The following is a 57671-nucleotide window of genomic DNA, read 5'->3' as shown; positions in this document are numbered from 1 at the left end:
TCGGTGTCGCTGTGCGCGCGCCAGTACTCGCCCTTGCTCCAGTTCGCGTCCAACTGCAGGCCGAAGCTATCGCTGGCGTAGCCGCCGGTGCTGATCGCGGTGTCGCCCAGATAGTGCCCGGCGCCGCCGGCGGTGACCTTCTGCCCGAGCGTGGTGGTCCAGGTCGTGGGGATGTCCGGACTGATCAGGTTGATCACGCCGCCGACGTTGTTGGGACCGTACTGCACCGCCGCGCCGCCGCGCACGATGTCGATGCGGTCGACCTGGTTCAGGCCGACCGGGAACAGCGACAGGCTGGTCTGCCCGTACGGCGCCAGCGCCAGCGGAATGCCGTCCTCGAGTACCTGTACGCGGCCGCTGCGGCTCTCGTAGAGACCGCGCAGCATGATCTGCGGCAGCGCGCCGGTGCCGGTCTCGTCGAACACCTTGATCCCCGGCACGCGCTGCAGCGCGTCGTCCAGCGAGCGGTTGGCGCCGTTGCGCAACTGCGCGTTGTCGATCACCTGGCGGCTGCCGGCGTAATGCTGCACGTCCTGCACGGTGGAGCGGCCGAGCAGGCTGCCCTGCACCTGCACGGTATCCAGCTGGCGGATCCGCGCCGCCGCGTCCTGCGATTCCCGCGATTCCTGGGCGATGGCGGCGAACGGGGCGAGCAGGGCGGCGCCGACGGCGACGGCCAGCAACGCGGGGGAAAGCGAAACGGTCAAGGCGACGACTCCGGGGAACGAAGGATCACTGCACGCGCAGCTCGGCGGCGTGCTGGCGCAGCGCGGATTGCAGCAGCGCGCGGTCTTCGCCGGCGAACAGCCAGTGCAGGTCCGCTTGCGCCAGCCAATGCCGGCGTTGCGCCGCGTCGCGCGGATTGGGGCAGAACGGGATGCCGGCGTCACGGCAGGCCGCGGCGATGGCCAGCAGCTGTGCCCACACCTGCGGATGGGTCGGCTGCGGGCCGACACCCAGATCCAGCGCCAGGTCGAGCGCGCCTTCCATCACCAGCGATACGCCCGGCACCTGCAGGATCTGCGGCAGTGCGCGCACCCCGGCCGCGCTTTCGATCATCGGCACCACCCGCAACGCGTGCCGGGTGCGTTCGATGTAGTCGGCCAGCGCGAGGCTGCCGAAGCCGGTGACGCGGCCGCCGCAGATGCCGCGCCGGCCGTGCGGCGGGAAGTGCGCGGCGGCGACCGCGCGCTCGGCCTGCTCGGCGCTGTCCAGCCCGGCCAGCACCACGCCGCGCGCGCCGGCGTCGAGTACCCGGCCGATCAGCTTGGCATCGACCTCGGGTACGCGCACCCAGGCTTCGCAGCCGCCCAGCTCGCAGGCGCGGATCGCGTGTTCCAGCTCTGCCGGCGAGCGCAGCACGTGCTCCAGGTCGAGCACCGCGAAGTCGTAGCCGAGGTGGCCGAACATCTCGCACAGCAACGGGCTGGGCACCGAATTGAGCAACCCGATCTTGCAAGCCATGGGGGAGAGCGAGCGGGCTGGGGAAGGGGCTGCAATCCTGGCTTAAACGATAATGATTATCAAGTAGGTTCAGGGCCGCCGCCGCTGCATTCCTGTAGACGCTTTTTGTGCGCGCCGACACCTGTGCAGGCACGCAGCGAGCTTGCGCTTGCCGTGCGGGCTTCACGGATGCACGCCGCGCAGGCGTCAGCCTGGCGCGATGCGCATGGCGCGGTACGGCGGCGTCGCCATCACCATCTCGGCCAGCGAATAGGCCAGCTCGCGCTCGGCCATCACCGTGCCGTCGGCGCCGTGCTCGAGCAGGTGTTTGACCTCGGCATCGCTGTGCGCACGCGCCAGCAGGGTCAGTCCCGGATTCAGCGCGCGCAGCTTGGCCAGCGCCTCGCCGGCCTCCAGCGGCTGCGGGATCGCCAGGATCGCGATCTTGGCCTTCTCCGGGTGCGCCTCGGCCAGCACTCGGTCGGCGGCAGCGCTGCCGCGGATGCCGGGGATGCCGTCGGCATGCGCGCGTTCCACGTGCTCGCGGTTGTCGTCGATCACCAGCACCGGCACGCCGCGTTCGCGCAGCACCGCGGCCAGGGTGCTGCCGACCCGGCCGTAGCCGATCACGATGGCATGGTCGACCAGATCCAGCGACGGACCCGGCGGCAGTTCCGCTTCCACCGTCACCGGCGCTTCCACCGCCTGCCTGGCCTGCCAGCGGTCCAGCCAGGTGAACAGCAGCGGGTTGGCGATGATCGACAGCAGCGCGCCGGCCAGGATCAGGTCGCGCCCGGTCTCGGGCAGGATCGCCAGGCTCACACCGAGTCCGGCCAGGATGAAGGAGAACTCGCCGATCTGCGCCAGGCTGGTCGAAATGGTCAGCGCGATGCCGGTGGGATGGCCGAACACGCGCACGATCACGAACGCGGCCAGCGACTTGCCGACGGTGATGGTCAGGAACGTGGCCAGCACCTGCCACGGATGCTCGAGCAGGATGTGCGGGTCGAACAGCATGCCGACCGAGACGAAGAACAGCACCGCGAACGCATCGCGCAGCGGCAGCGAATCGCTGGCGGCCTTGTGGCTGAGCTCGGATTCCTTCAGCAGCATGCCGGCGAAGAACGCGCCCAGCGCGAACGACACGCCGAACAGGGTGGCCGAGCCGAACGCCACGCCCAGCGCGATCGCCAGCACCGACAGCGTGAACAGCTCGCGCGAGCCGGTTGCGGCGACCTTCTCCAACACCCACGGGATCGCACGGCGGCCGACCACCAGCATCACCACCACGAACGCGGCCATTTTCAGCAGGGTGATGCCCAGCGCAGCGAGGATCGCGCCGGTGCCGGCGCCCTTGCCGCCGAGCGCGTCGGCCAGCGCCGGCAGCAGCACCAGCGCCAGCACCATCACCAGGTCCTCGACGATCAGCCAGCCGACCGCGATGCGCCCGCGCTGGGTTTCCAGCAGGCGCCGTTCCTCCATCGCGCGCAGCAGCACCACGGTGCTGGCCACCGACAGCGCCAGGCCGAACACCAGCCCGTGCAGGGTCGGCCAGCCCATGCTCCAGGCCAGGCCCCAGCCGAGCAGGGTCGCGACCGCGATCTGCGCCAGCGCGCCGGGGATCGCGATCCACTTCACTTCCATCAGGTCTTCGAGCGAGAAATGCAGGCCCACGCCGAACATCAGCAGCATCACCCCCAGTTCCGACAACTGGTTGGCCAGCGCCTGGTCGGCGACGAAGCCGGGAGTGAACGGGCCGACGCAGATGCCGGCCACCAGATAGCCGACCAGCGGCGACAGCTTGATCCGGTGGGCGAGGGTGCCGAGGACGAAGGCGAGGGCGAGCCCGACCGCGATGATGTCGATGAGACTGGTGTCGTGATGCATGCAGATTCGCGGAACAAGAAGGCAAGGAGTGTGGCCGATGCGGCTTTTATCGGCAAATCCGGCGGCTTGTCCAGTGCATGGGCTGACGCCTGTCGCGGGCGCCGCGTCGGCGCGTCCGATGCGCGCCCGCAGCGGCCGCTGGCGAGCCGGGGACGATCCCTGTGGCGGTGCCTGGTCGCCAAGCGGCGCGCTATCGTCGCCCGGCTGCCTTGCGCCGCAGCGGGCTTTCCAGTCCGCATGACGAGGCGGTGCAGAACCCAAGGCAGCGCAGGGCGAGCCGGCGCCGTGGCAGGACATGCGTCACGTTGCCATTGCCGCGCCCCGGCGTGTTCCGCCGAGCGACGGCGGCGCCGTCCGATTGCGGTAAAGCCGCGCCGCTCCGATACTAATGTGCCGACAGCGCGGCCGCCGCACCAGGTGGCCTATCGCGGCGTGCGCTGCCGGCCCAATATCGGCGTCATCTCACAGATGCGTGATACGCGAAACCGTCAAAATCGAACGGGTCGGAGCCATGCCGAATGAGAAGCCTGTCCCAGCATCCCCGCGATCCCCGCAAACCCCCGCCGCGCAGGGCGTTGCCGCCGTCGTGCGCGCCGCAAACTGTCTACTGTGCGGGTTCGCGCCGTGATGTATGTTTGCGCCAATCGGGCGTCCTGCCAAGGATCAAGGTGGTATGGCTACACTGAAAAAACTCGCTGGCGGCATCCTGCTCAGTGCAGGTTACTGCGCGCTCTACATGCTCGTGTGGCGCTGGTCTGTCGACCAATGGTTCCTGCCAGTCGGTTTGCGCGCTGCCGCGTTGCTCTTCCTTCCCTACAGGCTCTGGCCATATCTACTGGCCGGCGATGCCGCCGCGTTGCTCATCTTGCGCGCGCCGATGGCCGACGCGCATGGAGTGAGCGCGACGTGGGCCTATGCGAGCCCGTTCCTGTTGATGCCAGTCTTCGCCCTGGTGCCGCTGGCTTCGCGCTTGCTGATGCCGCAGAAGTCCCTGCAGAACTGGCTCCCCTTCGTCGCGTTGGCGGCTGCGCTGTGGGCAGCGATGTCCAACAAGGCGCTGAACTCCTCGCTGGGCGGTCCGGTGGGAGACATCACCCCGGACAACATCATCAAGTTCTGGATAGGTAACTATTTGGGCATCCTGATGTTCGTGCTGCCGGCATTGCTTTGGGTGCGGCGCAAGGGCAAACGGGTGATGCCCAGCGATGCGTTGCGCCGCGACGCCGCCATTGCCGTGCTGATGGTCGCCGGCATCTTTGCCATGGCCATGGTCGCCTCCGGATCGCTTCTGCGCCAGGTCACGCTCGTGCTGCTGATCGCGCCCGGCGTGTGGCTCACGCTTTGCCATGGGTGGCGCGGAGCCGCCGTGGGCGTGGTGCTGGCTGACCTGGCGGTGGCGATGTCGCTTCCCCTGGTGAATTTCGAGGGCGCCTACGACGCGCAGGGATTCAACGTCCAGTTGTTGATCGCTGTCGCGGCCACCACACTGTTCGCTCTTGGATCCAAGATCTCCGGCGCCTTCGACCAGGCCCGGCGCTTCGGTTACGCCGAACAGCAAGCTCTGCAGGTGGCGCAGGCCAGCTACATGTCCGCCGAGCGCACACTGCGCAATCGGGTGATCGAATACACCGATATCCATGCCCATATCAACAAGCTGCGCCGCGATATCGCCGCTTCCTTGAAAGAGCACGGGCACTACGCCGCCGCCATGGAAATGAACCGGACCGGGGTCATTCAGGCGCAGCTGTTGGACGATTATGTCGCTGCATTGTATCCGTTGGACATCGAGACCGATGGCCTCTACGGCGCGCTGAGTTCGGTCGCCTTTGCCAATGCCTGCGATACGGAGGTGGACGCGCGGCTGCACGGCGAGTCTCGGCAGCTATCGATCGGCCTGCAGTTGGCGGCGTATCGCTGCGTGCTCAACGCGATGGAGATCCTGCCCAGCGCCAGCCGGCACCGGGTCGAGGCGCGCGTCTGGACGGGACGCGGCAAGCGTGGCGTCGTGGTGGCGATCAGCGCCGATCCGGCCGTGCTCAGCGGGAAAAGAAGCAAGGGCGTGGATGAGAACGACTGGGAGCTGGCAAGCAGGCTGAAAGCTCATGACGGCACTTGCCAGCGCCGCCATGAGCTGAAGATCAGTTTCCTTGTTTCCGAACCGTTGGAGCGTTCCCTCACTTCTTGATCGTGACGGTCCAGGCATCGCCATTGGCGGTGCTGGAGACCTGCACGGTGAAGTAGCGCGCGTCGTAGACCACGGCGCCGCGGGTCTTGTCCAGCACATCGACGATGCTCACCGCGCCGACTTCCTTGCCTATCGGCGTCACCCAGGCGGTGTTCTCGATGCGCCCGATCGCGCCGCGGACCTGGCCGGTCGTATCGTTGATCTGCAAATAGGTCACCCCGTTGCGTTCGAAATGATAGATTCTCCACGCCGGGTTCGTCGACAGGTCGACTGCCTGCGGGGCGCTTTCGCCCAGCCCGCTGATCGCGATCTGACTGCCGTTGCCGCCCGACGGGCAGCAGGTTTGCGCATGCGCGTTCGCCGCCAGCGCCGAGCACAGCAAAATGCCCGACGCCACCGCCACGATTTTCGAAGTATTCCACATAGCCGAGTCCTTCCCTGCTGAGGGTTTCATAGCCTGCCGTTCAGGCGATTCCACCTTACCCGAGTCGCAGCGTGCAGCTGTTGACAAATATGGGGTAAATATTCGAGGTTTCGCTATATCTCATTGATGTTTCTGTGAATTATATAAGTGTCTACCGAAGTGACTTCCTTTGGGTGCGACGCTGTGCTAGCCGGTTTGAGTTAATCGCCAGGCGCAGGCATCCATTACCCAGCGATTGCCGCCCGCGCACGCTGTGCGGCGGACAAAAAAAAGCCCCGGCGAGCCGGGGCTTTTCCCTTGTGCGGCGGGCGCCGCATCGGCTAAGCCGTGCGCGCGCGCCTCACCACTTGTAGTTGACGTTGGCGTAGACGAATGCGCCGTTGAAGCCGAACGGCGAGGAGGTGCTATACGGCAGGTAGGTGCGGGTGCCGGCGCCGGCACGTGACAGGTCGGGATATTCGTTGAGCACGTTGTCGCCGCCGACAGTGAAGTCCCAGTTGCCCAGCTTGTAGCTGGCCGCCAGGTCCAGCGTCCACTTCGCCGCGTAGGTCTGGTCGGCGGCGGCGGTGGTGCCGAAATCGGTGAACTCGCCCCAGCGCGTGGCGGTGGCGGTGAACGCCCAGGCGCCCGGTGCCCACACGCTGCTCAGGAAGAACTTGTCGCGCGGCGCGCCCTTGGTGATGCGGCCGATCTCGGCGCGGCCGATGCGCACCGCAGTCGGGTCGATCGCCTCCAGCACCGCCGGGTTCTCGGCGATCTTCTCGATCTCGGTCTTGTTGTAGTTGTAGCCGGCGGTCAGGTCCAGGTTGCTGTTGCTCAGCGCGATCTTGTAGGTGCCGACCGCGTCCACGCCCTGGGTCTTGGTGTCGATCGCGTTGGTGAAGTAGCGGCCGCCGCCGATGCCGGCATAGCCGTTGGCCTGCAGGTAGTTGCGCACCGCGGTGGAGGTCAGGTTTTCCGACAGCACGATGCGGTCGTCGATGTCGATGCGGTAGGCGTCGACAGTGACGTACAGCGCATCGACCGGCTGCAGCACCAGGCCCAGGCCGTAGTTCTTCGATTTCTCCGCCTTCAGCGGCTCGGCGCCGAGTGCGACCGCGGCCGGATTGTCGGTGCGGAAGGTGCCGATCTCGAACGGCGTGGCGGTGATGCTGCCGTCGGGCTGGGTGACGTTGATGAAGTTGGTGGCGATGGACTGGAAATACTGCTGCTGCAGCGACGGCGCGCGGAACCCGGTGGAGGCGGTGGCGCGCAGCGCGACCTTGTCGGTGAACGCGTAGCGCAGCGACAGCTTGCCGGTGCTGGTGTCGCCGAAATCGCTGTAGTTCTCGTAGCGCCCGGCCAGGCCGGCGGAGAACTTGTCGGTGATGTCGCCTTCCAGATCGACGTAGGCCGAATAGCTGTTGCGGTCGTAGTGGCCCGAGTCGCTGGGCTTGAAGCCGGCGAACACCTGCGCGCCCGGCAGCAGCGTGCCGTTGGCCGAGGGCACGCCGCCGTTGACGTAGGAGGCCGCATCGCCCGGCGATTCGTTGAACTTCTCGCCGCGCCACTCGCCGCCGAAGGCCAGCGTGACCGGATAGGCCAGGCCGACGTCCAGCGACTTGGTGAAGTCGGCGTTGAGCAGGTTCTGGGTGACCTCCAGCGTGCCGGCATAGAAATCGGTCGGGCTGGTCGTGCCGAGGCTGTTGTTGAGGCTGTTCTTGACCTCGAAGCTGAGATTGTTGCGGCCGTAGTTGTAGCTGATGTCGATGCCCAGCCCGCCCTCGGTGCTGGCCTTGAAGCCGCCGACCCAGGACACGTCCTTGCTGACGTTGTAGATCTGCGGCAGGAAGCCGTCGGGGTAGATCTCCGGGCGGTTGCGGTTGTCGCCGGACCAGCGGAAGTAGCCGTTGGACAGCACTTCGCGACGGCTGAGCATGCCGTAGGAGTAGAAGGTCAGGTACTCGGCTGGTCTGTACTGGCCGTTGTACGAGAACGCGCCCTGATCGATGTCCGGGTCGCCGTAGCGCTGCTGCACTTGGCCCTGGTAGGGCTTGGCGCGGTCGGTCTGATCCTGGTGGCCGGCCTGCGCGGCGAAATGCACGCTGCCGTTCTCGCCGAACTTGACCCCGGCGTCGCCGGACAGCTGGTACTGCTCGCCGTCGCCGGCGCTGTACTTGCCGTAGCGCGCGGCGATGCTGCCGCCTTCGCCGCTGCCCTTGAGCACGATGTTGATGACCCCGGCGATGGCGTCGGAGCCGTATTGCGCCGAGGCGCCGTCGCGCAGCACCTCGATGCGCTCGACCGCGGCGATCGGAATGGTGTTGAGGTCGGCCGGCGACGAGCCGCGGCCCTGCGCGCCGTTGAGGTTGACCAGCGCGGTGGTGTGGTAGCGCTTGCCGTTGACCAGCACCAGCACCTGATCGGGCGAGAGTCCGCGCAGCTGCGCCGGGCGCACCGCATCGGAGCCGTCGGTGATCGCCGGACGCGGGAAGTTCAGCGACGGCACCGCACGCGATAGCGCGGTGGCCAGTTCGGTGGTGCCGGTGGACTGCAGCATTTCCGGCGAGATGATGTCGATCGGCGAGGCCGATTCGGCGACGGTGCGGTCGGCCACGCGGGTGCCGGTGACGATCATGGTATCCAGCGTCTGTGCGCTGGAGGAGGAACTCTGCGCGAGCGCAGGCGCTGCGGATGTGGTCAGGGCGAGGGCGACGGCAGTGGCGAGAGGATTGAACGTGCGGGTCATTGGCGGGGCGGCTCCAGGATGGGGGGAAGAGTCGGCGCCGCCGCATTCGCCATCACCCCCTCCCGGGTGTTGCGCCTATGGCGAATGTTGCGGCAGCCGCAATGGATTACCGGCAGATGTCGAATGTGTCAACGTTCCGTTAAACCTGTGCGCGTGGTTGCATGTGCAACGACCGCGGCAACACTTGCGGGCCGCGGCGATGCAGGTTTTCCAGGCGCTTGTAGACAAAAGCAGAGGCCTCTTCCGAAAGGGCCTTTGGCATGTGTTCAATTTCACACATCGCGCCGTGTATTGGCTTGGCGAGGCTTCGCGGTTGGCCCTTGTCATCTGCGTTCTTGTCGCGCATCGGCCTCCATCTCCGACGTGCAAGCATGCTTGCCGCCCTACTGTCCACCGCCCTCGCGGTAATGCCGATGGAAGCGTCGCGTCGATGCATGCCGATGCGGGCAGAAGGCGGTTCGGTGCAGACTGCTGCTGTGGCAATTGATCGATTGCAACCTTGGCGGCCTGGCGTTGCTGTGGCTCCGCGGGGTGTGGCGGAGCCGGTGGACAAGGTCTAGGCTACGGCGATGTACGGTGATCCCGTATTTGCGGATTTCCCGTTCATGAGGATGGAACGTGCCTGAGCTGCTGCGCGCTTTATTGCTGTCGTTGCTGCTGCTGGCCTGCGCCGGCTGCGATGGACTGTCGCTGGCTTCCCCCGCGCAGCAGTCCGCGTATGGCTTGTCCGGATTCTTCCCGGATCCCAAGGCGCTGGCGCTGGCGGCCGAGCATGGCGATGTCAAGGAAGTGCGGCGGTTGATGAAGGAGGAACACGTCAACCCCGACGCGCTCTTCTCCACGGACGGCTACCCGCTACTGATGTGGCCGATCATGACCCACACCCCGAGGGGTTGCGGGCGATGCTGGAGAACGGGGCCGACCCGAATGCACGCAAGCTGCATCCATCGCAGAACACAACCCGTTTCAAGGGGCGCTACGAGGACAATGCGATGGTCTGGGCGGCCAAGCAGGAAGATCCCATCTACCTGAAGCTGCTGCTGGATCATGGCGGCGATCCGAATGCGCGCAACTCCAATGGCGAGACGCTTCTTCTCCAGGCATTCCTGACGCAAAACCAATGGCAGAACGTGAAGCTGCTGGTAGAGCGGGGGGCGGATATAAATGCCACTAGCCAAGGATCTCCGATAATTTTTGATTATGCGGCTCGCGGGGGTTTTGAGTAGGTATATTGGTTGCTTGAGCATGGCGCAGATCCGAAGATAAATGGGCTGACGAAAGATCCTGAGAAATATGGATTGCCTAAGTATCCCGTCGTTGCTGATGTATTTTGGCACCCTGGCAACCCGAATGATCCGACGTGGCAACGCAAGTGCCAACAATGGTTATTGCAGCATGGGTATGCTCGGCCGCCGATGCCTGATTATTTGCGCGACATGCGCAAATCCTTCGGCTTCCCCTACGAAGAAGAAGATATCCCGTTGCTTTGACCAATCACTGAAGAAGGAGATTTCAGATGCCTAGTCTTGCCGAACACGAACAGCAGCGCGCATTGCTCGAGCAGCTGCGCGCCAGCAGCGATCCGCAGGCGCAGCAGCAGGCGACGCAACTTCAACAGCTTTACCACGACCGCGAGATGGCGGGGGTGTCGGACGATGTATACGATGCGGCGAAAGGCGAGGGGCGGCCGGATGCGGGCTGGATGCGCGGCAGCGAAAATTTGGACAAGCTGCGCGAGTACGCGCCGCAGCTGGGTCTGACGAATGAACAGATAACGGAGTTTCTGAAGCCTGACAACTCTGGCTTCCGCGCCGAGATCTACCTCCCCGATCCGTCCGTGCTGGGGCCGGGCTACAAGCCGGTGCTGGTGTTCAAGGGTTCGTCCGGTGAAGTTCTGACGTCCAATGGCCTGCGCGAGACCACCGGCGAGGACTTCCTGGCCAATAATTTCCCGCAGTCTGTGGGATTGCGGACGGATTATTACGATCGTGCAATGCGGTTAGGCTATTCCTTGAAGCAAGGTGGTCTCGACTTCGAACTCGCCGCCTATTCCTTGGGTGGTGGCGAGGCCTCGGCAGCCTCGGCGGTGACCGGTGTGCGGGCCACCACCTTCAATGCCGCCGGCCTGCACCCGGCCACCCCGCAGCGCTTCGCGCAGGAAAACGGACTGCCGGTCTACGACACGCAAAAGACCGTGGTCGCCTACCAGGTGGCCGGCGAGGTGCTCAACGACGGCATCCAGCAGAACATCCACCGGCTGGATGCATTCCGGCGCGAGGAACTGGGCGGGGTGTTGAAGGAAACCAGCACGCTGCTCAAGGAGCTGCCGCAGGGCAAGGCATTGCTGGCCAGCCAGTTGAATGCGACGGTGCCAAATTACGCCCAGCCCTCGGTGCATGCGTTCCTGGACCGGTTGCAGCAGGGCGACACGGCGCAGTTGCTGCGCGAGTTGCCGCTGGCGGCGGGGCAGCCGCAGCCGTTGCTGGCGGCCAAGCGGCGCGCGGATGTGGACGATCCGGGCAGTGCGCTGGTCGATCGCCAGCGGCACCTGTCGCTACGCGAGGTGTCCAATTTCGGCGGCCCACTGTTGACCACCGTGGCGATGGGGGCGCAAGGGGCCGACGCGGGCCTGCACGCGGGGCGTGCGGTCGAAAAGGTGGGGATGGCGGCCGGGCAGGGACTCGACATGACCGGCGATGTGGCGCGTGCAGCGGCGCAGCAGGGTGCGAATGCCAGTGCGCGGGCGATGCCGCCGCGGCCGGTGTAGTGCACGCCGGTGCTGTCGCTGCTGGCGTTCGGCAAGGGGTAGGACATGTGGCGGCCGGCGTGGATCGCGTCCAGGGCGAGGTGGAGGCCGGCGCCGGGAGGCTGGGCAGCGAAGCGTTGCGGCGCGCCGCGCAGTTGCTGCCCGAGGGATTGCGCGAGCAGGCGGACGCGCAAGCCGAGCGCCTGGCGCAGGCCGCCGCACACGCGCAGCAGCGGCAGCAGGCCGAGGTCGCGCAGGCGCTGCACGCGGCGGACCAGGATGCGCAGCGGTTGCGCGACACCGCGCACGGCGCCGCGCAGGCAATCCGCACGGGCAGCGAACAGCTTGGTCGCGCGGAGCATGCTGCGCTTGCGCAGGCTGGCGCGGCGGTGGATGGCGCGTTCGATGGCGCAGGGCGGCAGACCCGGCAGGTCGCCGCACAGGTCCCGGCGTCGGCGGCGGCGGTCAATGCGACGGTCTTCGCCGGCACCGCCGCCAATGTGCAGTACAACCCGCTGTTCGCGACCGCCAACGTGGTGAACATCGCCGCTGCTCAGCCAGGCGCCGCCGGCCGAGCGCACGGCCGCGCAGGCACAGGGCATCGCCGCGCTGTCGGCGGCCGATCAGGCGATGTTCGCGCGCATCCGCCAGGACGTGCCGGTGCATATCGGCGATGACCACGTCGCGCAGGCAATGCTCGCTGCCAAGCAGGCGGGCATCGCCGATGCGGACAAGATCGACCGCGTGCTCATGGCCGGGGACGCCATGTGGGTAGCTGGGACGACGCCCGGCTTCCGTACTTCGACAGACGTGGCGCAGCCGGCCGCGCCGATGCAGGACACGGTGCAGCAGACGCAGGCGCTCAATCAGCAGCGCGCGCAGCAGCTGGCGCTGGAGGCGCAGCAGCGGCAGCAGGAAGGTCCCGGCGGCAGGGGTGCGCCGGTCATGGGCTAACTCTGCGTGTGTTCCCGAAGCCGGTGTTGCCATTGTTGCGTATGCACGCGGCAAGGAGCAGCAGGACGTTCATGGCCGAGCGAGGGTTGTGCTCCTTCGCTCGCAACAGCCGACGCCAGTGCAACTGCGGATCATGCGGGTGAATCAAGCCGTGCAGCCGCCGGAGATCGGCGCATCGCCGAGCGCCGGGGTGGCTGCGAAACCCTCTCCCGCGAACGGAAGAGGGCCGTGTCTTACGCAGCGATCACCAGCGGTAGTTGATCCGCGCGTACACGTAGGCGCCATTGAAGCCGTACGGCGAGTAGTTGCTGTAGGGCAGCATGCCGTAGGTGGAGTTGACCAGGTTGGCGGTCTTGTCCGGATACTGGTCCAGCAGGTTGTCCGCGCCCAGGGTCAGGGTCCAGTTGGTGCTGGGCTTGAAGCTGGCCGAGGCGTCCACCACCCAGCTCGCGTCGTAGGTCTGGTCGCGGGCGGCGCTGGCCGAGTTGCGCACGGTGAAATCGCCATAGCGCGTGGCGGCCAGGTTGAAGTCCCAGTGCTGCAGTTTCCAGGTGCCGCTGAGGATGATCTTGTCTTTTGGGAAGCTGTCCTCCAGGCGGCCGATCTCGTCGCGGCCCAGGATGGTCTGGGTCGAGCCGATGTCTGCCAGCGCCTGCGGCTGTTCGATCGCATGGGTGATCTCGGTCTTGCTGTAGCCGTAGCTGGCAGTGAGGTCCAGCGAGCTGGCCGCGAACGGGATCGTGTAGGTGCCGACCAGATCGACGCCGCGGGTGCGGGTGTCGGCCGCGTTGGCGAAGTAACGCACGCTGGTGACGTTGGCGTAGCCGAGGCGTTGCAACTGCGCGAGCACGGCGGCATCGTTGAGGTTGGAGGACAGCAGGATGCGGTTGTCGATCTTGATCTGGTACGCGTCCAGGGTCAGGTACAGGCGTTCGACCGGCTGCAGCACCAGGCCCAGGCTGTAGGACAGCGAGGTCTCGGCCTTCAGCGGCGTGGCGCCCAGCGCCTGGGCCACGGTGCTGTCCACCGGGAAGGTGCCCGATTCGAAGAAGCTGCCGTTGATGTAGTTGCTGGTCACCGCCTGGTACTGCTGCTGCGCCAGCGACGGGGCGCGGAAGCCGCTGGCCACGGTGCCGCGCAGCGCCACCTTGTCGGTGAACGCGTAGCGCGCCGACAGCTTGCCCGAGCTCTTGCTGCCGAAGTCCGAGTAGTCCTCGTAGCGCCCGGTGAGGCCGGCGGAGAACTTGTCGGTGAAGTCGGCTTCCAGGCCGGCGTAGACGGCGTAGTTGTGGCGGTCCGAATGCACCGCGTTGGCCGGGGAGAAGCCGGCGAAGCCCTGCGCGCCGCCGGTGGTGCCGGTGTAGGAGGCCAGCTCGCCCGGCGACTGGTTCCACTTTTCCTGGCGGTACTCGGCGCCGAAGGACAGCGTCACCGGATAGGCCAGGCCCCAGTCCAGCGACTGGGTGAAGTCGGCATTGACGATGTTCTGGGTGTACTCCAGCGCGCCGTCGTAGAAGCTGCTCGGGCTGTCGGTGCCCAGGCTGTAGTTGATGCTGTTGCGGGTGTTGAAGTCGATCTTGTTGTAGCCGTAGTTGTAGCTCAGGTCCCAGCCGAAGCCGCTTTCGGTGCTGCCCTTGAGCCCTGCCACCAGCGAGCGGTCCTTGGAGTACTGGTTGATCTCCGGCACGTAGCCGTCGGGGTAGGTCTGCGCCAGCAGCGCGCTCTGCCCGTTGTGGTTGCGCGAGCGGTAGAACGCGAACGAGGTGATGTCGCGGTTGCTGGCGATGGCGGTGGCATAGCCGGTGACGTGGTCGCTGAAACGGAACTCGCCGTTGGCCGAGACCGCGGTCGCATCGACCTGGGGGTCGCCGTAGACGAAGGTGGTCTGGCCGATGCCCGGATAGTTGCCGGTGTTCGGCGCGCTGCCCTGGTACGGACCGGCGCGGTTGGTGGCGTCCTGCTGGCTGATCTGGCCGGCCACGTGCAGGCTGCCGCGGCCATCGCCGAAGCCGATTCCGGCGTCGCCGGAGAGCTGCGACTTGGCGCCGTCGCCGGCCGAATACTGGCCGCGGTCGACCGCCAGGCTGCCGCCTTCGCCCGAGCCCTTGAGCACGATGTTGATCACCCCGGCGATGGCGTCGGAGCCGTACTGCGCCGAGGCGCCGTCGCGCAGCACCTCCACGCGCTCGATCGCCGCGATCGGGATCGCGTTGATGTCCACCGCCGAGGCGCCGCGGCCGATGCTGCCGTTGACGTTGATCTGCGCGGAGGTGTGGCGGCGCTTGCCGTTGACCAGCACCAGCACTTGGTCCGGCGACAGCCCGCGCAATTGCGCCGGGCGGATGCCGCTGGTGCCGTCGGTCAGCGCCGGGCGCGGGAAGTTCAGCGAGGGCAGCACGCGCGACAGCGCGGTGGCCAGCTCCGAGGTGCCGGTGGACTGCAGCGCTTCGGTGCTGATGATGTCGATCGGCGACTGCGACTCGGCCACGGTGCGGTCGCTGACCCGGGTGCCGGTGACGATGACGGTGTCGAGCGTGCTGGGGGTGTCGGTGGCGGCCTGGGCCAGGGCGGGAGGGGCGGCAAGGGCGGCGAGCACGGCGCTCGCCAACAGGGACAACGGACGGTTCATGGAGACTCCAGCAGATGCCGAAAGCGGCAGATGGGGCGGTGGCTGCGCGGCGCTGGCCACGCAGGCCTGCCCCAGGCCGCATTATTATTCTTTAACATTCGCGCGGCAGCGCAGGATGCCTCTGCATGTTCTTATGCTTTTCGATTCTAAGCGGTGGCCGGCTGGCGACCAACCCGAACGGCTTGGGTCGCCCGCGCGGTGGGCGGGGGCGACCTGCGCTTGCAGGGCACGGCTGGCCTAGAAGCGGTAGCTGACCCGGCCGAACCAGTAGCGGCCATTGAAGCCGAACGGGGACAGCGAGGAGTACTGCAGGCCGTTGGCGCGGTCCTCGTAGATGTTGTTCGGCGCCGACCGGGTCGGATATTGGTTGGTGATGTTGTCCGCGCCCACGCTGAAGGTGAGGTCCTGCCAGGTGTAGCTGGTCGACACGTTCAACAGCCAGCGCGCGGCAAAGGTCTGGTCCTGGCTGCCGTCGTCTTTGTCGCCGCGGCGGGCGACCGCGCCATAGCGGGTGGCGTCGCCGTGTACGCTCCAGCCGGTGCGTTTCCATTCGGCGCTGAGTACGTATTTGGTGCGCGGCGTGGCGTCGGTCAGCAGGCCCTGGCTGGCGCGCCGGAAGTTGGGGTCGGAGACCTGCAGGATCTCGGTCTTGTTGTAGTTGGCGCTCAGGCTCAGGTCGAGCTTGCCGGCCTGGTCGAGATCGAGCAGATAGTCGTTCACCCAGTCGATGCCGCGGGTGCGGGTGGTGGCGCCGTTGACGAAGAACTGCGCCGCGGTGACCTGACCGATCGGCTTGGCCAGCGAGAGCTGGTCCGAATACAGGATCTGGTCCCAGATGCGGATCTGGTACAGGTCCAGGGTGGAACTGAAGTTGGCACCCGGCTGCCAGACCCCGCCGACGCTGTAGTTGCTGGATTTTTCCGGGGCCAGCGGTCTGGCGCCGAGCGCGATGGCCACCGGGTCGGAGGTGCGGTAGGTGCCGATCTGGGTCAGTTGCCCGTGTTGCAGCAGGGTCACCACCGAGGCGTAGTTCTGCTGCGCCAGCGAGGGCGCGCGGAAGCCATTGGAGACGGTGCCGCGCAGGGCGAAGGCGTCGCTGACCTGGTAGCGCGCCGACAGCTTGCCGGAGCGGGTGGAGCCGGCGTCGCTGTAGTCCTCGTAGCGCGCGGCCAGGCCGCCGGAGAGTTTTTCGGTCAGGTCGGCTTCCAGGTCGGCATAGACCGCCTTGCTGTGCCGCTGGAAGTCGCCGGCCACCGCCGGCGACAGGCCGGGAAACACCTGCGAGCCGCCCGGGTAGGCGCCGCCGGTGTCCGGGTTGATCGTGGTGGGGTCGAAGAAGTAGGAGTCTGGCGAGCCGGCGCTGACGGCGTACTTGTCCTGCCGGTATTCGGCACCGAAGGCAAGGTTGACCGGATAGGCCAGGCCCCAGTCGAAGGACTTGCTGAGGTCCGCATTGAGCACGCTCTGCTGGCTGCGGAAGCCGCCGGCATTGAAGCGGGTGGGCGAGGCGCCGGTGGTCCAGTACAGATTGGTGTTGAGGGTATTGAGCAGGTTGAAGGTCACGTCGTGCTTGCCGTAGTCGGCAGAGACATCCCAATTCCAGTCGCTGTCGGTCTTGCCCTTGAGGCCAAGCACCGCGGCGCGATCGTTGGAGGGGGTGTAGATCTGCGGCAGGAAGCCGTTGGGGTAGATCGCCTGCACGTTGCGGTCGCTGTTGTCCCAGGCACGGTAGTAGCCGTTGGACACCACCTCGCGGCGGCTGAAGTCGGCATAGCCGTACAGATCGATCCGCGGTGTCAGCGCATAGCCGAAGCTGAGCAGACCCTGGTAGGTCTTGACCGCCGGATCGCCGTAGCGTTGGTATGGGATGCCGCTGGGATTGTTCGCGCCTGCCAGCGTGGTGGCCTTGTCGGTGTTCTCGGCGCGGTTGCTGTTCATCGCGTTCTGGTAGTTCCAGGACAGCCGCACCCAGCCCGGGGCGCCGCCGCCCTGCGCGCCACCGAAGGCCAGCGCGTACGAGCCGTCCATCCCGTTCTGCGCGCCATCGCCCTTGTCCATGATCCCGCCGTTGATCGAGACGCTGTTCTTGCCGGGGCCGACGCCATGCTTGAGCACGATGTTGATCACGCCGGCGATCGCATCGGAGCCGTATTGCGCGGACGCGCCGTCGCGCAGTACCTCGATGCGCGCGATCGCCGACATCGGGATCGAGTTCAGATCCGCCGGCGCCGAGCCGCGGCCGACCGAGGGGTTGTAGTTGACCAGCGAGGTGGTGTGGTAGCGCTTGCCGTCGACCAGCACCAGCACCGCGTCGGGGGACAGGCCGCGCAGGGTCGCCGGGCGCAGCGCGTCGTTGCCGTCGTTGATGGCCGGGCGCGGGAAGTTCAGCGACGGCAACAGCTTGCCCAGGGCGCTGCCCAGGTCGCCGGCGCCGGTCGCCTGCAGCGCTTCGGGGCTGATGATGTCGATCGGCGACTGCGACTCGGCCACCGTGCGGTCGGCGATGCGGGTGCCGGTGACGATGAGGTTGTCCAGTGTCTTGGGGGCTTGGTCTTGCTGGGCGAAGCTGGTACCGGAGGCGGAGGCGAGCAGGATGGCGCTGGCCAGGGGGAGGGGGCGGTATTGCTTCATCGTTCGGAAAGTCCAGTGGCTGGGGGATGGCTTTGGATCTGAGCGGCCGGATGGCTGGGACAGTGGGTGCTTTGCAGCGACGACCGGCCCGGTCGGGATATTTCTCGACCAGGAGGTGCACAGCGGCATGGCATTAGGGCGTGACCGTCCGTTGCCGAGCAGGCTCAACCCGAAGACCTGTTCTTGGGTGCGAATGCCACGCCCTGGCGCGGACCCGGGGTGGGCCATCCGGGACGAAGCGGATACACTGCCGCCTCGAACGTCGAGTGCCCCCCTTCCCGTGATTTCCCTCAGAAACTTCGCCATGCGCCGCGGCGAGCGGCTGCTGTTGTCCAACGTCGATCTGACCCTGCATGCCGGCTACCGCGCCGGCGTGGTCGGGCGCAACGGCACCGGCAAGTCGAGCCTGTTCGCGGCGATCCGCGGCGAGCTGGAGGCGGACAAGGGCGATGTGGAACTGCCCGGCAGGCTGCGCACCGCCAGCGTCGCCCAGGAAACCCCGTCGCTGCCGGATCCGGCGCTGGACTTCGTGCTCGGCGGCGACACCGAGGTGGCCGCGGCGCTGCAGGCCGAGGCCGCCGCGCTGGCCGCCGAGGACTGGGAGGCGGTGGCGGCCGCGCACGTGCGCCTGGAAGAGGTCGGCGGCTACGACGGCAGCGCGCGCGCCGGCAAGCTGCTGCACGGCCTGGGCTTCCCGGCGGCGACGCATGCGCGCCCGGTCAAGGACTTCTCCGGCGGCTGGCGGGTGCGGCTGAACCTGGCGCGGGCGCTGATGATGCCCTCGGACCTGCTGCTGCTCGACGAGCCGACCAACCATCTGGACATGGACGCGGTGCTGTGGCTGGAGCAGTGGCTGCTGAAATACCCGGGCACGCTGCTGCTGATCAGCCACGACCGCGAGTTCCTCGACAACGTCGCCACCCACACCCTGCATCTGCACGGCGGCGGCGCCAAGCTGTACGTCGGCGGCTATACCGATTTCGAGCGCCAGCGCACCGAGCAGCTGCGCCAGCAGCAGATCGCGCACGACAAGGAACAGACCGAGCGCGCCCACCTGCAGAGCTTCATCGACCGCTTCAAGGCGCAGGCCAGCAAGGCCAGCCAGGCGCAGAGCCGGATGAAGCGGCTGGCGAAGATGGCCGGCACCGAGGCGGTGCGCGCCGAGCGCGAGTTCCGCATCGAATTCGCGCAGCCCAACCGGCTGCCGCATTCGCTGATCCGGCTCAACCATGCCGACTGCGGCTACGGCAGCGAGGTGATCCTGCGCCAGGCCGGCTTCGGCCTGGAGGCGGGCGACCGCATCGGCCTGCTCGGCCCCAACGGCGCCGGCAAGTCGACCCTGGTCAAGAGCCTGGTCGGTGAGATCGCGCTGCTGAGCGGCGAGCGCAGCGCGCATCCGGACCTGCGCATCGGCTACTTCGCCCAGCACACGGTGGAGTCGCTGCACGAAGGGCAGTCGCCGATCGACCATTTCCGCGAGATCTCGCCGGACGCATCGATCCAGGCGTTCCGCGACTTCCTCGGCAAGTGGAATTTCCCCGGCGACCGCGCGTTCGAAGTGGTGGACGGCTTCTCCGGCGGCGAGCGCGCGCGCCTGGCGCTGGCGCTGATCGCCTGGCAGCAGCCCAACGTGCTGCTGCTCGACGAGCCGACCAACCATCTGGACCTGGAGATGCGCGAGGCGCTGGCCGAGGCGCTGAGCGATTTCGAGGGCGCGATCGTGATGGTCTCGCACGACCGCCACCTGATCGGCCTGGTCTGCGACACCTTCTGGCGCGTGGCCGACGGCGTGGTCGAGCCGTTCGCCGGCGACCTGGACGAATACGCCGCGTGGCTGCGCAGTCGCCCGGCCGCGCAGGGCACCAAGCAGAAGATGGCCGAGGCCGCGCCGACTCCGCCGCCGCCGGTCAAGCCGCTGCCGGCGAAGAAGCCGCCGAACCCGCACAAGCTGGCCGCCGCCGAAAAGCGCGTCGGCGAGCTGGAAGCGGCGCTGGCCGAGCTCGATCGCCAGCTCGCCGACCCCAGGCACTATGCCGACGCCGAGAAGATGGCGGTGCTGGGCCGCGACCGCGAAGCCAGCGCGCAGCAGCTGGCGCAGGCCGAGCAGGCGTGGATGCAGTTGATCGAGGGCGCGTAAACCGCGATCGCGTTGCCGCGGCGCGGTCCGCCGCCGCATGCCGGTTGGTTAAGCTGCGGGCAACGCAGGCGGGGAACCAACCATGATCAGCGGCATCAGCAGCGCGGACGACCATCTCGCCGCGCAACGCCTGCACACCCAGCGCCAGCTACGGCGCGTCTTGTCGGTGTGGACGTGACGACAGCTGCCTGCGCCGCATGCGGTGGATGCGGTGCGCGGGCGGCCGCCGTTCTGGAGACGACTCAAGGACAATGGCATGAACCGAATCATGGCAACAACGCTGCTGTTCGCCTTGCTGGCCGGCTGCGCCAGCTACGGCCAGCAGCGGACGCAGCGGGCGATCTGCCGCGAGGCCTCGCCCCTGTCCAGCGAGTGCAAGGCGGCGGAATTCATCGTGCTGGACGGCGATGGCACGGCGCCGGCGCCGGCGTTGGCCTTCGTCGAGTTCGACCAGAACGGCACGCCCTACGATCCAGCGTCGATCGACGACGTCATCGGCAAGATCGCCGCGACCGCCGCGCAGCCGCCGCAACGCCTGCTGCTGGTCGTGTTCATCCACGGCTGGAACCACAACGCGGCGCAGAGCGACGGCAACGTCATCGCCTTCAAGACCTTCCTGCGCCAGCTGCAGGCGCAGGAACAGGTGCTGGCGGTGGGCAAGCGGCGTGCGGTGGTCGGCGTCTACCTGGGGTGGCAGGCCAAGGCCTCGGACAACAGCGTGCTCGAACTGCTCTCGTACCGGGACAAGAAGGAGTTGGGGCTGACCACCGGCGTGGAGGGTGTGCGCGGCGTGCTGGCGCGCCTGGCCGAGTTGCGCCGCACCGCGTCGGAGAGCCGCCTGGTGCTGATCGGGCACAGTTTCGGTGGCGGCGTATTGTTCACCGCGGTCAAGGACCGGATCGTCGCCGCCGTCGGCGATCCGCAGGCGCGTCGGCAGACGGCGTATGGGGATCTGGTGATCCTGCTCAATCCCGCGATCGAGGCCGAACAGTTCGTCGCGCTGCACCAGGCCGTCGCGCAGACCACGTTCCGGGCGTGCGAGCCGCTGGCGATGGCCAGCTTCACCTCCGAAGCCGACACCGCGCTGTCCAGGGAATTCCCGCGCGGCATGCGGTTGTTCTATCCGCAGCGGCTGGCGGCGGCGAGCGCGGACGAGGTCGAATTGATCACCACCGCGTACGGCTTGTATCCGTTATTTTCGCGCTATCGGCTGCGCGTGCTGCCCGGAGCGACAGTGCCGACCGCGCTGACCCCGGCGGCGTTCACCGCGGCGGCACGCACCTGGGGCGGCTTCAGGGCCGGCACCGGCGCATTCGCACTGGGCGGGATCGAATTGGCGTCCAGCGTGACGCAAGCGCCGCAAGCCTGGGTGCCGCTGTTGAACGTGCGCGTGGACAAGGCGCTGATCCAGGAGCACAACGCGATCTGGGATCCCAGGTTCGCCTATTTCATCCGCGGCCTGGTCGGCATGGAATTCGCCAAGGGCGACGCCTGCCGATGAGCCTGCGGTGCGTGCGAGATCGATCGTGTGCGGGCCATGGCGCGCTCGCATCGTGGTGCACGGCTGAACCTTCCGTGCGCGCTCCGCTCAGCTTGCCGCGTGCCGTTGCTCGGCCTGCAGCCATTCGCGCAGGCGCCGCCCGGCATCGCTTTCCGCGCGCGAGCGCAGGCGGGTGAGCCAGTAGCGTCCGGCGTCGATGCGGGTCTGGAACGGCGCGAGCAGGCGCCCGGCGTCCAGATCCCGGGCGAACAGGCGCAGCGGCAGCAAGGCCGCGCCGGCGCCCGCCGCCGCGGCGCTGGCCAGGGTCAGCGACGAGTCGCAGATCGGTCCGCTGGCGAGGACTTCCGGCGCGCCGGCCGCCTGCAGCCAGCGCGCCCATTCGTCCAGCCGGTAGGAGCGCAGCAGCGGCACGCCGCCCAGGTCGGCCGGCGTGCGCAGCACGCGCGCCAGCGCCGGCGCGCACACCGGTGCGAACGGCGCGTCCAGGATCGGCGTGGCGCACTGGCCTTGCCAATCGCCGTCGCCGAAGCGGATCGCCAGGTCCAGGCCTTCGCCGGCCAGATCGACGCGGTTGTTGTGGGTGTGCACGCGCAGCTCGATGTCGGCATGCGCGGCGTGGAAGGCGTCCAGCCGCGGCAGCAGCCAGCCCACCGCGAAGGTGCCGACCACGCCGACGCTCAGCGTCTCGCGGTAGCGGCCGCCGGCGAAGCGCTGCAGGGTGGCGGCGATGCGGTCGAAGGCCTCGGTCAGCACCGGATGCAGGCGCTGGCCTTCGTCGGTCAGGGCCACGCCGCGCGGCAGGCGCTGGAACAGGACCACGCCCAGGCGCGCTTCCAGTTGCTTGATCTGGTGGCTCAGCGCGGCCTGGGTCACGCACAGCTCGGCGGCGGCGCGGGTCAGGTTCTGGTGCCGCGCGGCGGCCTCGAAGGCGCGCAGGGCGTTCAACGGCAGCTGCGGACGGATCATCGTGCGCCATTAGTTATTTTCATGATTGCGATTGAATAACCTCGCTGGTGGGCCGCGGTCAAGCTGCGCATGATCGGGTCTTCCGACGGAGCTGGACGATGCTGGCGAGACGACGATTCCTGCAGCGCATGGGGCTGGCGGCGGCCGCGCTGGCGGTCGCGGCGGTGGATGCGAAAGTGCCGAAAAACAAGGCGCCGACGCTGGCGCAGCGGCTGGCCGGGATCGAGCGCCGCACGGCCGGGCGGCTCGGCGTGACGCTGCTCGACGGCAACGGCGCAGTGCTCGGCGGGCAGCGCCAGGACGAGCGCTTCCCGATGTGCAGCACCTTCAAATTTGTATTGGCGGCCGCGGTGCTGCAGCGGGTCGATCGCGGCGAACTGCGCCTGCAACAACCGGTGCAGATCCGTGCCGCGGACATGCTGCCGCACGCGCCGGTGACCGCGCGCCATGTCGGCGGCGCGCTGAGCGTGGCCGAGCTGTGCCGGGCGACGATGATCTTCAGCGACAACCCGGCGGCCAACCTGCTGTTCCCGCTGGTCGGCGACCCGCCCGGGTTGACCCGCTTCCTGCGCGGGCTCGGCGATACGCAGACCCGCAGCGACCGCCACGAGCCGGAGATGAACCGGTTCGCCGCGGGCGACCCGCGCGATACCACCACGCCGGCGGCGATGGCCGCGACCCTGCGCGCGCTGCTGCTCGGCGATGCGTTGCGGCCGGCCTCGCGGCAACGCCTGACCGCGTGGATGCTCGACAACCGCACCGGCGACGCTTGCCTGCGCGCCGGCCTGCCGCGTGGCTGGAAGATCGGCGACAAGACCGGCAGCAACGGCACCGACACCCGCAACGACATCGCCATCGTGTGGCCGCCGGGCCGACGCACACCGTTGCTGCTGAGCGCCTATCTCAATGGCGCCAAGGTCGATGACGCCGCACGCGATGCGGCGCTGAAGGCGGTGGCGGTCGCGGTGCGGGAGACGCTCGCGGGTTGAATGTTCTCTGGGCGCTGCTTGCGCCTACGGTTCGGCCATCGCCCCGCCAGGCAACACCGTGGCGATCCTTCCTGCTGCAGGCCGAGGACGACGAGGTGGACGGCGTGGCGCAGTCGCTGGCCTATTACGTCGCGCTGAAGCAGGCCGGCGTGCCAGTGGCAATGCACCTGCACGCGCAGGGCGGCCATGCCTTCGGCCTGCGCGCGGGCAAGTTGCAGGTCGCGCAGTGGCCGCGCCTGGTGGAAACCTGGCTGGCCACCATCGGCATGCTGGACGCGGCCGACGCGTCCGGCCAGGCGCTGGCGCGCGCCGTCCCCTTTTCATGGGAAGCTGGCCCGCAGGGCCGGATGAGGGGATGGGCGAAGCCTCGTGCACGCCTAAAGACAGCGCGACGCTTCGCGCCGTACCCTCACCCTCTCCCGAGGGGAGAGGGGCTTTGTCTCCTTCTCCCCTCGGGAGAAGGTTGCCCCGCAGGGGCGGATGAGGGTGCGGGCAGGTCGATCCACACTGCCGGCCGGTGGTACCGTCACCGCCGCCATGGCCTCCACAGACGTCGGCCTGAGCGGCCAAGGCGACGGCATCGCTTGAAAGCCTGCGCCGGGGCCCCATACTGGCTGCCTCCGTTCTTCTCGCGTTTTTGCCGCCATGCCGATCTATGCGTTCCAATGTGCCGAGTGCGGCCACAGCTTCGACCGCTTGCAGAAACTGTCCGATCCCGACCCTGAAACGTGCCCGTCCTGCGGTGCGTCCGCGGTCAAGCGCCAGCTGACCGCACCGTCGTTCCGCTTGTCCGGCAGCGGCTGGTACGAGACCGACTTCAAGAAGGACGGCGACAAGAAGCGCAACCTGGCCGAGTCCGGCAGCGGCAGCAGCAGCGCCGGCGAGGCCAAGCCGGCCGCAGGGTCCGTCGCCACCGACAGCGCGGCCAAGCCTGCCGCCCCCGCTACCGCTGCCACGCCGGCGCCGGCGGCCAAGCCCGCCGCGACCTGAGCGGGGCGTCCCGCAGCGGGGCTTGCCGAAATGCGAACGGCCCGGAGTCGCCTCCGGGCCGTTCGCATTTCTGGTCAGGGACGTTCAGCGGGCGCCGAAGCGTGCCCGGCAGCCTTCCTTGACCCACACCGCATTGCTCTCGTACCCCCAGTTGCGGCCTTCGATGCAGGTGGTGCCGGACAACTGCTGGATCAGCGCCGGGCGGCCCTGGCCGCGGTCCCAGGCGCAGCTGCGCAGGCGCTTGTCGCCGCTGCTGCAGGTCACCGAGTAGTCGCCGCCGGACGGCGGGCGGCCCGGACCCCAGCCGCCACCACCACCATCGCCCCGGCCTTCGGCGAATTCGCCGCGGCAGCCATCGTCCACCCACACCGCGCCGTCGCGCTGGCCCCAGCTGCGGCCCTCGATGCAGCGGGTGTCGGACAACTGCCGCACCAGCACCGCATTGCGCCAGCCGGTGTTGCAGACGCGCTGGCGCTGGTCCTGGCTCTCGCAGCGGATGCTGCCGCCAGGACCAGGACCAGGACCAGGACCAGGGCCAGGGCCAGGGCCAGGCCCCGGGCCGTCGCCGTCGCCCCAGCCGCCGCGGCCTTCGGCGAAGCGGCCGCGGCAGCCGCGGTCCACCCACACCGCGCCGGGGCCGGAACCCCAGGTCTGGCCCTCGATGCACGGCGAGTCCGACAGCGCGCCGAGCAGCCGCGCGCGGCCGCGGAACGGCGTCGCGCACTGGCGGCGCTTGCGGTCGTTGCTGGAGCAGACGATGGTCTGCGCGTTGAAACCCGGCTGCGGCCGCCACTGGCCGCTGCTGCCGCGCAGCGAGGTGGAGATGTCCTGCTGGATGCGGCCGAAGCCCCAGCCGCGGTCGATCTGGTCCAGGTAGAACTCCAACTGGTCGTCGGGAATCTGCCGGCCGCGGGTCTGCTCGGCATATTCGTGCTCGATCACCCGCACCCGGCTCGGTACCGACAGCTGCCGCAGATCCTCCGGCGCGTAGGCGCGCGCGCTCTGCGCGGCCACCGGCCCGCTGGCCAAGGCCAGTCCCGCCACCAACAACCAGCCGCTCAGCTGCCTCAACATGGGGCCCCCTGCGATGCCCGTGACTGTGGGCGGACTATAGCCTCACGCAAACTTAAGGCCAGGTGAGTTGCGGCGCGATTTGCCCGGGCCGGCGCCGCGCCGCAGAATATCCGGCTTGCCGGCGCGTTCTGCGGCGGCGGCCCCACCTTGGAGTTTGCGATGCGTACCCACTTCTGCGGCCTGGTCGACGAGACCCTGATCGGCCAAACCGTCACCCTGGCCGGCTGGACCGATGTCGCCCGCAATCTCGGCGGGGTCTGCTTCATCGACCTGCGCGACCACGAGGGCATCGTGCAGGTGATGGTGGAGCCGGAGAGCGCGGAGGTGTTCGCGGTCGCCGCCTCGCTCGGCTACGAGGACGTGCTGCAGGTCGAAGGCGTGGTGCGCGCGCGGCATGCGGTCAACGACAAGCTGCGCAGCGGCAAGGTCGAGGTGATCGCCACCCGCATCAGCGTGCTCAACAAGGCCGCGCCGCTGCCATTCCATGCGCATGAGAACCCGGGCGAGGAAACCCGCCTGAAGTACCGCTACCTGGATCTGCGCCGCCCGGAGATGCAGCGCATGCAGCGCACCCGCATCAAGCTGGTGCAGGGGCTGCGCCGTTACCTGGACGAGCGCGGCTTCCAGGACATCGAGACCCCGATCCTGACCAAGGCCACCCCGGAAGGCGCGCGCGACTTCCTGGTGCCGGCGCGCATGCATCCGGGCGAGTTCTACGCCTTGCCGCAGAGCCCGCAGCTGTTCAAGCAGATCCTGATGGTGGCCGGCTTCGACCGCTACTACCAGATCGCGCGCTGCTTCCGCGACGAAGCCTTGCGCGCCGACCGCCAGCTCGAGTTCACCCAGCTGGACATGGAATTCGCCTTCGTGCGCGAGCGCGACGTGCAGGATGCGGTGGAGCAGATGATCCGCCACATCTTCAAGCAAGTGGTGGACGTGGAGCTGGCCGCCGAATTCCCGCGCATGACCTGGGCCGAGGCGATGCGCCGCTACGGTTCGGACAAGCCCGATCTGCGCATCGGCCTGGAACTGGTCGACGTGGCCGAACTGGTCAAGGGCAGCGAGTTCAAGGTGTTCGCCGCTGCCGCCGCCGCTGCCGCCAGCCGCGTCGCCGCGCTGCGCATCCCCGGCGGCGCCAGCCTGTCGCGCAAGCAGATCGACGACTACGCCGCGCACGCGGCCAAGTACGGCGCCAAGGGCCTGGCCTACATCAAGATCGCCGACAACGGCGAGGTCAGCTCGCCGATCGCCAAGTTCTTCTCCGAAGAGGCCTTCGCCGCACTGGTCAAACACGTCGGCGCCGGCAGCGGCGACATCGTGTTCTTCGGCGCCGGCGGCTACAACACAGTCTCCGACTTCATGGGCGCGCTGCGGCTGAAGGCCGGCAAGGACTTCGGCCTGGTCGCCGCCGGCTGGGCGCCGCTGTGGGTCACCGACTTCCCGATGTTCGAATGGGACGAGGAAGCGCAGCGCTACGTCGCCCTGCATCACCCCTTCACCGCGCCGGCGGTGGACGACATCGCGCAGCTGCGCACGCATGCCAGGACCGCGGTGTCGCGCGGCTACGACATGGTGCTCAACGGCAATGAAATCGGCGGCGGCTCGATCCGTATCCACCGCCCGGAGATGCAGAGCGCGGTGTTCGAACTGCTCGGCATCGGCGCCGAGGAAGCGCGCGCCAAGTTCGGCTTCCTGCTCGACGCGCTGAACTACGGCGCGCCGCCGCACGGCGGCATCGCCTTCGGCATCGACCGCATCGCCGCGCTGATGGCCGGCACCGAATCGATCCGCGACGTGATCCCGTTCCCCAAGACCACCGGTGCGCAGGACCTGATGACCGACGCGCCGTCGCCGATCGCCGATGCGCAGCTGGCCGAAGTGCACGTGCAGGTGCGCGCCAGGCCGGTGCAGGGCTGAGCGATGGCATTGGCGATCCGCCAGGCCACGCCGGACGACGCCGCCACGCTGGCGGCGCTGGCTGCGGCCACCTTCACCGAGACCTTCGCCCACCTGTATTCGCCGCAGGACCTGCATGGCTTCCTCGGCGAGACCTACACCGCCGAGCGTCAGCGCACCATCCTGCAGCACCCTGACTACGCGATCTGGTTGCTGGAGGACGATGGCGTGGCGGTGGGCCATGCCGCGGCCGGCCCCTGCGGCCTGCCGCACGTGGACGTGCGCCCCGGCGACGGCGAACTGAAGCGGCTGTACCTGCTGCGCTCGCACCAGAACAGCGGCTGGGGCAGCCGCCTGTTCGAGACCGCGCTGGCCTGGCTGGAGCGCGAGGGCCCGCGCACGCTGTGGATCGGCGTGTGGTCGGAGAACTTCGGCGCGCAGCGCTTCTACGCGCGCTACGGCTTCGAAAAGGTCGGCACCTACGAGTTCCCGGTCGGGCAGACCCGCGACCTGGAGTTCATCCTGCGGCGCCTGCCGCGCTGAGCGTCAGTGCCGCTTCGCCGCGGACCTGCGCCACTTCGGCGCGCGGCGAGGCACCGAACAGGCGCTTGTACTCGCGGCTGAACTGCGACGGGCTCTCGTAGCCGACCCGGTGCGCGGCCGCGGCCGCCGCCAGCCCCTCCAGCAGCATCAGCCGCCGCGCCTCGTGCAGCCGCAGCTGCTTCTGGTATTGCAGCGGCGACATCGCGGTGGCGGCCTTGAACCCGTGGTGCAGCGCCGACACGCTCATGTGCACGTTGCGCGCCAGGGTTTCGATGCGCAGCGGGTCGAGGTAGCGCTCGCGCAGCAGCGCCACCGCCTGGGCGATGCGCTGCGGCTGGCCGTCGTTGCGCGCCAGCGCGCGCAGGTGCCCGCCCAGGTCGCCCTGCAGCACGCGGTAGAAGATCTCGCGGATCGCCATCGGCGCCAGCACCGGCAGGTCGCCGGGAGTGTCGAGCAGGCGCATCAGCCGCAGCACCGCATCGAGCAGCGGCGCGGTGACCTGCGCCGCGTACGCGGCTTCGCCGGCGACGCCGCCGCTGTCCGCGCTGTCCAGCAGTAGCCCGGCGATGCACGTCGGGTCGATGTCCAGGCGCAGGCACAGGTAGGGCTTGGCAGGGCTGGCCTGGATCACCTGGCCGAGCATCGGCAGGGTCATCGACACCACCAGATAGTGCAGCGGGTCGTAGCGGTAGTGGTGCGCGCCGAGGGTGGCGGTCTTGCTGCCCTGGACCACCACGCACAGGCGCGGTTCGTAGAGGGTGGGCATGCACGGAGTCGGCGCGCTGATTCGCATCAGTTGCAGCGGGGCCAGCGCGGTGGCGTGGGCGCCGTCCCCGGAGGCGGTCGATCGGGCAATCCGTGCGCTCAATTCGGCCAGCGCCGCGGCCACCGCGGGCGCTACGCTTGGGTTGGTGGAGGGTGGGGGCGTCATGGGAGATCGGCGGAAAAGGCTGGCGTGGGCGAATGTAACGCGCGCGGGCGCCGTGCCGGACGCTTGTGCAGGATCGGGCAATCTTTCGGCAGCAACAGGCTAGCGCGGGCAGCGTATTTTCAGCGAGCCTGCAACCACCATCCGCGGGCCTCCGCGTCGTCGGCGGGTCTTGTGGCGATCTTCGCGCATCGCACACTTATCCGTTCCAGCGACCGCCGCCCCGCCCCCACGGAGCCCGTCCGCATGTGGATCGTCCAGTACGCCTTGTCGCGCCGCTACACCATCGGCGTGCTCGCCCTTCTGATCCTGCTGTTCGGCCTGCAATCGGCGCGGCGCATGCCCACCGACATCCTGCCCGAAGTGGGCATTCCCTCGGTCAACCTGATCTGGACCTACGCCGGCCTGCCGGCGGCGGAGATGGCGGCCAAGCTGACCTCGTTCTCCGAGATCTCGGTGCTCAACACCGTCGACGACCTGAAGGAGGTGCGCTCGGAAAGCCTCAACGGCATCGGCATCGTGCGCGCCGACTTCCAGCCCGGGGTCAACCTGGAGCGCGCGCTGGCGCAGATGACCGCGGTCTCGCAGACCGTCCTGCGGCGCATGCCGCCGGGCACCTCGCCGCCGCTGGTGGTGCGCAACAACGTCTCCAGCACCCCGGTGCTGCAGCTGGTGCTGTCGTCGGAGACAATGAGCGAGGCGCAGCTGTACGACTATGCGCGCCTGCAGCTGCGCTCGCAGATCCAGTCGATCCCGGGCATCCGCATGAGCCTGCCGTACGGCGGCGCGGCGCGGCAGATCATGGTGGACCTGGACCCGCAGGCGCTGCAGACCTATGGCCTGACCCCGCAGGACGTGACCGGGGCGCTGGAGCGCGGCAGCCCGACGCTGCCGTCGGGCAGCATCCGCGAAGGCGCGCGCGAGCTGCAGATCTCGCTGGAGACCAGCCCGGAGAGCGCCGCCGGCTTCCTCGACCTGCCGATCGCCAGCCGTGGCGGCAACGTGATCTACGTGCGCGACGTGGCCGGCGTGCGCGACGGCGGCGCGCTGCAGACCAACATCGCGCGCATGGACGGCGCCGACGCGGTCTCGGTGGCGCTGATCAAGATGGGTGGGGCGTCGGCGGTGGAGATCGTGCGCCAGGTGCGCGAGCGGCTGCCGGAAATCGTCGCCTCGGCGCCGCCGGGCACGCGCATCGAGCCGATCTTCGACCAGTCGGTGTTCGTCGACAACGCGATCGGCTCGATCCGCCACGAAGCGCTGCTGGTCGGGCTGCTGGTGGCGGCGGTGGTGTTGGTGTTCGTCGGCTCGTGGCGCCTGAGCCTGATCGTGCTGTCGGCGATCCCGCTGGCGCTGCTGGCCTCGGTGACCGCGCTGTACCTGCTGGGCTATACCTTCAACGTGATGACCCTCGGCGGGCTGGCGCTGGCGATCGGCATCCTGGTCGACAACGCGGTGGTGGACGTGGAGAACACCAACCGCCACATCGCCCTGGGCAAGGACGTGCGCAGTGCGATCCTGGACAGCGCCGGCGAGGTGGTGTTTCCCGAGTTCGTCTCCACCGTGTCGATCTGCATCGTGCTCACCCCGATCCTGCTGATGACCGGGCTGTCGGCGTGGGTGTTCACGCCGCTGGCGCTGGCGGTGATCTTCGCGATGCTGGCTTCGTTCCTGCTCTCGCGCACCTTGATCCCGGTGTTGTGCTACCTGCTGCTGCCGGCCGACATCCGCAGCCGCGCGCAGCCGCGCTGGGCCGCCGAGCGCGCGCTGCTGGCCGTGCACCACCGCATGGAACACGCGCTGGAGCGGTTGCGCGAGCGCCACCATGCGCTGCTGTACCGGCTCGGCCATCACGGCGGGACGCTGGCGCTGGCGGCGTTCGCGCTGCTGGCCCTGGGCCTGGGCGCGGCGGCGCTGCTCGGGCGCGAGTACTTCCCGCAGGTCGATGCCGGGCAGTTGCGGCTGCAGGTGCGGCTGCCGTCGGGGACCCGGCTGGAGCAGACCGCGCAGCGGCTGGCGCAGATCCAGCGCGAGATCCGCGACATCGTTCCCGCCGCCGAGCTGCAGACCGTCTACGAGCAGATCGGCATCCCGGACGCGGTCAACCTGGCCTGGGTGGACAGCGCCGTGGTCGGTGCGTTCGAGGCCGAGCTGATGCTGCAGCTGCGCACCCCGCACGCGCCGACCGCCGATTACTTGAAGGCGATCCGCGCGCGCATCGCGCAACGCTACCCCGAGGTGCGCCTGTTCGAGCGTCCGCCCGACGCCACCGGCCGCACCCTGGCCGGCTCGGCGGTGGGCGCGTTGGAGGTGCGCTTCAACGGCCGCGACGCCGCCGGCAACCTGGCGCTGGCGCGGGAACTGGTGCCGCGGCTGCAGCAGGTGCCCGGCGCGACCGACGTGATGGTGCGGCAGGTGCTCGATCTGCCCGAGTACCGCATCGCGATCGACCGCAGCCGCGCCGCCCAGCTCGGCATCAGCGCCCAGGACGCCAGCCGCGCGGTGCTGGCGGTGCTGGGGTCGTCGGGCACGGTGACCCCGGTGTACTGGGTGGAACAGGCCACCGCTACCTCCTATACGGTGCAGTTGCAGGTGCTGCCCGAGGACCTGGACGGCATCGACGCGCTGCTCAATACGCCGCTGCGCATCGGCGCCAACGGCAACGTGCTGTTGCGCAACATCGCCACGGTGACCCCGCGCGCCGTGCCGGCCAGTGTCGGCCGGGTGATGATGGCGCCGACGGTGAGCGTCATCGCCAACGTGCAGGGGCGCGACCTCGGTTCGGTGTATGCGGCGCTAACCGGCATCACGGCGCAGATGCAGGCCCGGCTCAAGCCCGGCAACCGCATCGAGATCGTCGGCCAGGCCGGGGAAATGCAGAGCGCCTACGGCGAGCTTGGCTCGGGCCTGATGGTGGCGGCGGTGCTGGTGTTTCTGGTGCTGGTGGTCAACTTCCAGTCCTGGGTGCAGCCGCTGGTGGCGATGTCCGGCCTGCCGCTGGCGATCGCCGGCGCGGCAGTGGCGTTGTTCGTCACCGCCACCCCGCTCAGCGTGCCGGCGCTGATGGGGGTGATGATGGTCATCGGCGTGTCCACCGCCAACAGCGTGCTGGTGACCAGTTTCGCGCGCAACCTGATCGGCCAGGGCCACGATCCCGAGCAGGCCGCCTACGAGGCCGCGGCGGTGCGCCTGCGGCCGGTGCTGATGACCGCCAGCGCGATGGTGCTGGGCATCGTGCCGATGGCGCTGGGACTGGGCGAGGGCGGCGAGCAGAACGCGCCGCTGGGCCGTGCGGTGATCGGCGGCCTGCTGTTCGGCACCCCGGCCACGCTGCTGCTGGTGCCCTCTATCCTGGCCGTGCTCGGCCGCCGCCACAACCGCCGCCACGCCGCGGCCGCCGATGGCCGTGCGGCCGGCAGCGAAGGAGTCGTTCGATGAATGCCATGAAGATCGTGCCGCGTCCGTTCCCGCACGTTGCCGGCGCCGTTGCGGCGCTCGCCTTGGTCGGCGCCGCGCTTGCCGGCTGCGACAAGGGGCGCGCGGTCGCGCCGCCCGCTGCGGCCCCCGAAGTCGCGATGGTGCAGGCACGGGCGGCCGCTGCCGACGATGTGCTGACGCTGCCGGCACGTGCGCAGGCCGGGCAGACCGCGCAGGTCTACGCGCGCGCCACCGGCCTGGTGAACACGCGCCTGGTCGATCTGGGCGACCGCGTCCGCGCCGGGCAGGTGCTGGCCACCATCGCCGCGCCGGAGATCGATCAGGCGGTGCGCGAAGCGCAGGCCCAGGCGCTGCAGGCCGAAGCCGACCTGACCCTGGCGCGCGGCAACTACGAACGCGCCGCGGCGATGCTGCGCGGCCAGCTGATCTCGCGCGAGGACTACAGCAGCCGGCTGGGCGCGCGCGATGCGGCGCAGGCGGCGCTGGATGCGGCGCGCGCGCAGCTGTCCAGCGCGCGCGAGCGGCAGGGCTTCGGCAGCGTGCGCGCGCCGTTCGACGGGGTGATCAGCGCGCGCAACATCGAGCAGGGCGACCGCGTGGTCGGCGATACCGCCTCGGCCACGGTGCCGATGTTCCGGATCGATGCGCTGGACCCGTTGCGCATTGCCGTGGACGTGCCGCAGAGCGCGGCGTTGCAGGTGCGTCCGGGCCTGCGCGCGCAGGTGACGTTCCCGGAACTGCCGGGCGAACGCTTCGATGCCGAAGTGGTACGCAGTGCGCAGCGCATTTCCGAGGACGCCGGCGGCATGCGGGTGGAACTGCGCCTGCCCAACTCCGGCAACCGGTTGCCCGCCGGCATGGTCGGGCAGGTGCGCCTGCAGGTGCCGCGTGCGGCGCCGGCGGCGGTGCTGCCGCTGGCGACGGTGGTGCAGGACGGCGCCGTGGCCAAGGTGGCGAAGGTCGGCAAGGACGAGCGGCTGCGCTACGTGGAAGTGGTGCTGGGCCGCAACCTGGGCAACGAGATCGAGGTGCTGTCCGGCGTGGCCGCCGGCGACATGGTCGTGCTGGCGCCCAATGCGCTGCTAGCCGAAGGCGCACGCGTACGCGTGGCCGCGCGCTGACGCGCCGCGCAGTACCGGTTGACGCGCGGCTCAATCGGAGAAGGCGCGCGCGCCCTGGGTTCGGACCCGGCGCCGGTCGAGCGAAGCCAGGCGTGTCATCGCGCGCCACCGGCGCGGACGGCTTGCCGGCGTACCGGGCCTCGGCCGGCTCGGCCACGCGGCGCGCACCGGCGCGAAGTAGGGCCTGTTACCGCGATCGGGCCAGGGCGTGTCATCCATTCCCGCCTGCGGCATGGCCGCTTCGCCGGCTGAGCGCGTGCATCGCCGATGGGGCGCGGCGGCGCAATCGAGTAAAATCCGCCGCTTGTCCTTCCTGATGTCCGGAACGCCCCATGGGTAGAGGCCCCTCGATCGAAGCCCGCAAGAACGCATCCGATGCGAAGCGCGGCAAGATTTTCACCAAGATCATCCGCGAGATCGGCGTCGCCGCGCGCGCCGGCGGCGGCGACCCGTCCAACAACCCGCGCCTGCGCGTGGCGATGGACAAGGGCCTGGCCTCGAACATGTCCAAGGACGTGATCGAGCGCGCGATCAAGAAGGCCACCGGCGAGCTGGAAGGGGTGGAGTACGAGGAGATCCGCTACGAGGGCTATGCCCCGGGCGGGGTGGCGGTGATCGTCGATTGCCTGACCGACAACCGTGTGCGCACCGTGGCCGACGTGCGCCACGCGTTCAGCAAGTGCGGCGGCAACATGGGCACCGAAGGCTCGGTGGCGTTCATGTTCAAGCGCCTGGGCGTGCTCAGCTTCGCCGCCGGTGCCGACGAGGAAGCCGTCACCGAGGCGGCGATCGAGGCCGGCGCCGACGACATCGTGGTGTACCCGGAGGACGGCGCGATCGACGTGCTGACCGCGGCGGACGCGTTCCAGGCGGTCAAGGACGCAATGCAGGCGGCCGGCCTGGCCGCCGACCATGCCGACATCAGTTTCCGCGCCGACAACGACATCGCCGTGGAAGCCGACACCGCGCTGCAGGTGCGCAAGCTGCTGGACATGCTGGAAGACCTGGACGACGTGCAGGCGGTCTATTCCAATGCCGACCAGTCCGCGTTGAGTGGCGGCTGACGTGGCGATTGCCGGGACTCGGGACGCTGCCGGGACGCGGGACGCGGGACGCGGGACGCGGAACAGCGCGTTGCCGGAGCCTGATGGATCGCCGGCGCCCCGTGCCGTACCCGCTCGAACCGGCCGCGCAGCCAGCGCTTCGAGTCCCGCGTCCCGCGTCCCGTGTCCCGCCAAAGCCCCGGGTCCCGGCAAAGTGCGCATCCTCGGCATCGATCCGGGCTCGCAGCGCACCGGCGTGGGCATCATCGACGTCGACGGCAGCGGTCGCACCTCGCATGTCCACCATGCGCCGCTGCTACTGCTTGGCGAGGGCGACTTCTCGCAGCGGCTCAGGCGCCTGCTGCACGGGCTGGGCGCGCTGATCGAGGAATATCAGCCGCACGAAGTGGCGATCGAGCGGGTGTTCATGGGCAAGAGCGCCGACGCGGCGCTGAAGCTCGGCCACGCGCGCGGCGCGGCGATCTGCGCGGTGGTGCTGCGCGACCTGCCGGTGCACGAGTACGCGGCCAAGGAGATCAAGCTGGCGATCGTCGGCAAAGGTGCGGCCGAGAAGCAGCAGGTGCAACATATGGTCGGTCTGATGCTGGGCCTGACCGGCAAACTGCAGGCCGACGCCGCCGACGCGCTGGCGGTGGCCATCACCCATGCCCACGTGCGCGCCACCGCGCAGCGCCTGGGCGTCAGTACGCAACAGGCTTGGAGCAGGAAATGAAAAAGGCCGGGAATCGGGAATCGGGAATCGGGAATCGGAACAGCGTCGGCGAAGCGGGCACCCGCTTTGCCCATTCCCCATTCCCCATTCCCCATTCCTGGCGCCTCGAACGAGGCGCCCAATGATCGGCCGTCTGCGCGGCATCCTCGCCTACAAGCAGCCGCCGTGGCTGGTGATCGACGTGGGCGGGGTCGGCTATGAGCTGGAGGCGCCGATGAGCACCTTCTACGATCTGCCCGACGTCGGCCGCGACGTGATCCTGTTCACCCACTATGCGCAGAAGGAAGACAGCGTGTCGCTGTACGGCTTCCTGCGCGAGGGCGAGCGGCGCCTGTTCCGCGACGTGCAGCGGGTCACCGGGATCGGCGCCAAGATCGCGCTGGCGGTGCTGTCCGGGGTCAGCGTGGACGAGTTCGCGCGGATGCTCGCCGCCGCCGACGTCACTGCGTTGACCCGCATCCCCGGCATCGGCAAGAAGACCGCCGAGCGCATGGTGGTGGAACTGCGCGACCGCGCCGCGAACTTCAGCGGCGGCGCGCCGGTCACCGGCCAGCTCGGCACCGATGCGGTGTCCGAGGCCACCGTGGCGCTGCAGCAGCTCGGCTACAAGCCGGCCGAGGCGGCGAAGATGGCGCGCGACGCCGCCGCCGCCGGCGACGAGGTCGCCAGCGTGATCCGCAAGGCCCTGCAGGCCGCGTTGCGCTGACCGCGCGCCGTACCTCCTTCTTCACGCCTCGCGGCGCTAACCTGATCCCCACATGTCCTCCACTCCCGCTCCGTCCCCCGGCTCCGGCCATTCGGCCGATGCCTCGCATGGCAAGGCCGGCTTCGCGCTGATCATCGGCGCCATCGGCGTGGTGTTCGGCGACATCGGCACCAGCCCGCTGTACACGCTGAAAGAGGCGTTCTCGCCGCACTACGGCCTGAGCAGCGACCACGACACCGTGCTCGGGGTGCTGTCGCTGGCGTTCTGGTCGCTGATGATCGTGGTCACGCTGAAGTACGTCACCATCATCATGCGCGCCGACAACGACGGCGAGGGCGGCATCATGGCGCTGATGGCGCTGACCCAGCGCACCATGCGCAAGGGCTCGCGCTCGGCCTACGTGGTCGGCATCCTCGGCATCTTCGGCGCCTCGCTGTTCTTCGGCGACGGCGTGATCACCCCGGCGATCTCGGTGCTGGGCGCGGTCGAAGGCCTGGAGGTGGCCGCGCCGGGCCTGCACGCCTTCATCGTGCCGATCACCGTGGTGGTGCTGGTGATCCTGTTCCTGGGCCAGCGCTTCGGCACCGAGAAGGTCGGCAAGGTGTTCGGCCCGATCACCTGCCTGTGGTTCCTGTCGCTGGCGGCGATCGGCATCTGGAACATCGTCGATGCGCCGGAAGTGCTGAAGGCGTTCAACCCGTGGTGGGCGATCCGCTTCTTCCTCGACCACGGCTGGCACGGGGTGTGGATCCTCGGCGCGGTGGTGCTGGCGGTGACCGGCGGCGAGGCGCTGTACGCGGACATGGGCCACTTCGGCGCGCGCCCGATCCGCCACGCCTGGTACTTCTTCGTGCTGCCGTGCCTGGTGCTGAACTACCTGGGGCAGGGCGCGCTGGTGCTCAAGCATCCCTCGGCGCTGAAGAACCCGTTCTTCGAGGCGGTGCCCGGCTGGGCGCTGTACCCGATGATCGTGCTGGCCACGCTGGCAGCGGTGATCGCCTCGCAGGCGGTGATCACCGGCGCGTTCTCGATCGCGCGCCAGGCGATGCAGCTGGGCTACATCCCGCGCATGCTGATCAAGCACACCTCGCACGACACCATCGGCCAGATCTACATCCCCGGCATCAACTGGCTGCTGATGGTGATGGTGATCGCGCTGGTGCTGATCTTCCGCAGTTCCACCAACCTGGCGGTGGCCTACGGCATCTCGGTGTCGGCGACGATGCTGATCGACACCCTGCTGCTGGCGCTGGTGGCGCGCGCGCTGTGGCCGCGCTGGCGCAACTGGGTGCTGCCGCTGTGCGTGGTGTTCTTCGTCATCGACGCCGCATTCCTGATCGCCAACGGCGCCAAGCTGCTGCAGGGCGCCTGGTTCCCGGTGGCGCTGGGCATCGTGATGTTCACCCTGATGCGCACCTGGCGCCGCGGCCGCGAGCTGCTGCGCGAGGAGATCCGCAAGGACGGCATCCAGATCGACAGCTTCCTGCCCGGGCTGATGCTGGCGCCGCCGGTGCGCGTGCCCGGCACCGCGGTGTTCCTGACCGCCGACGCGACCGTGGTGCCGCACGCGCTGATGCACAACCTCAAGCACAACAAGGTGCTGCACGAGCGCAACGTGTTCCTGACCGTGGAAACCCTGCCGGTGCCGTATGCCTCGGCCAGGCAGCGGCTGAAGATGGACGCCATCGGCGACGAGTTCTACCGGGTGATCGTGCGCTTCGGCTTCATGGAGACCCCCGACATGCCGCTGGCGCTGATGCGCTCCTGCGACCAGGGCGGCATCTACTTCGACCCGATGGACACCACCTATTTCGCCAGCCGCGAGACCATCGTGGCCAGCGCCAACCGCGGCATGCCGCTCTGGCGCGACAAGCTGTTCGCGGTCATGCACCGCAACGCCGCCCCCGCCACCGGCTTCTTCCGCATCCCCGGCAACCGGCTGGTGGAGCTGGGGGCGCAGGTGGAGATCTGAGGCCGCGACGATGTCGCGGCCTTGGGGATCGGGAGACGGGAATGGGGAATAGGGAAGGGCAACGGCCTGCGGCTGCTCGCGATACCGAAGGCTGCTGTTGAAATAGGCGCCAGCAGTGCCGCTAACCGCTACTATTGTCCGCTCGATTCCCCATTCTCGATTCCCCATTCCCGGCTTTTCAATGGACCGCATCATCGCCAGCAGCGCCACCCGCGAAGACGACGCGGTCGAGGCCAGCATCCGCCCCAAGCGGCTGGCCGACTACCTCGGCCAGCAGCCGGTGCGCGAGCAGCTGTCGATCTATATCGAAGCGGCCAGGGCGCGCGGCGAGGCGCTGGACCATGTGCTGATCTTCGGCCCGCCGGGCCTGGGCAAGACCACGCTCAGCCATGTCATCGCCAACGAGCTGGGGGTCAATCTGCGCGCCACCTCCGGCCCGGTGATCGAGAAGGCCGGCGACCTGGCGGCGCTGCTGACCAACCTGCAGCCGCACGACGTGCTGTTCGTGGACGAGATCCACCGCCTGTCGCCGGTGGTCGAGGAAGTGCTGTATCCGGCGATGGAAGACTTCCAGATCGACATCATGATCGGCGAGGGTCCGGCCGCGCGCTCGATCAAGATCGACCTGCCGCCGTTCACCCTGATCGGCGCCACCACCCGCGCCGGCCTGCTGACCGCGCCGCTGCGCGACCGCTTCGGCATCGTGCAGCGCCTGGCGTTCTATACCCCGGAAGAGCTGGGCAGGATCGTGCGCCGCTCCGCCGCCATCCTCGGCATCGCCTGCGACGCCGACGGCTGCGCGGAGATCGCGCGGCGCGCGCGCGGCACCCCGCGTATCGCCAACCGGCTGCTGCGGCGGGTCCGCGATTTCGCCCAGGTCCGCGCCGGCGGGCTGATCGATCTGGAGGTCGCGCAGGCGGCGATGCAGATGCTCGGGGTCGATCCGGAAGGCTTCGACGACCTGGATCGGCGCCTGCTGCGCACCATCATCGACTACTTCGACGGCGGCCCGGTCGGGGTCGAGTCGCTGGCCGCCTCGCTGTCGGAAGAGCGCGGCACCCTGGAAGACGTGATCGAGCCGTACCTGATCCAGCAGGGCTACCTGATCCGCACCGCGCGCGGGCGCATGGCGACCAACAAGGCCTATCTGCACTTGGGCCTGAAGCCCAAGATGCGGGAATCGGGAATCGGGAATGGAGAATCGGAGGGGCTGTTCTAGCATGCCGTGCCTACCCAGCTACGGACGGGAGCACCGCTCTTGACTTCCGATTCCCCATTCCCGATTCCCGATTCCCAGCCTCTATTCAGTTGGCCGACACGCATCTACTGGGAAGATACCGACGCCGGTGGCGTGGTCTACCATGCACGCTACGTCGCCTTTCTGGAGCGGGCGCGCACGGAGTGGCTGCGCGCGCTGGGCTACGGACAGGAGCGCCTGCGCCTGCAGCACGATCTGGTGTTCGCGGTGCGCGCGATGCAGCTCGACTTCCTGCGCCCGGCCCACCTGGACGATACGCTGCAGGTCGGCGTCGCGCTGTCGCAGTGCAAGCGCGCCAGCCTGCTGTTCGCGCAGTCGATCCATCGCGACGGCGAGTTGCTGTTGCGCGCGCAGGTCAAGGTGGCGGCGCTGGGCGCTGGCCGCTTCCGCCCGCGCGGCATGGACGACGCGCTGTACGACCAATTGAAAGCTCTCCAAATCACTGAAACCGGATTACTGAGGAACGACGGATGATCGCATTGCTCCTGGCCCTGCAGGACACGGTGGCGGAGGCGCTGCCGCAGGACGTGACCCAGACCGCCGCGCAGGCCGTCGCCAGCACCGCCGCCCACGGCGGCATCAACTACCTGGAACTGCTGCTCAAGGCCAGCCTGCCGGTCAAGGTGATCGTGCTGCTGCTGCTGCTCGGCTCGCTGATCAGCTGGGTGATCATCTTCCGCAAGGCACGGGTGTTCAAGCAGGCCAACCGCGAGGCGGACGACTTCGAGAACCGCTTCTGGTCCGGCACCGACCTGACCAAGCTCTACGCCGGCGCGGCCGACCGCAACCGCGTGGTCGGCGGGCTGGAGGCGATCTTCGAAGCCGGCTTCCGCGAATTCACCCGCCTGCGCGACAAGCGCAAGCTCGACGCGCGCATCCAGCTGGAAGGCGCGCAGCGGGCGATGCGCGCGACCTATGCGCGCGAAGTGGACCGCCTGGAGCGCAACCTGGAACTGCTCGCCAACATCGGTTCCACCGCGCCCTATGTCGGCCTGGTCGGCACCGTGTTCGGCATCATGGTGACCATGCATGACATGCTCAACAGCGGCCAGCAGGCGGGCATCGCCGCGGTCGCGCCGGGCATTTCCGAGGCGCTGTTCGCCACCGCCATCGGCCTGTTCGTGGCGATCCCGGCGGTGTGGGCGTACAACCGCTTCACCACCCGGGTCGAGCGGATGGCGGTGCGCTTCGAGACCTTCTCCGAAGAATTCAGCTCCATCCTGCAGCGCCAGGCCAGCGGCGACTGAGCGCCGCCGCGCGCTTCGCCCACGACCCCAGGATTCCCGCATGACTGCCGCCATTTCCCGCCGCAAGCGCCGCAAGCTCAAGTCCGAGATCAACGTCGTGCCGTACATCGACGTGATGCTGGTGCTGCTGATCATCTTCATGGTCACCGCGCCGCTGCTCAGCCTGAGCGTGGACGTGGACCTGCCCGATTCCACCGCGCGTTCGGTGGAGAGCAAGAAGGACCCGGTCATCGTCACCGTCGACGGCGAAGGCCGCTACACGCTGACCCTGCAGGATGGCAAGCCGGAGAAGATCGGCGCGCCGGAACTGAAGGCGAAGATGCAGGCCTTCGTCGGCCAGAACAAGGACGTGCCGGTGTTCGTCGCCGCGCCCGGCAGTTCCAACTACCAGCTGGTCATGGACACCATGGTCATGCTGCAGCAGGCCGGCGTTCCCAAGGTGGGCCTGATGAGCCAGCCCGGTACCAATGCACGCTGAAGCCGATTCCCGACCGCCCCGCGACCAGGACCGCGACAGCGGCCTGATCGTCGGCGTGCTGCAGGCGCTGGCCGTGCACGTGCTGCTCGGGTTGCTGTTCTTCCTCGCCTGGTGGTGGTCGCCGGTGCGCCAGGTGGAACCGGCGGCCGGCTCGCCGATGGTCGAGGCCTCGCTGGTGGTCTCGGCCGCGGACGTGCGTTCGGCGCAGAAGGCGGTGCAGGACGCGCCCAAACCCTTGCCCGAGCCGCTGCCCGAACCGGTCAAGGAGGTCGCCGAGGACGACACGGTGCCGCCGCCGCAGCCGGTGCCCGTGCCCAAGCCGCAGCAGGCGCCGACCGCGCAGCAGCAGAAGGCGCAGGACTTCATCCCGGTGCCGGACAAGGTCGACCAGGACCGTGCCAGCCGCACCGCGATCTCGCAGGAAAAGGAGAAGCAGGAGCAGGAAGCCAAGCGCCGCCAGGAGCAGATCGACCTGACCGAGCAGAAGCGCCAGCAGGAGGCCGAGCAGAAGCAGCGCCTGGCCGCGCAGCAGGAAGAGGAGCGGCAGCAGAAGATCGCCGACATCCGCAAGCAGCGCGAGCAGGCCGACCGCGAAGCCAAGCTGGCCGAGCAGAAGCTGCGCCAGCTGGCCGACGTGCGCGCCAAGCAGGCCTCGGCCACCGCCGCGGCCACGCCGCAGGCCGCGCCCGGACAGAACGGGACCAATACCGACCTGTCGGCCAAGTACGCCGCGGCGATCCAGCAGGCGGTGCTGAGCCAGTGGGTGCGCCCGGATTCGGTGCCGCTGGGGCAGAAGTGCAAGATCGCGATCAAGCAGATCGTCGGCGGGCAGGTGATCGAGGCCAAGGTCAGCCCCGACTGTCCCTACGACGAGGCCGGGCGGCGTTCGATCGAGGCCGCGGTGCTGCGGGCGCAGCCGCTGCCCTACCGCGGCTTCGAATCGGTATTCGCGCGCGACCTGACCTTCAACTTCACCGCGCAGGATCGCTGAGAGGCCGGGATTGGGGATTGGGGATTGGGGATGCGAAGTTTCGTTCCCTGTCCCAAGTCCAAAAAGCCCGCCTCCAGGCCTGGCGAGGTCCGGGAACTCCCGGGCGGCGGTGCGATAGGCGATAATCCGGGCTTCCTGCCATCGGCTTCACACCTCGATGGTTCATGATTGCGAATACGTTCACCCGCGCATTGCTATCTGTTGCGCCTTCCCGAGTACCGCTGAGCGACCCATGAAAAAACTGCCGCGCTGGCTTGCCGTCCTGGCTGCCCTGTTGCTCCCCTTGGCCGCGTCCGCACAGGACAAGGGCCTGGAAATCGACATCGTCGGCGGCAACGCGTCGGCGACCCCGATCACCGTCGTGCCGATGCCTTACCAGGGATCGGCGGCCGCACCGTCCACCGACGTGTCCGCGGTGGTCCGTGCCGACCTGGACCGCTCCGGCCAGTTCCGCAACCTGCCCGAGGCGCAGATCGTCGAGCGCCCGACCCGCGGCAGCGAAGTGCAGTACGCCACCTGGCGCGCGCTGAAGCAGGATTACCTGGTCGCCGGCCGGGTGATGGATGCCGGCGAGGGCACCTACCGGGTCGAGTACGAACTGTTCGACGTGGCCAAGGGCGAGCGTATCCTCGGCCTGGCGATGACTGCGCGCGCCAGCGCGATGCGCGACGTGGCGCACCAGATGGCCGATGCGATCTACGAGAAGATCACCGGCGTGCGCGGCGCCTTCTGGACCCGCATCGCCTACGTCACCGCCAGCGGCAAGGGCGGCGCGATGCGCTATGCGCTGATGGTCGCCGACGCCGACGGCTACAACCCGCAGACCATCGTGCGCTCGGCCGAGCCGCTGCTGTCGCCGAACTGGAGTCCGGATGGCAAGAAGCTGGCCTACGTGAGCTTCGAGCGCGGCAACTCCTCGATCTATATCCAGGACATCGCCACCGGCGCCCGCCAGCTGGTGTCCAGCTTCCGCGGCATCAACGGCGCGCCCTCGTTCTCGCCGGACGGCCGCAAGCTGGCCCTGGCGCTGTCGCGCAGCGGCAACCCGGAGATCTACGTGATGGACCTGGGCAGCAAGCAGCTGACCCAGCTGACCAACCACTTCGGCATCGACACCGAGCCGACCTGGGCGCCGGACGGCAGCAGCATCTACTTCACCTCCGATCGCGGCGGCCGCCCGCAGATCTACCAGGTGGCGGCGAGCGGCGGCAGCGCCAACCGGGTCACCTTCCAGGGCAACTACAACGCCACCGCCAGCGTGTCCTTCGACGGCAACAAGATCGCCGTCGCGCAGGGTAGCGGCAACACCTACAAGATCGCGATGATGGACCGCAGCCTGGGTTCGCCGCGCTGGAGCACATTGTCTACGGGGTCGCTGGACGAGTCGCCGAGCTTCGCCCCGAACGCCAGCATGGTCCTGTATGCCGCCCGCGAAGGCGGGCGAGGGGTGCTGTACGCGGTCTCGGCCGATGCCCGCGTCCGCCAGCGCCTGGTGCTGGCCGATGGCGACGTGCGCGAGCCGTCGTGGTCGCCGTACCGGGCGGCGCGTTGACACGTAAGTTTGATGTTAATATTTCGCTGCGTTGAACCCCCTTTTCGGCTCAGGAGCCATATAGGTATCCCCATGAACAAGACCACCCGCGTTCTGCTTGTCTCGCTATTGTCCGTTGCAGCTCTGGCCGGCTGCTCCAAGAAGGTCAAGGAAGTTCCCCCGACCGACACCACCAGCACCACCGGTTCCACCACCCCGACCGGCCCGTCGACCTCCGGCCTGTACGGCCCGGGCGACCTGGATACCGATGCCTGCCTGCGCCAGCGCGTGGTCTACTTCGATCTGGACCAGGATTCGCTGAAGCCGGAGTTCCAGGCGATCATGGCCTGCCACGCCAAGTACCTGCGCGACCGTCCGTCCTCGCGCATCACCCTGCAGGGCAATGCCGACGAGCGCGGTTCGCGCGAGTACAACATGGGCCTGGGCGAGCGTCGTGGCAATGCCGTGTCTTCGGCACTGCAGGCCGCCGGCGGTTCGGCTGCGCAGCTGACCGTGGTCAGCTACGGCGAAGAGCGTCCGGTGTGCACCGAGTCGAACGAGTCCTGCTGGTCGCAGAACCGCCGCGTCGAGATCGTGTACACGGCGCAGTAATAGATGCGTATCGGTGTCCTTACATCGATGATCGTCGCGGCGGCCCTGGTGGCCGCCGCGCCGGCTCATGCGCAGCGCGCAAGCCTGGCCGATCGCGTGTCCGCGCTCGAGCAGCAGGCCATGAATACCCAGGGCAACACCGATGTGCTGAACCAGCTCAACCAGCTGCGCACGCAGGTGCAGTCGCTGGAGGCCACGATCGAGCAGTTGCAGCACGACAACGAACAACTCAAGCAGCGCGCCAAGGACCAGTACCTGGACCTGGACGGGCGCCTGAACCGGATCGAGGGTGGCGCGACGCCGCCGTTGCCGCCGGCTGGCGCTGCCGCAGCGGCCGCTTCCGCACCCGCCGCCAAGCCGGCTGCCGCCGTTCCCGAACGGCCGCCGTCGGTGCATGGCGACGCCGGCACGCTTGCCGCCAGCGGCGACGAGCGCACCAGCTACAACGTCGCCTTCGACGCGCTGAAGGCCGGCAGGTACGCCGACTCGGCGAATCTGTTCCAGAGCTTCCTCGAGCTGTACCCGAACGGCGTTTACGCCCCCAATGCTCTGTACTGGCTGGGCGAGAGCTATTACGCCACCAAGAATTTTCCGCTGGCCGAGGCGCAGTTCCGCGACCTGATCGGCCGCTACCCGACCCACGACAAGGCCTCCGGCGCCCTGCTCAAGCTGGGCCTGTCGCAGTACGGCGAAGGCCGTACCCAGGACGCCGAGCAGACCCTGCAGCAGGTGAGCAGCCAGTATCCGGGATCGGATGCCGCGCGCACCGCGCAGGACCGTTTGCAGTCGATCCGCATCGGCCAGCAGCTGCGCTGAGCCACCGAACGCTGCCGCCATCGTCGCGGGGGCATACTTTCCCGCCATGGCCGCCGTTCCCAGCGATATCGTGCAAAGCCCGCTGCCGCGCCTGAAGCTGACGGAGATCTTCCTGTCGCTGCAGGGCGAGGCCGACAGCGCCGGCTGGCCGACCGTGTTCGTGCGCCTGACCGGCTGCCCGCTGCGCTGCAGCTACTGCGACACCGCCTACGCCTTCCATGGCGGGCAGTGGTGGGACATCGACGCGATCCTGGCCGAAGTGGCGCGCCACGGCGTGCGCCACGTCTGCGTGACCGGCGGCGAGCCGCTGGCGCAGAAGCGCTGCCTGCGCCTGCTGCAGCAGCTGTGCGACGCCGGCTACGACGTATCGCTGGAAACCTCCGGCGCGCTGGACATCGCCGAGGTGGACCCGCGCGTGTCGCGGGTGCTCGACATCAAGACCCCGGCCTCGCGGGAAGCGGCGCGCAACCGCTGGGAAAACCTGCCGCTGCTGACCGCGCGCGACCAGATCAAGTTCGTGCTGTGCGGCCGCGCCGACTACGACTGGGCGCGCGCGCTGGTCGCCGAACACCGCCTGCACGAGCGCTGCACCGTCTGGTTCTCGCCGAGCAAGAGCGAACTGGCGCCGCGCGAGCTGGCCGACTGGATCGTCGCCGACCGCCTGCCGGTGCGCTTCCAGATGCAGTTGCACAAGCTGCTGTGGAACGACGAGCCGGGGCGTTAGCTGCGCGGGCGCGCAGCCGGGAATCGGGAATGGAGAAACGGGAATCGGCAAAGCGCTGCATAGCAGACGTCTCGTTGATTGATTCGCTTCTGCTACTCGAAAACCCGCGATCTTCCATGTCCAGCGCGGCTGTTACGCTCTACCCATTCCCGTTTCTCCATTCCCCATTCCCAGCACCCCAATGAAAAACGCCGTCGTCCTACTCTCAGGTGGCATGGATTCCGCCGTCGTCGTCGCCATCGCCTGCGAGCAGGGTTATGCCGTGCATGCGCTGAGCGTCAGCTATGGGCAGCGGCATACGTCCGAACTGGACGCGGCCACGCGCGTGGCCGCCGCGCTCGGCGCGGTGGCGCACAAGACCGTCAATGTCGATTTGCGCAGCATCGGCGGCTCCGCCCTGACCGACGACATCGAGGTGCCGGACGCCGGCGGCGAGGGCATTCCGGTCACCTACGTGCCGGCGCGCAACACCATCATGCTGTCGCTGGCGCTGGGCTGGGCCGAGGTGCTGGGCGCGGCGGACATCTTCTGCGGCGTCAACGCCGTGGACTATTCCGGCTACCCCGACTGCCGCCCCGAGTTCATCGACGCGTTCCAGACCCTGGCCAACCTGGCGACCAAGGCCGGCGTGGAAGGCGCCGGCCTGCGCGTGCACGCGCCGCTGCAGCGCATGAGCAAGGCCGACATCGTGCGCGAGGGCCTGCGCCTGGGCGTGGACTTCGGCCTCACCGTGTCCTGCTACCGCGCCGATGCCGATGGCCGCGCCTGCGGCCACTGCGACGCCTGCCGGCTGCGCGCCGCCGGCTTCGCCGATGCCGGCGTGGCCGACCCGACCCGCTACGCCTGATTTCGCGTTGGCGCGGGGGTAGGGTAGAATACGCACCCCGGCGCAAGGCCGGGGACGTTGTTTTGGGCCGTTAGCTCAGTCGGTAGAGCAGAAGACTTTTAATCTTTTGGTCGATGGTTCGAATCCATCACGGCCCACCAGTTGGTTCAATGACTTGCAGTCATTTGGAGCGCTTGGCATCGCTCTGTACACGCTGTTGGCGCCCGTTCGCTGGCGCCCACGCCCAACGACGTTGGGCGCAGCCGTGACACGCTGGCCGGCATCTGTTTGCGCGACGCGTTCAGGCCGTTGCGATGCTCGCAGGGAATGGACAGCGCTGCGTGGAGATGGATTTGTGCACTTGATTCAAATGGATGAGAGCGACGACCCTGGTCGAACGTTCGCCTCACCGCTATCTGCCCTGTCCATGTCGGGTGAATGAGCGGGACTGGCTGGCAACTAGCGACACAGTTATTGCATTTCGGCAGCGAATGCGATCAGCGTTTTGCCTCCGCATGTGCGAAGAGATTCACGCCGCAAAATTCATAACCATTTTCGGTAAGCGTGGTTTCGCACGACCTGCGGCACAGCCAGTGCGGCGGATGAGCGTGCCGGAGGCCTGGCGCCTGAAGGATCTGCAGGCCGAGAACGCGCTCTGAAGAAGCTGCTGGCCGGAGCCTTTGTTCGAGAACGACCTGATCAGGGATGCGCTGCGAAAAAGTGGCGAGCGGGCCGCTCCATCGTGCGCTGGTGCGGCAGCGGACTCAATGTGGCGCATGCGAGCGTTGCGCTCTGGCGACGATCAGGATGCGTGCCGGTGCGCTGCGCTATGTTCCGCGCGAGGACTGCAACGTCGAACTGCGCGACGAGCTGACGGCGCCGGAGACGGTAGGCGCATCGACGCGAGCGTCGCCGTGGGTGCCGCGGGCGAGGCCGGCGGGACCAATTTCGAGATGGGCTACCGCACCAGCGTGTAAGGCGTGATCGGGCGCATGGACAACGGCGCGATTCGCCTGAAGCTGTGAGCCAGAGGCGCGATTGCGCGCAACTGCGCGTGTCTGCGCAGTCTGGCGACAAGACGCAATGGCGTATCGATGGCACAGCGGCGACAGATCGCTTGTTCGTGGCGGCGGTCGGGCCTAAGCTTGGGGCAGCACAGTACACAGGAGCAAGCGATGTATTGCCGTGTTTCCACGTCGCATCCTGCGGCCGTCCATCCTCACGGGATCCGATGAATCCGGTTTCCGGTCATGGGCACGCGGCGCAGTGCGTGCACGCCGGCGATGCCGATGCGGCGGCACAGGATCCGTCGCGGCGCCGTTTCCTGCAGTGGAGCGCGCTGGCGGCGGCCGTGGGCCTGCTGCGCGTCCCGCTGGCGGCGGCCGCGTCCAGCGCAGGCCACGTGCAGGCGCTGCCGCCGCAGCGGTACGGCGACGGCGGCACCCCGGTGGCGCAGAGCCCGTTGCGCTTCGCGTCCTCCGGCAATGTGGTGCACAACGGCAAGGAGTCGATCGGCAAGCGTGGCGTGCAGATCCGCTGGCCCTACGTGCTCGGCTCCGGTGACCTGTCCGAGCTGCGGCTGCTGCTGGACAACTGGTGCTTTTCCTACAGCAACAACTCGATGGTCAACCCGGGCAATACGCTGCCGATTCAAGCGGCATCGTTGGAGATCGGTGGCGTGGTGAAGCCGATCACCTTCGGCGGCGCGGCCGGTATCACGCTGGACGATGGCGCGAACGACGTCCTGAGCGATCTGCTCACGCCGGCCGACTTCGCGCTTGCGACGTTTGCGCGCGGGACGATCGTGTACGTGAAGATGCTGGTGATGTTCGACCTGTCCACGGCATCGAGCCTGTGCAACAGCTCGGCGCGCGCCGCGTCGCAATCCGGAGCCCGCGTGGCCTGGTTCGACCCAACGGTGACCACCAGCAGCGACGTTTGTGCCGCGGGGCAATGGACGCAAACGGGAGATGCGGTGCAGAGCCGCCCGCACGGTTATGTGCCCAAACTGGTCGGTCGGCACGTTGATGCTGCCGCCAAGGCATGGCTGTGCGTGGGCGATTCGATCTGTCAGGGCACCGGCGATGCAGACAGCGCCACGCGCGTGGCCGGCCTGGGCTGGATGTCGAGGGCAATGCGCGATCCGAGCGACGCCGATGCAAGCCAGATCGGCTACATGAACATGGCCGTGCACGGCAGCACCAGCACGATAGCGGTCGTCGATGCGCGCAGCGCGACGCTGGCGAGATACGCGACGCATGCCGTCGTCATGTACGGCACCAACGACATCGGCCTCGCCGGCACCGGCGTGTCGCTGGATACGCTGCAGACGCGCCTGTCGGCCATCTACTCGATGCTGCGCGCCAACGAGGTGCAGAAGATCCTGGCCGGTCACCTGTTGCCGCGGACCACGTCTACCGACAGCTGGGCCACCGAAGCGAACCAGAACTATTGCGGTGGCCCTGGCGGCTGGGACAGCACCGGAATCGCTGCGCAACTCAACGCGTGGCTGGCGCCGAATGTGGGCGCAGCGGTCGATGCTTTCCAGCATTGGCCATCGATCCGCGGCACCGACGATCTGAAATTTCTGGTGACCGGAGCCGCGCGCTATGCGACCACCGACGGCACGCATCCCACCACTGCGGCCTACGGCCTCATGGCCGCAGACGTGCGCACGCAGATGGACGCGCTGTAGCGTCCGACGGGGAAGTTCAGTGCCGCGCGTCGTGCGCCGGCGCGGGGTCGCCGCAAAGCTGCCGCCGCCGAGCACGGCGGTGAAGGCCGACAGTCGCGGAGGAAGCAGGTCCATGCGTCCGCCCGGCAAGAATTTCTTCATCCGTGGCCTTCCTCCGGCGTTATGGCGCGAGAGAAGACCCGCATCGAAGGCGTGGACGCCAGCGCCAAGTACCGGATCAACGAGCGGCAGCGCCTCGGCCTGGCCTATGCGTATACACGCGGGCGCTACGACAGCGACGGCAACGGCAGCCTGAACGCGCATCTGGACGGGCTGAACATCGCGCCCAGCCGCGTCATCGGCAGTTGGTCGTCGCAATGGACGCCGCGGCTGTCCCGCTTCGTGCAGGCGCAATACGCGTTCAGCCGCCGTTTCGACGATCCGCAAAGCGGTTCAGCGGCTACGCGCTGGTCGACGCCGCGCTGACCTACAGGCTGCGCCAGGGCAAACTGCGCCCGGCCGTCGCCAATCTGCTCGATCGCCAGTACATCACCTATTACTCGCAGAGCGCGCTGGTCGAACCGGACCGTTGCTGCGCCGGGCGCGGACGCACGCTGACGGTGGGCTATAGCCTGGATTTCTGCGCGGCGGCCGCCGCGCCGGCCGCTTGGCCGCTACCAGCCGCCGTAGGGATAGCCGTAGCCGCCGCGGCCGTAGTAGCCGCCGTGGCCTTCGCTCTGGCCGATGCTGATGCTGATGCCGACTTCGCGCGGCTTGCCGTCGTCGTTGTAGTAGGTCTTGCACAGGTTGAGGTTGGCGGCCTGGTAGTTGCTGTTGCCGCCGTGCGAGGAATAGCCGAAGCCGGTGGCGACGCTGCCGTGCACGTCGCCCTTGCAGCGCTCGGCATGCGCCTGCTCGGCCTCGGCCAGGGCCTGGGTGGCCGCGGCCTTCTGCGCCGAGGCCGAGGTGCCGCTGGTGTCGCCGTAGTAGGCGCCGGGCGGATCGGCCTTGTACACCGGGTCGGTGCCGTAGCTGATCGGCTGCTGCGGCACGCTCAGGTCCAGCGCGCGCTTGGCCGCTTCGCTGTCGCTGCTGCCGGAACCGGCGTCGGCGGAGGTTTGCGCCAGTGCCGGGCCGGCGAGCAGGGCGCAGGCAAGCAGGAGGGATCGTTTCATCGGACGTACGCCAAGGAAAGAGGGGCTGGATGGCGGCAGCCGCAGCTGCGTGCCACCATCAGCCGACGCTATCAAGATCACGTTGAACCCGGCCTGTCGGCGCCGGGGAATTTTCTTGCCGGTGCCGGCCATCTCCCGCGATGCGGCGGCAATCGCGGCCTTCCGCCTACTGCCGCTAGCCTTGCTGCAGGACGATATCGATCAGCTGCTGGCCGTAGCGGGCCAGCTTGGTGCCGCCGATGCCGCCGACATGCGCCAGTTCGTCCAGGCTGGTCGGGCGTTGCTCGGCGATGTTGCGCAGGGTGCTGTCGTGGAAGATCACGAACGCAGGCACGTTCTGCTCCTTGGCCAGGCCGGCGCGCAGGTCGCGTAGCGCGTTGAACAGGCTCAGGTCCTGCGGCTGCACCGGCACGCCGGTGCGCGGGCTGCCGCTGCGCTCGCCGCGTTCGCGGCCGCGGCTCGGCGCCTCGCGGCGCATCATGATCTGGCGCTCGCCCTTGAGCACCTGGCGACTGGCGTCGGTCAGGCGCAGCCCGCCGTAGGCGTCGCTGTCCACTTCCAGCAGCCCGGTGGCGACCAGCTGCCGGAACACGCCGCGCCAGGCGCGCGCGTCCAGGTCCTTGCCGATGCCGTAGGTGCTGAGCCGGTCGTGGCCGAACTGCTTGATCTTCTCGCCGTCGCTGCCGCGCAGGATGTCGATCAGGTGGCCGACGCCGAAGCGCTGGCCGCTGCGGAACACGCAGCTCAGCGCCTTCTGCACGGCGACGGTGGCGTCCCAGGCCGCGGCCGGGGTCAGGCAGTTGTCGCAGTTGCCGCAGGGCTGCGGATAGGTCTCGCCGAAGCCGGCCAGCAGCACCTGGCGCCGGCATTGCATCGATTCGCAATAGCCGAGCAACTGGTCGAGCTTGCGCCGCTCCACCCGCTTGCGGTCCTCGCCGGCTTCGCCCTTTTCGATCATCTGCTTGAGCAGCACCACATCGCCCAGGCCGTAGCACAGCCAGGCCTCGGCGGCCTCGCCGTCGCGGCCGGCGCGGCCGGTTTCCTGGTAGTAGCCTTCCAGCGACTTGGGCAGGTCGGTATGCGCGACGAAGCGCACGTCCGGCTTGTCGATGCCCATGCCGAAGGCGATGGTGGCGCACATCACGATGCCGTCCTCGCGCAGGAAGCGGCGCTGGTTGCCGGCACGCACCTCGGCCGGCAGGCCGGCGTGGTAGGGCAGCGCGTTGAGTCCTTCCTTGGCCAGGAACTCGGCGGTCTCCTCCACCTTGCGCCGCGACAGGCAGTAGACGATGCCGGCGCTGCCGCGGTGCGCGCGCAGGAAATCCAGCAGCTGGCGCTTGCTGTTGTCCTTCTGCACCACGGTGTAGCGGATGTTGGGGCGGTCGAAGGAGCTGACGAAGTGGCGCGCCTGGGTCAGGTCCAGACGCTCGGCGATCTCGCGCTGGGTCGGTGGATCGGCGGTGGCGGTCAGGGCGATGCGCGGGGTCTGCGGCCAGCGCTCGTGCAGCACCGTGAGCTGGCGGTATTCGGGGCGGAAATCGTGGCCCCATTGCGACACGCAGTGCGCCTCGTCGATCGCGAACAGGGCGATGCGGCTGCGCTCGATCAGCGACAGGAAGCGCGGGGTCAGCAGGCGTTCGGGGGCCACGTACAGCAGGTCCAGCTCGCCGGCCAGCAGCTCGCGCTCGACCCGCTGCGCGGTTTCGCCGTCCAGCGTGGAATTGAGGTATTCGGCGCGCACGCCGAGCTGGCGCAGGGCTTCGACCTGGTCCTGCATCAGCGCGATCAGCGGCGAGATGACGATGCCGGTGCCGTCGCGCAGCAGCGAGGGAATCTGGTAGCACAGCGACTTGCCGCCGCCGGTGGGCATCAGCACCAGCGCGTCCTGCCCGGCAGCGACGTGCTCGACGATGTCCTGCTGCGGGCCGCGGAAGTGGTCGTAGCCGAATACGCGGCTCAGCAGTTCATGGGCGGGGGAAGACATGCACATAGAATACTGGACCGGCCAGCCTTCCGTAGACACTCGGTTGCCGCCTTTGCGCGTAGCGCCTTTCAAACGCTGCCGGCGATACGCCGCCAGCGGCACCATGCCGGCGGATCGGGTTGTAGAACATCTCCATGCAGGGCCTGTTACCGCGATCGGGCTAGGCCACGTTGTCGTGTCCGGCGCTCAGGTGGTCGTGCGTGGCGCCGTGGCAGGCTGGGCGCCTGTCCACGCCGCGCGGCCGCCGGGGCACCGCACACGGCGACCCGACGGGCCGCGCCTGGGCGCGCACGCGACGGCGTCATCGCGCGGTCGCTTATCGACATAAGCTCCCTCGCGCTTCCTTGCCCGTGCGCGCCCAGGCGCGGCGTGGCCTAGCCCGATCGCGGCAACAGGCCCAATCAAACACGTCCGACGCCGCTGCGGCCCGCGTCGGGTGGATCTGCCGCTTGATCCGCTCCTTCTTCAACACGCTGAAGACGCTCTCGGCCACCGCATTGTCGTGGCAGTTGCCGCGACGGCTCGTGCTCGGCACCCTCCGGTGCGCCTTCACTGCCAGTCGCTGCTTGCGCCGCCAGGCGGCCGCCATCGGCGCCTGCAGCACCAGGTCGCTTACCAGGTCGCTGGCATCGTCGCGGCCGTGGCCCCGAGCTGCCGCGAGGACAGGTCCATCGCCACCGCCGGGAACGGCCAGCCCTCGTAGGTACGGGGGATCCCGATGCGCGAGGCCGCGGCCACGACCGTGAAGCCACGCTCGATCGCCCGCTTCACCGCCGCGGCCCGGAACTCATCCGTGTACCGCCTGCGCAAGCTGCTCATAAACACCTCGGCCATGGCCATGAATTATGGCTCCCGGATGTCTACTACGAAAGGCTGGCCGGTCCATACCATGCAGTGCCGGGAAACCTGATACGCCTTGTGGCTTGCGTCTGGCGGTCTGCCGTCTATGGCGGCAGACCCGCAAACGTCGCAGCCAGCGTAATCGGCTTCAATGGTCGCGCTACGGACGCCTTGCCGACCTCTACATACCACGACCCGGAAATGCACATCCGCATCCTGAGGATCGCTTCGCGTCACATACCCGAGGCAGGAGCCGGATGCGGTAGTTCCGCACGTACGGATCTGTGCCGGGGCCGGCAGGGAACTGCCGGCCCTACCGCGCCCAGGCTTACGCGAGAACGGAATGTTGGAGCGTTGCATTCTGAAGCTCGAACAAAAGGGGGCGGCCATTGGTCGCCCCTCGTTCATTGTCCTGACTCCAGCTTAGAACTTGTACTGCACCCGGGCAAAGACAGTACGTCCATACCAGTCGTACTGCGAAGCATATAGCGGCGTATTGCCGTAGCGCGTGCCGACGCCAGTCGAAATCAGATCCGGTTCCTTGTCGAACAGATTGCGCACGCCGACCATGATGCCCCAGTCGCCTTGTTCATAGGTAACGGACGCATTGTGTAGAACCTGCCAGCCGGCTTTGATGTCGCGCGTCGCACCGGCATATCCCTGGTAGGTGAAGGCGCGGTCCAGGTCACGGTTTTCGGTCGAGCTGACATAGCTTGCCTGATAGCTGAACGTCCAGTCGCCACGCTTCAGATCCGCGGACATGAGGCCAACGGTTTTCGGTCGACCGATGTAGCCCACCTGATCGTCGGTCGTCAGCCCGCTCTCGGACGATGTGTCGAAAAGCCGGATTATATCCTCGATCGTGTAAGTGACCTGAGCTTCCAGCGACAGCTTGCCGAACGAGAAGTCGCTGTCGTAATTCAGCTGCAGGTCGTAGCCCCGAGAGCGCTCACGATTGATGTTGATGTACTTGTTGTAGACGGTGGTTATCGCATTGGGTGCGGATGGGTCGCTTGAGCTATTGCGAATAAACTGGTCGCAAAACGTATTTGGATAGACAGCTGAGCCATAGCAGCCGTTAATGATGTCGTACTCATCGAGTTGGGCGATTTCGCCACGGATGTCGTAGTCGAAGTAGTCGAGTGCGACACTCAGGTTTGCGAACTCCGGCGTCCACACCATGCCCAGCGTCTTGGCCTTGGAGGTTTCGGGTTGCAAGGCGCCCTTGCCGCCCTGGGAATAGACCGTCGCCGTTGCGCCGGTGCCCGCGTAGTCTGCCGGGATGCCCGCTGCCCCGCAGTTTGCCTGGAGGAAGCTGTTGCTGCTTTCGCCCCAGAGGATGCAAGGATCGATTGCTGTCTGCTGTCGGTAGCCGGTTTGGTCGCCGAGATAGAGCTCGTACAGGCCCGGCGCGCGATACGAGGTGCCAATGCTGCCACGCAGGCGCAGGGACGGGACGATCTGCCAGTTCAGGCCGGCCTTCCATACCTTGTCCGAATCTGCCACGGAGTTGTACTTGAAAGCGCGGCCGGAGAGGTTGACCGACAGCGACTCGATGCCCGGCTTTCCCTTGATGAGTGGGATGTCGAATTCGGCGAAAGCCTCGCGGACATTGTCGGTGCCCTTGGTCGACTGGGCGGAGCTGTAGCCCCAGATGTCGCCGGACTTGGTCAGTTCATCGGGTTCGTCGTCGATCTTGGAATGACGGTATTCGACGCCGAATGCTGCGCCGACCTCACCCGCAGGAAGCGCGAACAGGTTCCCGGTAATGACGGCGTTGACGATCGCCTGGTCATAGATGGTGTTGCCCTTGGTGGTGACGCCAACGGCATTCTCCAGTTCACTCATGCGCTCGCCGCTGAGGTAACCGGGATCGAAATAGTTCACCGGCGCGTCGCTATCGACATAGGCGAGGTCGCCGGTGCGGGACGTCTGGATGTCGTTGTGCTCGTAGTCGCCGTCGGAGCGGGAGTAGCTCGCATTGACCTCCCAGCTCCAACTGTCGCTCCACTTGAATGCGCCGTCGAACTTGGTGCTGCCATAAAAGTAGTCGACGGTGATCTTCTGATCATCCCGGTAGGGCATGATCGGCTGGTAGTAGTTGCCATCGGTTTCGTTGTAGACGACCGGGAAGAACTGCCGGTAGCCATGCGTCTCCGTCTCACGGCGGTTGTACAGCCACTGTGTCTTCCAATTGAAGCTATCGAAGCCGAAGTCGCTGGCACCGTACAAGCTGATGCGCTCGCGCTGGTTGATGACTTGCGCAGTGTTGTAGAACGGGAAATTCAACACATCCTCGTAATAGGCCTGTGAAGAGTTCGCATAGGTTCTACTGGGGCGGGGACGCGGCTTGTATCCGGGGAAGGGGCCCACGGTGCTGCCATCCGACGACGGCACATAGCGTATGGCTGAATTGAAATAATTAAGGATTGTGTTGGCGTAAAGGTTGCCCGAGGAGCATCCACCCAACTTGGTATTGCCGATGATCGAGCGATCTTCCCGATCGATGCGCTGGCCATCGGTGCCCCACACCCGGTCTTCGGCGCAACTCAGGAAGTCACGGTCGCCGTAAGTGAGGGCGTTCAGCCGATCCCATTGGACGGCTCCTACGATGCTGCCGTTGCTGAAGTCTTTGCCGGCAGCGAACGACGCCGAGAATTGTTCGCCTCCGCCATGCTGCGGCACGCTCATGGTGTAGTCCATGATCGGCTTGTCGATGCTCTTGCGGGTGATCAGGTTGACCGCCCCGGCTATCGCATCGGAGCCATAGATCGAGGAAGCCCCGTCCTTGACGATCTCGATGCGTTGCAGGATGACCTTGGGAATGACGTTCAGGTCGAACGCGCCCACCTGGCCGCGGGTGCCTGCCGGGCCGGGACGCTGGCCATCGAGCAGGATCAGCGTACGGTTGGCGCCGAGGCCACGCAGCGAGACGGTCTGCACGCCCGTGCCGCCTTCGACGACGAAACCGCCGAACTGGTTGTTGATCTGCGTCGAACTTGCAGCGGCGGCCGAAGTCTGCAGGAAGTCGGCCACGTCGAACTTGCCTGCGGAGATGCTCTTGTCGATGGAGATCACCTGCACCGGTGAAGTGGTTTCGTATTCAGGGCGCTTCAGCAGCGAACCGGTCACGGAAACCGCGTCGAGGTCCCTGGTCTTGCCAGCGTCCGCCTTGGAGGAGGTGGTCGCCTGCTTGTCGGACTCGGCGCTGCCGCTCGCTAGACTATCCTGGGCAAACGCCGGGGCGGCTTGCAGCGCAGCGATCACAGCGATCGCCAAGGGCAGACGCCGCAGCCCGCGGGGGGTGGACTTGGTCATTGCGTTCTCTCTCCAAAGTCAATAGAAATGAAGCATTTGTTACAACTTGGTTAAGCGAATGTACCTCTGTCACGTCGCTGATGCAATATCCGCTGAACAGGAAAACACCCTCTGTCATACGGATGCGACATTTCCGCTGTAAGGCGCTTGTCGAACGCGTTCAGAGGCCGCCCGGACCGCAGTCATTCTTGAGGAAGTCCTCGATCAGGCCGAGCGTCTGCCTTTGCTGACGCGGGTACCAGGGCAAGCTGTGCGGCTGGTCGGGAATCAGGAAAAACTTCGCCGGGACGACGTCCTTGACGGCGTCGTAGAAGCCCTTGGCGTGGAACGAGGGCGTTCGCACGTCCCTGTCCCCGACGAACAGCAATACCGGTATCGTGGCATCGGCGGTGTTCTGCATCGGGTCCATGCCCTTCAGCGTCTTTCCCTGCAGGATGCGTTGCAGGCGGTTGTCGCTCCAGGAGGTGCTCAGCTTGCCCAGATTGGTGACTGGAGCGCCCGCGATGGCGCATTGGTAGGGCGAGGGCTTGCGCACGGTTGCCGCCGCCGCCGCAAATCCGCCGTACGAATACCCGAAGATCGCGATCCGGCCTTTGTCCGCATAGCCTTCGGAAACCAGCAAAGCGGCGCCATCGTCGTTGTCGTCGGACATTTTCTGTCCCCATTCGCGGTCGCCAGCGATCCACAGGTCACGCCCGAGACCTTGGGATCCGCGGTATTGAGGTCGCAGAACTGCATAGCCGCGCGACGTCAGCAGTGGAACCCAGCCGGAAACATCCCAGCCCATGTAATCGCGTGCCCAAGGGCCGCCGTGCGGATTGATGATCGCCGGGCCGGGCGCATCGCCCTGTTTCCAGCCAGCGGGGAGATCCAGAATCGCGGGGATCTTGCGGCCGTCGCGTGCGGTATAAGTGATCCAGCGCTCTTCCCCGGCTAGGCCCCCCTTGCCGATCCACGGCCTGGAACTGCCTAGAGGCGTTACGCTTTTTCTGTCGACGAGGATGTGATAGCTAGGCGGCTGGTCGGCGCTCTGCACGGTGAAAAACACTTTGGAGAAATCATCCGTGTAGGTCCCGATCGAGATATTCTGCCCCGGGAAGGCTTTTTTCAGGCCATCCTGTATGGACCTCAGCGTCGGATCCACATAGATGGACTGGCGATAGGGGCCGTCTACGGTGAAGCCGACAACTTTGTTGAAGTTGTTCGGTTGTGTGCCGAAGATGAGGCCGCTGATGGAAAAGTTCTGGTCGGCCACCACGGGGTCGGAATCATATTTGCGCTGTATTGGATCGTACAGGCGTACCTGGGCTTTGTCGGAGAACTGATCGGTCAAGATGTAGTACTTTCCGGTCGCGTCGTCTATGCCTGCGACATCCACCACGTTGCGGGCCGAGACCTTGGTGGTCAACGGCGCATGGATATCGAATTGCCCTGATTTTGGGTTGAGCAGCAAAACCTGCTGTTCGTAATCGCTGCCTGCCTCTTCAATCTGTTGCTTGGCCAGGACCTTGCCGGTGCGATGGTCGAACAGAG

The 57671-nt window shown here is 67.8% G+C and carries 43 protein-coding genes, 1 tRNA gene and 6 pseudogenes (2 of these 50 cut by a window edge); 32 read left to right on the top strand and 18 right to left on the bottom strand.

Translation table 11 applies throughout. The features are described from left to right. The 3 genes from FZ025_RS02135 to ybaL form a co-directional block, all read right to left on the bottom strand. Positions 1-635, bottom strand: partial view of a TonB-dependent receptor family protein gene (locus FZ025_RS02135; protein ID WP_244292564.1) — the start only. 1417 nt of this gene lie to the left of the window's left edge; the window shows 635 of its 2052 coding nt (coding positions 1-635); the start codon lies at positions 633-635; its stop codon lies off the left edge, out of view. 97 nt (positions 636-732) lie between these two features. Next, positions 733-1464, bottom strand: a complete 732-nt coding sequence (locus FZ025_RS02130) for an HpcH/HpaI aldolase family protein (protein WP_046978283.1) — start codon at positions 1462-1464, stop codon at positions 733-735. Positions 1465-1650: 186 nt separating this feature from the next. Then, positions 1651-3330, bottom strand: a complete 1680-nt coding sequence (gene ybaL / locus FZ025_RS02125) for a YbaL family putative K(+) efflux transporter (RefSeq protein WP_046978282.1) — start codon at positions 3328-3330, stop codon at positions 1651-1653. Positions 3331-4003: 673 nt separating this feature from the next. Between ybaL and FZ025_RS02120 the strand changes: the two genes are divergently transcribed. After that, positions 4004-5515, top strand: coding sequence for an MASE1 domain-containing protein (locus FZ025_RS02120; RefSeq protein WP_104558652.1), 1512 nt, complete (start codon positions 4004-4006; stop codon positions 5513-5515). Here FZ025_RS02120 and FZ025_RS02115 read toward each other — a convergent pair. The 3 genes from FZ025_RS02115 to FZ025_RS02105 all read right to left on the bottom strand — a co-directional run bounded on the left by FZ025_RS02115 (position 5505) and on the right by FZ025_RS02105 (position 9013). Then, positions 5505-5939, bottom strand: coding sequence for a hypothetical protein (locus FZ025_RS02115; RefSeq protein WP_046978281.1), 435 nt, complete (start codon positions 5937-5939; stop codon positions 5505-5507). The two genes, FZ025_RS02120 and FZ025_RS02115, sit on opposite strands and share 11 nt — an antisense overlap. Before the next feature lie 340 nt (positions 5940-6279). Then, on the bottom strand, positions 6280-8667 hold the full coding sequence (locus FZ025_RS02110) for a TonB-dependent receptor plug domain-containing protein (protein WP_046978280.1): 2388 nt from the start codon (positions 8665-8667) through the stop codon (positions 6280-6282). A gap of 139 nt (positions 8668-8806) precedes the next feature. Beyond that, positions 8807-9013: a hypothetical protein gene (locus FZ025_RS02105; RefSeq protein ID WP_146093565.1), complete on the bottom strand. Its 207-nt coding sequence runs from the start codon at positions 9011-9013 to the stop codon at positions 8807-8809. 272 nt (positions 9014-9285) lie between these two features. On the opposite strand from FZ025_RS02105, the pseudogene FZ025_RS02100 reads away from it, so the two are divergent. From FZ025_RS02100 to FZ025_RS02085, 4 genes and pseudogenes are all read left to right on the top strand, one after another. Then, positions 9286-10157, top strand: a pseudogene (locus tag FZ025_RS02100) (ankyrin repeat domain-containing protein). A gap of 26 nt (positions 10158-10183) precedes the next feature. Then, positions 10184-11434 carry a Tle-like phospholipase domain-containing protein gene (locus FZ025_RS02095; RefSeq protein ID WP_053057395.1) on the top strand — a complete coding sequence of 417 codons (1251 nt, stop codon included), beginning with the start codon at positions 10184-10186 and terminating at the stop codon, positions 11432-11434. 47 nt (positions 11435-11481) lie between these two features. Continuing rightward, positions 11482-12090: a hypothetical protein gene (locus tag FZ025_RS02090; RefSeq protein ID WP_158185516.1), complete on the top strand. Its 609-nt coding sequence runs from the start codon at positions 11482-11484 to the stop codon at positions 12088-12090. Beyond that, positions 12074-12367: a hypothetical protein gene (locus FZ025_RS02085; RefSeq protein WP_244292442.1), complete on the top strand. Its 294-nt coding sequence runs from the start codon at positions 12074-12076 to the stop codon at positions 12365-12367. Before FZ025_RS02090 ends, FZ025_RS02085 begins: the two co-directional genes overlap by 17 nt. Before the next feature lie 244 nt (positions 12368-12611). Here the strand turns inward: FZ025_RS02085 and FZ025_RS02080 are convergent, their stop codons facing one another. Further along, positions 12612-14996 (bottom strand): TonB-dependent receptor plug domain-containing protein, encoded by a 2385-nt coding sequence (locus tag FZ025_RS02080; protein ID WP_104558751.1) that lies wholly within the window; start codon positions 14994-14996, stop codon positions 12612-12614. Positions 14997-15233: 237 nt separating this feature from the next. Then, on the bottom strand, positions 15234-17627 hold the full coding sequence (locus FZ025_RS02075; RefSeq protein WP_104558752.1) for a TonB-dependent receptor plug domain-containing protein: 2394 nt from the start codon (positions 17625-17627) through the stop codon (positions 15234-15236). Positions 17628-17907: 280 nt separating this feature from the next. Between FZ025_RS02075 and FZ025_RS02070 the strand changes: the two genes are divergently transcribed. Both FZ025_RS02070 and FZ025_RS02065 read left to right on the top strand, forming a co-directional pair. Continuing rightward, entirely contained in the window at positions 17908-19764 is a 1857-nt protein-coding gene (locus FZ025_RS02070) for an ABC-F family ATP-binding cassette domain-containing protein (protein ID WP_208803725.1), read from the top strand. Between the two features lie 256 nt (positions 19765-20020). After that, entirely contained in the window at positions 20021-21265 is a 1245-nt protein-coding gene (locus FZ025_RS02065; protein WP_146093588.1) for an alpha/beta hydrolase, read from the top strand. 87 nt (positions 21266-21352) lie between these two features. Here the strand turns inward: FZ025_RS02065 and ampR are convergent, their stop codons facing one another. Further along, positions 21353-22231: a LysR family transcriptional regulator AmpR gene (gene ampR / locus FZ025_RS02060; RefSeq protein ID WP_104558754.1), complete on the bottom strand. Its 879-nt coding sequence runs from the start codon at positions 22229-22231 to the stop codon at positions 21353-21355. A 98-nt stretch (positions 22232-22329) separates the two neighbouring features. On the opposite strand from ampR, the gene bla reads away from it, so the two are divergent. From bla to FZ025_RS02045, 3 genes and pseudogenes are all read left to right on the top strand, one after another. Continuing rightward, positions 22330-23220, top strand: a complete 891-nt coding sequence (gene bla, locus FZ025_RS02055) for a class A beta-lactamase (protein WP_046980665.1) — start codon at positions 22330-22332, stop codon at positions 23218-23220. Positions 23221-23285: 65 nt separating this feature from the next. Further along, positions 23286-23507: pseudogene (locus tag FZ025_RS22175) on the top strand (alpha/beta hydrolase); the annotation flags it as partial. 358 nt (positions 23508-23865) lie between these two features. Next, positions 23866-24210, top strand: a complete 345-nt coding sequence (locus FZ025_RS02045) for an FmdB family zinc ribbon protein (protein WP_046980666.1) — start codon at positions 23866-23868, stop codon at positions 24208-24210. Between the two features lie 84 nt (positions 24211-24294). On the opposite strand, the gene FZ025_RS02040 is transcribed toward FZ025_RS02045, so the two are convergent. Further along, positions 24295-25284, bottom strand: coding sequence for a DUF3011 domain-containing protein (locus tag FZ025_RS02040; RefSeq protein WP_104558755.1), 990 nt, complete (start codon positions 25282-25284; stop codon positions 24295-24297). 159 nt (positions 25285-25443) lie between these two features. Here FZ025_RS02040 and aspS point away from each other — a divergent pair, with 159 nt between their 5' ends. Together aspS and FZ025_RS02030 are read left to right on the top strand one after the other, a co-directional pair. Then, the gene (aspS, locus tag FZ025_RS02035) at positions 25444-27201 is read left to right on the top strand and encodes an aspartate--tRNA ligase (protein ID WP_046980667.1); all 1758 of its coding nucleotides are present in this window, start codon (positions 25444-25446) and stop codon (positions 27199-27201) included. 3 nt (positions 27202-27204) lie between these two features. Then, a complete protein-coding gene (locus FZ025_RS02030) occupies positions 27205-27723 on the top strand; it encodes a GNAT family N-acetyltransferase (protein WP_046980668.1) in 519 nt (172 codons plus the stop codon). Here FZ025_RS02030 and FZ025_RS02025 read toward each other — a convergent pair. Beyond that, positions 27698-28654 (bottom strand): AraC family transcriptional regulator, encoded by a 957-nt coding sequence (locus tag FZ025_RS02025; RefSeq protein ID WP_046980669.1) that lies wholly within the window; start codon positions 28652-28654, stop codon positions 27698-27700. The genes FZ025_RS02030 and FZ025_RS02025 overlap by 26 nt on opposite strands. 243 nt (positions 28655-28897) lie before the next feature. On the opposite strand from FZ025_RS02025, the gene FZ025_RS02020 reads away from it, so the two are divergent. The 20 genes and pseudogenes from FZ025_RS02020 (at position 28898) to FZ025_RS01930 (ending at position 49307) form a co-directional block, all read left to right on the top strand. Beyond that, complete coding sequence (locus FZ025_RS02020; RefSeq protein ID WP_104558756.1) at positions 28898-32089, top strand: efflux RND transporter permease subunit; 3192 nt, start codon at positions 28898-28900, stop codon at positions 32087-32089. Then, positions 32086-33210: an efflux RND transporter periplasmic adaptor subunit gene (locus FZ025_RS02015; RefSeq protein WP_053057108.1), complete on the top strand. Its 1125-nt coding sequence runs from the start codon at positions 32086-32088 to the stop codon at positions 33208-33210. Before FZ025_RS02020 ends, FZ025_RS02015 begins: the two co-directional genes overlap by 4 nt. A gap of 332 nt (positions 33211-33542) precedes the next feature. Next, a complete protein-coding gene (locus tag FZ025_RS02010) occupies positions 33543-34274 on the top strand; it encodes a YebC/PmpR family DNA-binding transcriptional regulator (protein ID WP_046977384.1) in 732 nt (243 codons plus the stop codon). A 193-nt stretch (positions 34275-34467) separates the two neighbouring features. After that, complete coding sequence (ruvC, locus tag FZ025_RS02005; RefSeq protein WP_104558757.1) at positions 34468-34986, top strand: crossover junction endodeoxyribonuclease RuvC; 519 nt, start codon at positions 34468-34470, stop codon at positions 34984-34986. A 121-nt stretch (positions 34987-35107) separates the two neighbouring features. Continuing rightward, the gene (ruvA, locus tag FZ025_RS02000) at positions 35108-35692 is read left to right on the top strand and encodes a Holliday junction branch migration protein RuvA (RefSeq protein WP_104558758.1); all 585 of its coding nucleotides are present in this window, start codon (positions 35108-35110) and stop codon (positions 35690-35692) included. Positions 35693-35744: 52 nt separating this feature from the next. Next, positions 35745-37664 (top strand): potassium transporter Kup, encoded by a 1920-nt coding sequence (locus FZ025_RS01995; RefSeq protein ID WP_104558759.1) that lies wholly within the window; start codon positions 35745-35747, stop codon positions 37662-37664. A 181-nt stretch (positions 37665-37845) separates the two neighbouring features. Further along, entirely contained in the window at positions 37846-38883 is a 1038-nt protein-coding gene (gene ruvB, locus FZ025_RS01990) for a Holliday junction branch migration DNA helicase RuvB (protein WP_104558760.1), read from the top strand. 39 nt (positions 38884-38922) lie between these two features. Further along, entirely contained in the window at positions 38923-39396 is a 474-nt protein-coding gene (gene ybgC / locus FZ025_RS01985) for a tol-pal system-associated acyl-CoA thioesterase (RefSeq protein ID WP_104558761.1), read from the top strand. Further along, positions 39393-40169, top strand: coding sequence for a protein TolQ (gene tolQ, locus FZ025_RS01980; protein ID WP_104558762.1), 777 nt, complete (start codon positions 39393-39395; stop codon positions 40167-40169). Before ybgC ends, tolQ begins: the two co-directional genes overlap by 4 nt. Before the next feature lie 40 nt (positions 40170-40209). After that, positions 40210-40647 (top strand): protein TolR, encoded by a 438-nt coding sequence (gene tolR / locus FZ025_RS01975; RefSeq protein ID WP_104558763.1) that lies wholly within the window; start codon positions 40210-40212, stop codon positions 40645-40647. Further along, the gene (gene tolA, locus FZ025_RS01970; protein WP_104558764.1) at positions 40637-41638 is read left to right on the top strand and encodes a cell envelope integrity protein TolA; all 1002 of its coding nucleotides are present in this window, start codon (positions 40637-40639) and stop codon (positions 41636-41638) included. Before tolR ends, tolA begins: the two co-directional genes overlap by 11 nt. 232 nt (positions 41639-41870) lie before the next feature. Then, a complete protein-coding gene (tolB, locus tag FZ025_RS01965) occupies positions 41871-43190 on the top strand; it encodes a Tol-Pal system beta propeller repeat protein TolB (RefSeq protein WP_104558765.1) in 1320 nt (439 codons plus the stop codon). Positions 43191-43262: 72 nt separating this feature from the next. Further along, the gene (gene pal / locus FZ025_RS01960) at positions 43263-43781 is read left to right on the top strand and encodes a peptidoglycan-associated lipoprotein Pal (protein ID WP_104558766.1); all 519 of its coding nucleotides are present in this window, start codon (positions 43263-43265) and stop codon (positions 43779-43781) included. Between the two features lie 3 nt (positions 43782-43784). After that, complete coding sequence (ybgF, locus tag FZ025_RS01955) at positions 43785-44597, top strand: tol-pal system protein YbgF (RefSeq protein ID WP_167523864.1); 813 nt, start codon at positions 43785-43787, stop codon at positions 44595-44597. Positions 44598-44643: 46 nt separating this feature from the next. After that, positions 44644-45321, top strand: a complete 678-nt coding sequence (gene queE / locus FZ025_RS01950; protein WP_104558768.1) for a 7-carboxy-7-deazaguanine synthase QueE — start codon at positions 44644-44646, stop codon at positions 45319-45321. A gap of 181 nt (positions 45322-45502) precedes the next feature. Continuing rightward, positions 45503-46168 carry a 7-cyano-7-deazaguanine synthase QueC gene (queC, locus tag FZ025_RS01945; RefSeq protein ID WP_104558769.1) on the top strand — a complete coding sequence of 222 codons (666 nt, stop codon included), beginning with the start codon at positions 45503-45505 and terminating at the stop codon, positions 46166-46168. A gap of 64 nt (positions 46169-46232) precedes the next feature. Continuing rightward, positions 46233-46308: transfer RNA gene (locus FZ025_RS01940), tRNA-Lys, on the top strand. A 441-nt stretch (positions 46309-46749) separates the two neighbouring features. Next, a pseudogene (locus FZ025_RS22170) lies at positions 46750-47026 on the top strand (IS3 family transposase); the annotation flags it as partial. A 142-nt stretch (positions 47027-47168) separates the two neighbouring features. Continuing rightward, positions 47169-48842, top strand: coding sequence for an SGNH/GDSL hydrolase family protein (locus FZ025_RS01935; RefSeq protein ID WP_244292441.1), 1674 nt, complete (start codon positions 47169-47171; stop codon positions 48840-48842). Positions 48843-49004: 162 nt separating this feature from the next. Continuing rightward, positions 49005-49307: a hypothetical protein gene (locus FZ025_RS01930; protein ID WP_208803724.1), complete on the top strand. Its 303-nt coding sequence runs from the start codon at positions 49005-49007 to the stop codon at positions 49305-49307. Positions 49308-49495: 188 nt separating this feature from the next. Here FZ025_RS01930 and FZ025_RS01925 read toward each other — a convergent pair whose 3' ends face one another. The 7 genes and pseudogenes from FZ025_RS01925 to FZ025_RS01895 form a co-directional block, all read right to left on the bottom strand. Then, positions 49496-49996: a hypothetical protein gene (locus FZ025_RS01925; RefSeq protein ID WP_104558771.1), complete on the bottom strand. Its 501-nt coding sequence runs from the start codon at positions 49994-49996 to the stop codon at positions 49496-49498. Positions 49997-50171: 175 nt separating this feature from the next. Continuing rightward, on the bottom strand, positions 50172-51980 hold the full coding sequence (gene recQ, locus FZ025_RS01920) for a DNA helicase RecQ (protein WP_104558772.1): 1809 nt from the start codon (positions 51978-51980) through the stop codon (positions 50172-50174). Between the two features lie 397 nt (positions 51981-52377). Then, positions 52378-52530, bottom strand: a pseudogene (locus FZ025_RS22825) (IS3 family transposase); the annotation flags it as partial. A gap of 15 nt (positions 52531-52545) precedes the next feature. Next, a pseudogene (locus FZ025_RS22820) lies at positions 52546-52688 on the bottom strand (IS3 family transposase); the annotation flags it as partial. A 45-nt stretch (positions 52689-52733) separates the two neighbouring features. Beyond that, a pseudogene (locus tag FZ025_RS22160) lies at positions 52734-52799 on the bottom strand (hypothetical protein); the annotation flags it as partial. Positions 52800-53243: 444 nt separating this feature from the next. After that, entirely contained in the window at positions 53244-56138 is a 2895-nt protein-coding gene (locus FZ025_RS01900) for a TonB-dependent receptor domain-containing protein (protein WP_046978797.1), read from the bottom strand. Positions 56139-56298: 160 nt separating this feature from the next. Next, a protein-coding gene (locus tag FZ025_RS01895) for an alpha/beta hydrolase family protein (protein ID WP_386269919.1) crosses the window boundary here: on the bottom strand, positions 56299-57671 show its 3' portion. The gene runs 664 nt beyond the window's last position; only the last 1373 of its 2037 coding nucleotides appear in the window; the start codon falls outside the window, past its right edge — the gene reads right to left on this strand; its stop codon occupies positions 56299-56301.

The sequence above is a fragment of the Xanthomonas hyacinthi genome (genome assembly GCF_009769165.1).
GTDB classification, from domain to species: domain Bacteria; phylum Pseudomonadota; class Gammaproteobacteria; order Xanthomonadales; family Xanthomonadaceae; genus Xanthomonas_A; species Xanthomonas_A hyacinthi.
This window is presented reverse-complemented; position numbering and strand designations above follow the sequence as displayed.

Coding starts and splice junctions, on each gene's coding strand:
- FZ025_RS02080 (WP_104558751.1), bottom strand. CDS start 14,996: ATGAACCGTCCGTTGTCCCTGTTGGCGAGCGCCGTGCTCGCCGCCCTT.
- queC (WP_104558769.1), top strand. CDS start 45,503: ATGAAAAACGCCGTCGTCCTACTCTCAGGTGGCATGGATTCCGCCGTC.
- FZ025_RS01900 (WP_046978797.1), bottom strand. CDS start 56,138: ATGACCAAGTCCACCCCCCGCGGGCTGCGGCGTCTGCCCTTGGCGATC.
- FZ025_RS02115 (WP_046978281.1), bottom strand. CDS start 5,939: ATGTGGAATACTTCGAAAATCGTGGCGGTGGCGTCGGGCATTTTGCTG.
- pal (WP_104558766.1), top strand. CDS start 43,263: ATGAACAAGACCACCCGCGTTCTGCTTGTCTCGCTATTGTCCGTTGCA.
- ruvA (WP_104558758.1), top strand. CDS start 35,108: ATGATCGGCCGTCTGCGCGGCATCCTCGCCTACAAGCAGCCGCCGTGG.
- recQ (WP_104558772.1), bottom strand. CDS start 51,980: ATGTCTTCCCCCGCCCATGAACTGCTGAGCCGCGTATTCGGCTACGAC.
- FZ025_RS02010 (WP_046977384.1), top strand. CDS start 33,543: ATGGGTAGAGGCCCCTCGATCGAAGCCCGCAAGAACGCATCCGATGCG.
- ampR (WP_104558754.1), bottom strand. CDS start 22,231: ATGATCCGTCCGCAGCTGCCGTTGAACGCCCTGCGCGCCTTCGAGGCC.
- FZ025_RS02120 (WP_104558652.1), top strand. CDS start 4,004: ATGGCTACACTGAAAAAACTCGCTGGCGGCATCCTGCTCAGTGCAGGT.
- queE (WP_104558768.1), top strand. CDS start 44,644: ATGGCCGCCGTTCCCAGCGATATCGTGCAAAGCCCGCTGCCGCGCCTG.
- FZ025_RS02020 (WP_104558756.1), top strand. CDS start 28,898: ATGTGGATCGTCCAGTACGCCTTGTCGCGCCGCTACACCATCGGCGTG.
- FZ025_RS02065 (WP_146093588.1), top strand. CDS start 20,021: ATGAACCGAATCATGGCAACAACGCTGCTGTTCGCCTTGCTGGCCGGC.
- FZ025_RS02095 (WP_053057395.1), top strand. CDS start 10,184: ATGCCTAGTCTTGCCGAACACGAACAGCAGCGCGCATTGCTCGAGCAG.
- FZ025_RS02110 (WP_046978280.1), bottom strand. CDS start 8,667: ATGACCCGCACGTTCAATCCTCTCGCCACTGCCGTCGCCCTCGCCCTG.
- FZ025_RS02105 (WP_146093565.1), bottom strand. CDS start 9,013: ATGCGCGACAAGAACGCAGATGACAAGGGCCAACCGCGAAGCCTCGCC.
- FZ025_RS02025 (WP_046980669.1), bottom strand. CDS start 28,654: ATGACGCCCCCACCCTCCACCAACCCAAGCGTAGCGCCCGCGGTGGCC.
- FZ025_RS01925 (WP_104558771.1), bottom strand. CDS start 49,996: ATGAAACGATCCCTCCTGCTTGCCTGCGCCCTGCTCGCCGGCCCGGCA.
- FZ025_RS02040 (WP_104558755.1), bottom strand. CDS start 25,284: ATGTTGAGGCAGCTGAGCGGCTGGTTGTTGGTGGCGGGACTGGCCTTG.
- tolB (WP_104558765.1), top strand. CDS start 41,871: ATGAAAAAACTGCCGCGCTGGCTTGCCGTCCTGGCTGCCCTGTTGCTC.
- FZ025_RS02030 (WP_046980668.1), top strand. CDS start 27,205: ATGGCATTGGCGATCCGCCAGGCCACGCCGGACGACGCCGCCACGCTG.
- FZ025_RS02130 (WP_046978283.1), bottom strand. CDS start 1,464: ATGGCTTGCAAGATCGGGTTGCTCAATTCGGTGCCCAGCCCGTTGCTG.
- tolR (WP_104558763.1), top strand. CDS start 40,210: ATGACTGCCGCCATTTCCCGCCGCAAGCGCCGCAAGCTCAAGTCCGAG.
- tolA (WP_104558764.1), top strand. CDS start 40,637: ATGCACGCTGAAGCCGATTCCCGACCGCCCCGCGACCAGGACCGCGAC.
- tolQ (WP_104558762.1), top strand. CDS start 39,393: ATGATCGCATTGCTCCTGGCCCTGCAGGACACGGTGGCGGAGGCGCTG.
- FZ025_RS02015 (WP_053057108.1), top strand. CDS start 32,086: ATGAATGCCATGAAGATCGTGCCGCGTCCGTTCCCGCACGTTGCCGGC.
- ruvB (WP_104558760.1), top strand. CDS start 37,846: ATGGACCGCATCATCGCCAGCAGCGCCACCCGCGAAGACGACGCGGTC.
- aspS (WP_046980667.1), top strand. CDS start 25,444: ATGCGTACCCACTTCTGCGGCCTGGTCGACGAGACCCTGATCGGCCAA.
- FZ025_RS02045 (WP_046980666.1), top strand. CDS start 23,866: ATGCCGATCTATGCGTTCCAATGTGCCGAGTGCGGCCACAGCTTCGAC.
- ybgF (WP_167523864.1), top strand. CDS start 43,785: ATGCGTATCGGTGTCCTTACATCGATGATCGTCGCGGCGGCCCTGGTG.
- ybaL (WP_046978282.1), bottom strand. CDS start 3,330: ATGCATCACGACACCAGTCTCATCGACATCATCGCGGTCGGGCTCGCC.
- FZ025_RS01995 (WP_104558759.1), top strand. CDS start 35,745: ATGTCCTCCACTCCCGCTCCGTCCCCCGGCTCCGGCCATTCGGCCGAT.
- FZ025_RS02075 (WP_104558752.1), bottom strand. CDS start 17,627: ATGAAGCAATACCGCCCCCTCCCCCTGGCCAGCGCCATCCTGCTCGCC.
- bla (WP_046980665.1), top strand. CDS start 22,330: ATGCTGGCGAGACGACGATTCCTGCAGCGCATGGGGCTGGCGGCGGCC.
- FZ025_RS01930 (WP_208803724.1), top strand. CDS start 49,005: ATGGCGCGAGAGAAGACCCGCATCGAAGGCGTGGACGCCAGCGCCAAG.